General features: G+C 71.8%; 52 protein-coding genes and 2 tRNA genes (2 of these 54 only partly in view). 27 read left to right on the top strand and 27 right to left on the bottom strand.

What is annotated here, in order from left to right:
* The 8 genes from ABZ464_RS06315 to ABZ464_RS06280 all read left to right on the top strand — a co-directional run.
* Window positions 1-13 (top strand) — tRNA-Met (locus ABZ464_RS06315); it begins 60 nt to the left of the window's first position.
* Between the two features lie 90 nt (window positions 14-103).
* Complete coding sequence (rpmG, locus tag ABZ464_RS06310; protein ID WP_003948671.1) at window positions 104-268, top strand: 50S ribosomal protein L33; 165 nt, start codon at window positions 104-106, stop codon at window positions 266-268.
* Window positions 269-370: 102 nt separating this feature from the next.
* Complete coding sequence (locus tag ABZ464_RS06305; RefSeq protein ID WP_359271685.1) at window positions 371-823, top strand: MaoC family dehydratase N-terminal domain-containing protein; 453 nt, start codon at window positions 371-373, stop codon at window positions 821-823.
* Window positions 824-828: 5 nt separating this feature from the next.
* Window positions 829-1,257, top strand: coding sequence for a MaoC family dehydratase (locus tag ABZ464_RS06300; RefSeq protein ID WP_359271682.1), 429 nt, complete (start codon window positions 829-831; stop codon window positions 1,255-1,257).
* 44 nt (window positions 1,258-1,301) lie between these two features.
* Window positions 1,302-2,357, top strand: a complete 1,056-nt coding sequence (locus ABZ464_RS06295; RefSeq protein WP_359271680.1) for a UDP-N-acetylmuramate dehydrogenase — start codon at window positions 1,302-1,304, stop codon at window positions 2,355-2,357.
* Window positions 2,358-3,460: 1,103 nt separating this feature from the next.
* A complete protein-coding gene (locus ABZ464_RS06290) occupies window positions 3,461-6,700 on the top strand; it encodes a CHAT domain-containing protein (protein WP_359271677.1) in 3,240 nt (1,079 codons plus the stop codon).
* A complete protein-coding gene (locus tag ABZ464_RS06285) occupies window positions 6,687-7,373 on the top strand; it encodes a hypothetical protein (protein ID WP_359271674.1) in 687 nt (228 codons plus the stop codon). The genes ABZ464_RS06290 and ABZ464_RS06285 overlap by 14 nt, the downstream gene beginning before the upstream one ends.
* Complete coding sequence (locus tag ABZ464_RS06280; RefSeq protein WP_359271671.1) at window positions 7,370-8,023, top strand: RES family NAD+ phosphorylase; 654 nt, start codon at window positions 7,370-7,372, stop codon at window positions 8,021-8,023. Before ABZ464_RS06285 ends, ABZ464_RS06280 begins: the two co-directional genes overlap by 4 nt.
* Window positions 8,024-8,035: 12 nt before the next feature.
* On the opposite strand, the gene ABZ464_RS06275 is transcribed toward ABZ464_RS06280, so the two are convergent.
* From ABZ464_RS06275 to ABZ464_RS06260, 4 genes are read right to left on the bottom strand one after another with little or no spacing between them, the layout of a single operon-like run.
* On the bottom strand, window positions 8,036-8,596 hold the full coding sequence (locus ABZ464_RS06275; protein ID WP_359271668.1) for an FHA domain-containing protein: 561 nt from the start codon (window positions 8,594-8,596) through the stop codon (window positions 8,036-8,038).
* A 20-nt stretch (window positions 8,597-8,616) separates the two neighbouring features.
* Window positions 8,617-10,725: an AAA family ATPase gene (locus ABZ464_RS06270; RefSeq protein WP_359271665.1), complete on the bottom strand. Its 2,109-nt coding sequence runs from the start codon at window positions 10,723-10,725 to the stop codon at window positions 8,617-8,619.
* A gap of 30 nt (window positions 10,726-10,755) precedes the next feature.
* A complete protein-coding gene (locus tag ABZ464_RS06265; RefSeq protein ID WP_359271663.1) occupies window positions 10,756-12,402 on the bottom strand; it encodes a hypothetical protein in 1,647 nt (548 codons plus the stop codon).
* Complete coding sequence (locus tag ABZ464_RS06260) at window positions 12,399-14,834, bottom strand: protein kinase (protein WP_359271660.1); 2,436 nt, start codon at window positions 14,832-14,834, stop codon at window positions 12,399-12,401. The genes ABZ464_RS06265 and ABZ464_RS06260 overlap by 4 nt, the downstream gene beginning before the upstream one ends.
* A gap of 370 nt (window positions 14,835-15,204) precedes the next feature.
* Here ABZ464_RS06260 and ABZ464_RS06255 point away from each other — a divergent pair, with 370 nt between their 5' ends.
* Window positions 15,205-16,344: an Appr-1-p processing protein gene (locus ABZ464_RS06255; protein WP_359271657.1), complete on the top strand. Its 1,140-nt coding sequence runs from the start codon at window positions 15,205-15,207 to the stop codon at window positions 16,342-16,344.
* A gap of 371 nt (window positions 16,345-16,715) precedes the next feature.
* Here ABZ464_RS06255 and ABZ464_RS06250 read toward each other — a convergent pair whose 3' ends face one another.
* Window positions 16,716-17,417: a 4Fe-4S single cluster domain-containing protein gene (locus tag ABZ464_RS06250; protein ID WP_359271654.1), complete on the bottom strand. Its 702-nt coding sequence runs from the start codon at window positions 17,415-17,417 to the stop codon at window positions 16,716-16,718.
* A 345-nt stretch (window positions 17,418-17,762) separates the two neighbouring features.
* On the opposite strand from ABZ464_RS06250, the gene ABZ464_RS06245 reads away from it, so the two are divergent.
* From ABZ464_RS06245 to ABZ464_RS06235, 3 genes are read left to right on the top strand one after another with little or no spacing between them, the layout of a single operon-like run.
* Entirely contained in the window at window positions 17,763-18,368 is a 606-nt protein-coding gene (locus ABZ464_RS06245; RefSeq protein WP_359271651.1) for a hypothetical protein, read from the top strand.
* The gene (locus tag ABZ464_RS06240) at window positions 18,365-19,120 is read left to right on the top strand and encodes a hypothetical protein (RefSeq protein ID WP_359271648.1); all 756 of its coding nucleotides are present in this window, start codon (window positions 18,365-18,367) and stop codon (window positions 19,118-19,120) included. The genes ABZ464_RS06245 and ABZ464_RS06240 overlap by 4 nt, the downstream gene beginning before the upstream one ends.
* Window positions 19,095-20,588 carry a hypothetical protein gene (locus ABZ464_RS06235; RefSeq protein WP_359271645.1) on the top strand — a complete coding sequence of 498 codons (1,494 nt, stop codon included), beginning with the start codon at window positions 19,095-19,097 and terminating at the stop codon, window positions 20,586-20,588. The genes ABZ464_RS06240 and ABZ464_RS06235 overlap by 26 nt, the downstream gene beginning before the upstream one ends.
* A 31-nt stretch (window positions 20,589-20,619) precedes the next feature.
* Here ABZ464_RS06235 and ABZ464_RS06230 read toward each other — a convergent pair whose 3' ends face one another.
* Complete coding sequence (locus tag ABZ464_RS06230) at window positions 20,620-21,651, bottom strand: adenosine deaminase (RefSeq protein ID WP_359271643.1); 1,032 nt, start codon at window positions 21,649-21,651, stop codon at window positions 20,620-20,622.
* Window positions 21,652-21,774: 123 nt separating this feature from the next.
* Window positions 21,775-23,001: a pyridoxal phosphate-dependent aminotransferase gene (locus tag ABZ464_RS06225; RefSeq protein ID WP_359271640.1), complete on the bottom strand. Its 1,227-nt coding sequence runs from the start codon at window positions 22,999-23,001 to the stop codon at window positions 21,775-21,777.
* Window positions 23,002-23,216: 215 nt separating this feature from the next.
* On the opposite strand from ABZ464_RS06225, the gene ABZ464_RS06220 reads away from it, so the two are divergent.
* The 10 genes from ABZ464_RS06220 (at window position 23,217) to ABZ464_RS06175 (ending at window position 36,458) form a co-directional block, all read left to right on the top strand.
* Window positions 23,217-23,289: transfer RNA gene (locus ABZ464_RS06220), tRNA-Trp, on the top strand.
* Window positions 23,290-23,397: 108 nt separating this feature from the next.
* A complete protein-coding gene (secE, locus tag ABZ464_RS06215; RefSeq protein WP_055631382.1) occupies window positions 23,398-23,685 on the top strand; it encodes a preprotein translocase subunit SecE in 288 nt (95 codons plus the stop codon).
* An 80-nt stretch (window positions 23,686-23,765) separates the two neighbouring features.
* Window positions 23,766-24,638 (top strand): transcription termination/antitermination protein NusG, encoded by an 873-nt coding sequence (gene nusG / locus ABZ464_RS06210; RefSeq protein ID WP_359271636.1) that lies wholly within the window; start codon window positions 23,766-23,768, stop codon window positions 24,636-24,638.
* 166 nt (window positions 24,639-24,804) lie between these two features.
* Complete coding sequence (rplK, locus tag ABZ464_RS06205; RefSeq protein WP_055631380.1) at window positions 24,805-25,239, top strand: 50S ribosomal protein L11; 435 nt, start codon at window positions 24,805-24,807, stop codon at window positions 25,237-25,239.
* An 82-nt stretch (window positions 25,240-25,321) separates the two neighbouring features.
* Complete coding sequence (rplA, locus tag ABZ464_RS06200; protein ID WP_340376820.1) at window positions 25,322-26,047, top strand: 50S ribosomal protein L1; 726 nt, start codon at window positions 25,322-25,324, stop codon at window positions 26,045-26,047.
* A 148-nt stretch (window positions 26,048-26,195) separates the two neighbouring features.
* On the top strand, window positions 26,196-27,101 hold the full coding sequence (locus tag ABZ464_RS06195; RefSeq protein ID WP_359271633.1) for a hypothetical protein: 906 nt from the start codon (window positions 26,196-26,198) through the stop codon (window positions 27,099-27,101).
* Between the two features lie 297 nt (window positions 27,102-27,398).
* A complete protein-coding gene (rplJ, locus tag ABZ464_RS06190) occupies window positions 27,399-27,929 on the top strand; it encodes a 50S ribosomal protein L10 (protein WP_340376818.1) in 531 nt (176 codons plus the stop codon).
* A gap of 127 nt (window positions 27,930-28,056) precedes the next feature.
* Window positions 28,057-28,434, top strand: coding sequence for a 50S ribosomal protein L7/L12 (gene rplL / locus ABZ464_RS06185; RefSeq protein ID WP_359271630.1), 378 nt, complete (start codon window positions 28,057-28,059; stop codon window positions 28,432-28,434).
* A gap of 547 nt (window positions 28,435-28,981) precedes the next feature.
* Window positions 28,982-32,467: a DNA-directed RNA polymerase subunit beta gene (gene rpoB / locus ABZ464_RS06180; RefSeq protein WP_359271627.1), complete on the top strand. Its 3,486-nt coding sequence runs from the start codon at window positions 28,982-28,984 to the stop codon at window positions 32,465-32,467.
* A gap of 94 nt (window positions 32,468-32,561) precedes the next feature.
* On the top strand, window positions 32,562-36,458 hold the full coding sequence (locus ABZ464_RS06175; RefSeq protein WP_358990481.1) for a DNA-directed RNA polymerase subunit beta': 3,897 nt from the start codon (window positions 32,562-32,564) through the stop codon (window positions 36,456-36,458).
* Window positions 36,459-36,523: 65 nt separating this feature from the next.
* On the opposite strand, the gene ABZ464_RS06170 is transcribed toward ABZ464_RS06175, so the two are convergent.
* The 14 genes from ABZ464_RS06170 to ABZ464_RS06105 all read right to left on the bottom strand — a co-directional run bounded on the left by ABZ464_RS06170 (window position 36,524) and on the right by ABZ464_RS06105 (window position 48,651).
* Window positions 36,524-36,790: a hypothetical protein gene (locus tag ABZ464_RS06170; RefSeq protein ID WP_358990484.1), complete on the bottom strand. Its 267-nt coding sequence runs from the start codon at window positions 36,788-36,790 to the stop codon at window positions 36,524-36,526.
* Entirely contained in the window at window positions 36,787-37,092 is a 306-nt protein-coding gene (locus ABZ464_RS06165) for a hypothetical protein (RefSeq protein ID WP_359271624.1), read from the bottom strand. The genes ABZ464_RS06170 and ABZ464_RS06165 overlap by 4 nt, the downstream gene beginning before the upstream one ends.
* Window positions 37,093-37,105: 13 nt before the next feature.
* A complete protein-coding gene (locus tag ABZ464_RS06160) occupies window positions 37,106-37,975 on the bottom strand; it encodes a peptidoglycan-binding protein (protein WP_359271622.1) in 870 nt (289 codons plus the stop codon).
* Between the two features lie 128 nt (window positions 37,976-38,103).
* A complete protein-coding gene (locus ABZ464_RS06155; protein WP_359271619.1) occupies window positions 38,104-38,838 on the bottom strand; it encodes a hypothetical protein in 735 nt (244 codons plus the stop codon).
* The gene (locus tag ABZ464_RS06150; protein ID WP_359271616.1) at window positions 38,838-39,947 is read right to left on the bottom strand and encodes a hypothetical protein; all 1,110 of its coding nucleotides are present in this window, start codon (window positions 39,945-39,947) and stop codon (window positions 38,838-38,840) included. The genes ABZ464_RS06155 and ABZ464_RS06150 overlap by 1 nt, the downstream gene beginning before the upstream one ends.
* Window positions 39,944-41,044, bottom strand: coding sequence for a hypothetical protein (locus ABZ464_RS06145; protein WP_359271613.1), 1,101 nt, complete (start codon window positions 41,042-41,044; stop codon window positions 39,944-39,946). The genes ABZ464_RS06150 and ABZ464_RS06145 overlap by 4 nt, the downstream gene beginning before the upstream one ends.
* A gap of 39 nt (window positions 41,045-41,083) precedes the next feature.
* The gene (locus ABZ464_RS06140; protein ID WP_359271610.1) at window positions 41,084-42,277 is read right to left on the bottom strand and encodes a hypothetical protein; all 1,194 of its coding nucleotides are present in this window, start codon (window positions 42,275-42,277) and stop codon (window positions 41,084-41,086) included.
* 26 nt (window positions 42,278-42,303) lie between these two features.
* Window positions 42,304-43,515 carry a hypothetical protein gene (locus ABZ464_RS06135; RefSeq protein ID WP_359271607.1) on the bottom strand — a complete coding sequence of 404 codons (1,212 nt, stop codon included), beginning with the start codon at window positions 43,513-43,515 and terminating at the stop codon, window positions 42,304-42,306.
* 91 nt (window positions 43,516-43,606) lie between these two features.
* Entirely contained in the window at window positions 43,607-44,527 is a 921-nt protein-coding gene (locus tag ABZ464_RS06130; RefSeq protein ID WP_359271604.1) for a phage tail protein, read from the bottom strand.
* 51 nt (window positions 44,528-44,578) lie between these two features.
* Window positions 44,579-45,862 carry a tape-measure protein gene (locus tag ABZ464_RS06125; RefSeq protein WP_359271602.1) on the bottom strand — a complete coding sequence of 428 codons (1,284 nt, stop codon included), beginning with the start codon at window positions 45,860-45,862 and terminating at the stop codon, window positions 44,579-44,581.
* Window positions 45,859-47,055: a phage tail protein gene (locus ABZ464_RS06120; protein WP_359271600.1), complete on the bottom strand. Its 1,197-nt coding sequence runs from the start codon at window positions 47,053-47,055 to the stop codon at window positions 45,859-45,861. The genes ABZ464_RS06125 and ABZ464_RS06120 overlap by 4 nt, the downstream gene beginning before the upstream one ends.
* A 37-nt stretch (window positions 47,056-47,092) precedes the next feature.
* Window positions 47,093-47,731, bottom strand: coding sequence for a hypothetical protein (locus ABZ464_RS06115; RefSeq protein WP_359271597.1), 639 nt, complete (start codon window positions 47,729-47,731; stop codon window positions 47,093-47,095).
* A 126-nt stretch (window positions 47,732-47,857) separates the two neighbouring features.
* On the bottom strand, window positions 47,858-48,274 hold the full coding sequence (locus ABZ464_RS06110) for a hypothetical protein (RefSeq protein WP_359271594.1): 417 nt from the start codon (window positions 48,272-48,274) through the stop codon (window positions 47,858-47,860).
* A 167-nt stretch (window positions 48,275-48,441) separates the two neighbouring features.
* Window positions 48,442-48,651, bottom strand: coding sequence for a hypothetical protein (locus ABZ464_RS06105; RefSeq protein WP_359271591.1), 210 nt, complete (start codon window positions 48,649-48,651; stop codon window positions 48,442-48,444).
* A 271-nt stretch (window positions 48,652-48,922) separates the two neighbouring features.
* Between ABZ464_RS06105 and ABZ464_RS06100 the strand changes: the two genes are divergently transcribed.
* Complete coding sequence (locus ABZ464_RS06100) at window positions 48,923-49,825, top strand: hypothetical protein (protein WP_359271588.1); 903 nt, start codon at window positions 48,923-48,925, stop codon at window positions 49,823-49,825.
* Between the two features lie 33 nt (window positions 49,826-49,858).
* Here the strand turns inward: ABZ464_RS06100 and ABZ464_RS06095 are convergent, their stop codons facing one another.
* The 5 genes from ABZ464_RS06095 to ABZ464_RS06075 all read right to left on the bottom strand — a co-directional run bounded on the left by ABZ464_RS06095 (window position 49,859) and on the right by ABZ464_RS06075 (window position 52,520).
* Window positions 49,859-50,215, bottom strand: a complete 357-nt coding sequence (locus tag ABZ464_RS06095; RefSeq protein WP_359271585.1) for a hypothetical protein — start codon at window positions 50,213-50,215, stop codon at window positions 49,859-49,861.
* A 14-nt stretch (window positions 50,216-50,229) separates the two neighbouring features.
* The gene (locus tag ABZ464_RS06090) at window positions 50,230-50,520 is read right to left on the bottom strand and encodes a hypothetical protein (RefSeq protein WP_352347357.1); all 291 of its coding nucleotides are present in this window, start codon (window positions 50,518-50,520) and stop codon (window positions 50,230-50,232) included.
* Between the two features lie 96 nt (window positions 50,521-50,616).
* Window positions 50,617-51,219, bottom strand: a complete 603-nt coding sequence (locus ABZ464_RS06085; protein ID WP_359271582.1) for a phage tail protein — start codon at window positions 51,217-51,219, stop codon at window positions 50,617-50,619.
* 165 nt (window positions 51,220-51,384) lie between these two features.
* Window positions 51,385-51,798 (bottom strand): hypothetical protein, encoded by a 414-nt coding sequence (locus tag ABZ464_RS06080; protein ID WP_359271581.1) that lies wholly within the window; start codon window positions 51,796-51,798, stop codon window positions 51,385-51,387.
* Between the two features lie 227 nt (window positions 51,799-52,025).
* Window positions 52,026-52,520 carry a helix-turn-helix transcriptional regulator gene (locus ABZ464_RS06075; protein WP_359271578.1) on the bottom strand — a complete coding sequence of 165 codons (495 nt, stop codon included), beginning with the start codon at window positions 52,518-52,520 and terminating at the stop codon, window positions 52,026-52,028.
* Between the two features lie 212 nt (window positions 52,521-52,732).
* On the opposite strand from ABZ464_RS06075, the gene ABZ464_RS06070 reads away from it, so the two are divergent.
* The 4 genes from ABZ464_RS06070 to ABZ464_RS06055 all read left to right on the top strand — a co-directional run bounded on the left by ABZ464_RS06070 (window position 52,733) and on the right by ABZ464_RS06055 (window position 55,526).
* The gene (locus ABZ464_RS06070; RefSeq protein ID WP_359271575.1) at window positions 52,733-53,047 is read left to right on the top strand and encodes a WhiB family transcriptional regulator; all 315 of its coding nucleotides are present in this window, start codon (window positions 52,733-52,735) and stop codon (window positions 53,045-53,047) included.
* Between the two features lie 772 nt (window positions 53,048-53,819).
* Complete coding sequence (locus ABZ464_RS06065) at window positions 53,820-54,668, top strand: hypothetical protein (RefSeq protein WP_359271572.1); 849 nt, start codon at window positions 53,820-53,822, stop codon at window positions 54,666-54,668.
* Window positions 54,665-54,913, top strand: a complete 249-nt coding sequence (locus tag ABZ464_RS06060; protein ID WP_359271569.1) for a hypothetical protein — start codon at window positions 54,665-54,667, stop codon at window positions 54,911-54,913. Before ABZ464_RS06065 ends, ABZ464_RS06060 begins: the two co-directional genes overlap by 4 nt.
* Before the next feature lie 127 nt (window positions 54,914-55,040).
* A complete protein-coding gene (locus ABZ464_RS06055; RefSeq protein WP_359271566.1) occupies window positions 55,041-55,526 on the top strand; it encodes a DUF1707 and DUF4190 domain-containing protein in 486 nt (161 codons plus the stop codon).
* A gap of 42 nt (window positions 55,527-55,568) precedes the next feature.
* Here ABZ464_RS06055 and ABZ464_RS06050 read toward each other — a convergent pair whose 3' ends face one another.
* Window positions 55,569-55,634, bottom strand: partial view of a hypothetical protein gene (locus tag ABZ464_RS06050; protein ID WP_359271563.1) — the 3' end only. The gene runs 1,212 nt beyond the window's last position; only the last 66 of its 1,278 coding nucleotides appear in the window; the start codon falls outside the window, past its right edge — the gene reads right to left on this strand; its stop codon occupies window positions 55,569-55,571.

Genomic DNA, 55,634 nt, shown 5'->3' with positions numbered 1-55,634 from the left:
CCGGTCACCGCTACACGCAGTAGCCGATTGCGGGGTCGGTCCTTCGATCGGCTACTCTTTCTTGCGTTAAACCAATCCCATCCGTTCGTCAAGGAGCACTCACGTGGCTGCCACCGACGTCCGCCCGAAGATCACGCTGGCCTGCGTGGAGTGCAAGGAGCGGAACTACATCACCAAGAAGAACCGGCGTAACAACCCGGACCGACTGGAGATGAAGAAGCACTGCCCGCGTTGCAACGCGCACACCGCGCACCGCGAAACGCGATAAATCAGGCTCGTATGCGAGGCCGTCCCCGAGTGATCGGGGGCGGCCTCGTGTCGTTGAGTGGACCAGTACCGGTCAGTAGAGCAAGCAGGAGGTGCCGAGCCCATGGCGCTCGACCAGTCCTTCGTCGGGCGGACCTACCCGGCCACCGACCCCTATGAGGTCGGCCGCGAGAAGATCCGTGAGTTCGCCGAGGCCGTGGGTGACACCAACCCGGTGTACACCGACCCGGAGGCCGCCAAGGCGCTCGGGTACGCCGATGTGATCGCCCCGCCCACCTTCGTGTTCTCCATCACCTTCAAGGCGGCCGGACAGGTCGTCCAGGACCCCCGGCTCGGCCTCGACTACAGCCGGGTGGTGCACGGCGACCAGAAGTTCGCCTACAAGCGCCCCGTGCGGGCCGGCGACCGGCTCACGGTCACGTCCACCATCGAGGCGGTCAAGTCCATGGCGGGCAACGAGATCGTGGACATCCGCGGTGAGGTGCACGACGAGTCGGGCGAGCACGTCGTGACCGCCTGGACCAAGCTGGTCGCGCGCGCGGCCGAGGAGGCGTGAGGGTGATGACGGCGAAGATCGCCTACGCGGACGTCGAGGTCGGCACCGAACTGCCGGCGCAGACCTTCGCGGTGGACCGGGCCACGCTCGTGCGGTACGCGGGGGCCTCCGGGGACTTCAACCCCATCCACTGGAACGAGAAGTTCGCCAAGGAGGTGGGCCTGCCGGACGTCATCGCGCACGGCATGTTCACCATGGCCGAGGCGATCCGGGTCGTGACGGACTGGGTCGGGGACCCGGGCGCGGTCGTCGACTACGGGGTGCGGTTCACCAGGCCGGTCGTCGTGCCCAACGACGAGCAGGGCGCGGTGATCGAGGTCGCCGGGAAGGTGGCGGCCAAGCTGGACGACAACACCGTGCGCGTCGATCTGCTGGTCACCAGCGGGGGACAGAAGGTGCTGGGGATGTCCCGCGCGGTCGTACGGCTCGGATAGGCGTCCACGGGGTCTCGTGGACTCGGTCTCGTAGGCTTGGGCGCGTGCTGGAAACTTACGATGCCCCGCTTGCTCCGCTGACCACCTTTCGGCTCGGAGGGCCCGCCGCCCGGCTGGTGACCGCGACCAGCGACGCCGAGGTGATCGACGTCGTGCGGGCCGCCGACGCCGCGGGGACGCCGTTGCTGGTGGTCGGGGGCGGATCCAACCTCGTCATCGGGGACAAGGGCTTCGAGGGCACCGCCCTGAGGATCGCCACGCGCGGGTTCGAGCTCGTCGGTACGACGCTGGAGCTGGCCGCGGGCGAGGTGTGGACCGACGCCGTCGCCCGGACCGTCGAGGCCGGCCTGGCCGGGATCGAGTGCCTCGCCGGCATCCCCGGTTCGGCCGGGGCCACCCCCATCCAGAACGTGGGGGCGTACGGCCAGGAGGTCTCCGCCACCATCACCGAGGTCGTCGCCTACGACCGTCGGGCCGGCGAGGCGGTCACCCTCACCAACGAGGAGTGCGCCTTCGCCTACCGGCACAGCCGCTTCAAGGCCGACCCCGAGCGGTATGTCGTCCTGCGGGTCCGTTTCGTCCTGGAGGACGCGGACGGGATGTCGGCGCCGATCAAGTACGCCGAGACCGCGCGGGCGCTCGGCGTGGAGCCGGGGGACCGGGTGCCGGTCGGCTCGGCGCGGGAGACCGTGCTGAAGCTGCGGGCCGGGAAGGGCATGGTCCTCGACCCCGAGGACCACGACACCTGGTCGGCCGGGTCGTTCTTCACCAACCCGATCCTCACCGACGCCGACTTCGCCGTGTTCCACGCGCGCGTGAAGGAACGGCTGGGCGCGGACGCGGAGCCGCCCGCCTACCCCGCGGGCGCCGGGCACACCAAGACCTCCGCCGCCTGGCTGATCGACAAGGCCGGCTTCACCAAGGGGTACGGCGGCGGGCCCGCCCGGATCTCCGCCAAGCACACCCTCGCCCTCACCAACCGCGGCGCCGCGACCACGGAGGATCTGCTGGCGCTGGCCCGTGAGGTGGTGGCCGGGGTGCGGGAGGCGTTCGGGATCACCCTCGTCAACGAGCCCGTGATGGTCGGCGTGGAGCTGTAGGCGCCAGGGCCCGGGCCGGGTCCTTGAGTCGGGGGCGGCCGCGGGCCTCGGGCCTCCCCCGATCCGTAGCCCGGGCCACCGCGGGCGCCCCCACCTCGATGGTGACCGCTTCCCGTACCGCTCCGGGGGCTCAAGTGCGGTTGTTTCCCGGTCGGTTCGGCTGAAATACGGCCGAAAGCGCCGCGCGGGCGCCCCGGCGCCGCCAGTATGTGGGGCGACGGGGATCCGGGGAGGCGCGCGTGACGGTCGACGGTACGCAGGGAAACACCGGAGCGGGGAAGGACGCGGGGGCGAGCCCGGGAAACGCCGGGCCGGTGGCCGCCCCCGGGGAACTGCTCGCCCGGGCGACCGCCCTCACCCACGCGTGGGCCGCCGCGGACCAGACCATCAGCCAGCGGCGGGGCGGGGGACCGGCCACCGGGCAACGAACCGCCCGAGACGGAGCCGCCGGGGAGCAAGGCGCCGGGGTACAGGGCGCCGGGGTACAGGGCGCCGGGCAACGAGTTGGCGGGGACCGAGCCGCCGGGGCGCAAGCTGCCGGGGACCAAGCCACCGGGGCACAGGGTGCCGGGGACCGAGCTGCTGGGGCACAGGGTGCCAGCAACCGAGCCGCCGGGGAGCGCGCCACCGGGGACCAAGCTACCGGGGCACAGGGTGCCGGGGACCGAGCCGCCGAGGCGCAAGCCGCCGGGGACCGAGCCGCCGGGCAGCGCGCCGCCTGGGCATCAGGCGCCGGAGAAGCAAGCCCCGGCCGGCGAGCCGCCGGGGAGCGCGCCGCCGAGGCGCAAGCCGCCGGGGAGCGAGCCGCCGGGGAGCGCGCCGCCTGGGCATCAGGCGCCGGAGAAGTAAGCCCCGGCCGGCGGGCCGCCGGGGAGCGAGTCGCCGCAGCGGAGCACACCACCGTCTCCTTACCCGACCCCGCCGTCACCGAGCGCGCCCTGCGTGAGCTTGCTCAAGCCGAGCAGGGTGCGGCTGAGGGGGAGTGGCGGGAGTTGCGGAGGGTTCGGGGGATGTTGTTGGGGGTGCGGTGTCTGGCGGGGGGTGGGGCCGATCCCGAGGGGGAGCGGGGCGAGGCGCTCGTGTTGTTGAGGGAGGCGCGGGCCGTGGTGCCCGTGACCGAGCGGGAGGTGCGGTCCCGGGAGTCCGTGATCCGGTTGCTGATCCGGCTGCTGATGCCGAGGCTTCCCGAGCTGGAGGGTCAGGGGCAGCAGGACTTCGCCGAGATGATGAAGGTCGGCGCCGCCTATCTGGCGCCCGGCGGACCGGGCGACTTGCAGGACTTCGCCGAAGTGGCCGTCCTGCTGGAGGAACTGGCCGAGACGGCCGATCCGGCCGACCGCCCGGACCTGGAACGCTGGATCGCCTCCATGCGACTGCTCTCCGGCATGACGAACGACCGGGCCTCCCTCCTCGACGTGGTCGCCCGGGCCACGGAGCTGGGCACCATGCCGCCCCACCTCGACCTGGCCATGAACGCGGTCGCGGAACTGCTCAAGGCGATGCCCGACACGCCCGACACCCCGGCCGAGGCCGCGCGGGAGACCGGGAAGGAGACCGGGCAGGCGGCGGCCGCCGTCTCCTTTCCGCCCTCGCCCGAGGACCTGGCACTCCTCACCCAGGAGTGGCTGCCCGCGATGGAGATGATGTCGCCGGGGCTGCTGAAGCCGGAGGAGTTCGAGCGGGCGGCCGAGGCGCTGCCGCTGGGCACCTGGCAGGAGCAGATGACCGCCGGTCTGGTCCGGATGGCGCAGGCGATGCGCGAGGGCAGGCCGGAGCGGCTGGTCGAGGCGGGCGAACCGATCCTGGAGGCCTCCCGCAGCCAGGACGCCCCCGCCGGGCTGTCACCGATCCTGCTGGCCGGACTGCTGTCGAGCGCCTCCCTGCAGGGCGGCAACCTCCTCGACGCGGCGACCGCGCACCGGCTGCTCACCGAGGCGTACGGCACGGGGGGCACCGAAGGGGACGTGCTGCCGGGGCCCGCCGGCAAGGAGCTGTCGACCACCGGCCGCGCCCTGCTGCTGCACCAGCGCATGGCCGCCGCGGCCGACGACGACCTCGACGAGCTGGACGACATCGCCGAGATCCTGCTGGACCTGCGGCAGGACCTCGCCGACGACGACAGCGCGGCCTCCCTCGTCCTGTTCAACCTCGGCACCGTGCAGTTGCGCCGGGCCATGGCGATCGGCACCGCGGGCGGCACGGTGGGCCCGCCGCTCCGGCGGGCGCTGATGTATCTGCGCGAGGCACAGGAGCACCCCGCGATGCCGATGGCGCTGCGCGGGATCATGCCGTCGATGGGCGCCGTCACCAGCGCGCTGGAGCAGTACGTCGACCCCTCCTCCCGAGCCGTCCTGGAGGAGGTCGAACGGGCCCGCGCCGCGCTCGGCGGCCCCCTGGTCCTCGCCGACCAGGACATCCGGGCCAGGCTCGGCATCGCCCTCGCCCTCAACGTCCAGCACGAGCGCCACGGCGACCGGACCGCCCTCGACACCGCGCTGGCGGAACTGGAGACCGCGCGCGCCGCGATCGACGAGAACACCGGGTGCGGGACCGCGCAGGAGGTGTACAAGGAGCTGGCCGGGCTGTACCGGCAGCGGGCCGAGCCCGGCGACACCGTGCGGGCGCTGGAGGCGACGGAACGGCAGCTGGAGAAGGTCGCCGAGGACGTGCTGCTGCAGATCGGCGCCGAGCACGGGCTCGCCGCCGCCCGCGCCGCCGCCGACCGGGGGGTCAGGGCGGCCGGCTGGGCGGCGGAGACGGGCGACGCGGCCACCGCGCTGCGCGTCCTGGAGGCGGGCCGCGCGCTCGTCCTGCGGGCCGTCGCGGCCTCCGCGAGCGTGCCGGAGCAGCTGGAGGCGTACGGCGAGCACGCCCTGGCCGCCCAGTGGCGCGAGGCCGCCCGCGCGGGCGACGGCGCCGACGGCCCCCGTACCGCTGCCGATACCCCCGACACCCCCGACACCCTCATCCCCAGCACCCTGCGCCGGCGCGCGCTCGCCGCCCTGCGGGCCCGTGCCGCGGGGGCCGAGGCACAGGCCGGCCCCGGCTGGCAGGACGTGGCCGACGCCGCCCAGCGCGCCGGGGTGGACGCCGTCGTCCATCTGCTGGTGGGGCAGGGGGACGGGCCGGGGTGGGCGCTGGTGGTACGGCCCGGTGCGGCGCCGCTGCCGTTGCGGCTGAGCGGGCTGGGGCGGGCGCGGCGGGGGCCGTTGGAGCGGTATCTGGACGCTGCGCGCGACCGGTCGGTGTTCACCGCGCCGGGGGTGCCGTACGGCGAGCCCGGGCGGGCGGAGGCGCTCGCGGAGTGGGAGGCGGCGCTGGAGGGGCTGTGCGACTGGGCGGGGCCCGGCGTGATGGGGCCGGTCCTGGACGTCGTACGGCCCGGACGGCCCGCGCGTGCGGAGGACCCGGTGCGGCTGGTGCTGCTGCCCGCCGGGAACCTCGGCTCCGTGCCCTGGCACGCGGCCCGGATCGCTGCGGAGGAGAAAGAAGCGCGGGCGGTGTACGCGCTCGATCTCGCCGTCCTCAGTCATGCCGCGTCCGGGGCCGAGTTCCTGCGGTCCGTCGGACGGGCCCGGCTGCCCGTGGCCGGCGCGCCCGTGCTCGTCGCGGATCCGCGCGCCTCACTGCCGTACGCGGAACACGAGGTCGACGCCCTGCGGGAGTCCTTCTATCCGCACGCCCGCTGCTACGGCTACTTCGTGCGCAACGGATGGGACCGCGACGGCACCCCCGAGGAGCTGCTGCCGCTGCTGCCGGGCGGGACGGCCGAGCGGCCCGCCACCCTGGTGGAGCTCAGTGTGCACGGCCGGGTCGGGGACCGGCCCACCGTGTCGCGGCTGCTGCTGCATCCGTCCCGGCCGAGCGCGGGCGACGGGGACGATCCGGGGGCGCTGACCGTACGACAGCTGCTCGGGGCGCCCTCGGCGGACGGGCGGGCCGGGGCCGGGCCGCTGGTGGTGCTCAGCGCCTGCGAGACCGACCTCAGCGCCCGCGACCACGACGAGGCCCTCACCCTCACCACCGCGTTCACCGCGCGGGGCGCCGCCGATGTGATCGGCTCCAAGTGGGGCCTGGACGACGCGAGTTCCGCCGTACTCATGTACGTCGTCCACCACCACCTCGCCCAGGGGGCGGACCCGGCGCAGGCGCTGCGGCTCACCCAGCAGTGGGCGCTCGATCCCGCCCGCACGCCCGTTCCGGGGCTCCCCGGGCCGCTGGCCGCCCGGATCAGGGGCCGGGCGGCGCTGCCGGTGGCCGCCTGGGCCCCCTTCATCCACCAAGGCAATCCCGCACCGGCCACCACCGGGCCGACCCGGAGGGAACACGTTGGACACGAATGAGCTGCTGGCCCTGCTCGTCCGCCACCGCGAGGAACTCAGACAGTGGCTGGACGACGAGCAGTACCGGCACTTCCTGGCCATGATGGAACGGCTCCGCGAGGCCGGCGCGGACGCCGAGCGCGCCGCGATGGCCGTGATCGCGATCATCCGCTCGCTGTGGCCCGTCCCCGACGAGGCCGGTGAACTCGCCCGGCTGCTGCACGTCTACGGCCGCGGTGCCGCCGCGACGGCCACCGTGCCGGAGGAGGACACGCTCCTCGCCGCGCTGGAGGCGCTGTACGCGACGCCGGCGGCGGAGCCGGTACCTGCGGAACCTGACGTTCCGCCCGTTGCCGACCTCGTCGCCGCCGCCCGGCGCAGGCTGCTCGCCGCGCCCTCGCGGGAAGCCGTCCCGGCACAGAGCCCGCCCGCCGACGTCATCGTGCTGGCCGACCCGGACGCGGGGCGGCGCAGTCCCGAGTTCCAGTTCGATCCGGACACCGGGCGGCCGCGGGACATCGTGGTCCGCATCAACCGCATCCTGCTCGCCGACCGCGACCCGTGGGGCGCCGCCGACTGGTGGCTGGGCGGCAACTCCTGGCTGGGCGGACCGCCCGCCGCGCTGCTCGGACGGGTGCCGGACGACCGGCTGGCCGACGCCGCGCTGGCCCTCGTCGAGGAGGACGGCCGATGACCCGGCAGATCCCGCCCTCGGTCACGATGGCGCCCCGCACCACCGTGCTCCCGGCCGGCACCCGGCTGTGGCGCTGTCATCGCAGCGACTACCCGGCGACCGGCTTCAAGGAGGCCGCGGCCCACACCCTGTTCGGCGGCAGCCGCTTCGACTGCACGGCCGAGGACCCCTACCCCTACCTCTACGCCACCCTGGAGCCGGCCACCGCGCTGGCCGAGGTGCTGCTGCGGTCCATGGACTTCGATCCGGTGCTCGGCAGCAGGCTGGTGCCGTGGGCGCAGGCCGCCCGGTACACACTCGCCGAGCTCGTCACCACGGCCGAGCTGACCCTCGTGTCGCTGCGGGTGGAGGAGGACCTGGCGGCCGTGTGCCAGGACAGCTGGCTGCTGGACTCCGAGCCGGACGACTACCCGCGCACCCGCTACTGGGCGCAGGAGCTGCGGCGGCAGGCGGAGAAGGCGCAGGGACTGGTGTGGCAGTCCCGGCGGCACCGGCCGCGGGAGGCGCTGGTGCTGTTCGGGGACCGCTGTGCCTCTCCGTTCGCGCCCGACCCGGTGGTCAGCCATGACCTGGGCACCTTCGACGGCGCCGACACGGCGAACCGGCTGCTCGCCCCCCTGCGCGCCGCGATCGTGCCGCCGACGCGCTGAGAGCCTCCTCGGTCAGGCCTCGGGCTCGACCAGCAGCACCGTGAAGGCGCAGTTGCGGCCGAGCCCGATGACGTCCCCGTCGCGCACGGGGACGCGGGCGCCCGGGGCGATCCTCTCGGCGTTGACGTAGGTGCCGTTCAGCGTGCCGTGGGCGCACTCCGTCAGCGACATCGTGCCGTCGGGCGCCAGCTGGAGTTCCGCGTGACGGCGCGAGACGCCCTTCCCCCTGTCGCCGGAGAGGGCGCCCGCCACGGCCGTCGCCCACACCGGATGCCGGCCGAGCCGCAGCGGGGGCCCTTCGCCGTGCCGCAGGTCGATCGACGAGCCGGGGCCGAGCAGCCGCAGATGCCGGACCGACTCCTGGCACTCGGGGCAGGCGGCGGAGCCGGCCGGCACGGCGGCGGCACAGGACCAGCAGGGGTGGGAGCGGGGCGGTTCGGGGGCCGGGGACGGCTCCTGCCAGGAGGGCGGCTCCTGCCAGGGCGGCGGTTCCCGGGGGCCCGCCTCTTCCTCCTCCTTGTCCGTCTCGTCGAAGTCCGGCAGTACGTCGTCCTGCGCGAGACTCTTGTCCACATGCCGGCGCGGCCCCTCCGTCACCAGATCGCCGGCTTCCGCAGGGAGACCTGCTCGTCGGCCGACGCCTCGACCGTCAGGTCGACCCCGCCGTCCGGGCGGCGCACTACCCGCGAGACGGTGACCGTCGAGCCGGGCTCCAGGGTGCCGAGGTCGAACACCTCGCGGGCGAGTGGGTTGATGAGATGGGTCTCCAGCTTCATGCCGATGCCCCGGCCGCCGTTGCGCAGGTCCTCGGTGCACAGGTCCGCCAGGACCTCCTCGGCCTCGGGCAGGATCCGCAGGCGCAGACCGCTCTGGCGTTCCATGTGGTCGGCGATGTTGCCCAGTTGCCCGGCGAAGATGCGCCGGGCGACGGACGCCTCGATGTACTGGAAGACGACGATGTTGCCGCCGAGCCGGTTCAACAGCTCGGGCCGCTTCAGCGTGTGCTCGAAGTGGTGGCGTACGTTGCCGAGGATCCGCCGCTCGAACTCCGCGCGCTCCTCGGGGGTCTCCGGGATGCGTTCCTGGCCGGCCGGGGAGTCCAGCGGGCGGCCGTCCTCGCCGGAGGGGCCGTGCACGCCCAGGTTGGACGTGAAGATCAGGACGCACTCGCTGAAGTACGTCGTCACGCCCTGGCCGTCCGTCAGCCGGCCGTCCTCCAGCACCTGGAGGAACTTGTCCAGGACCCCCTTGTCGGCCTTGTCGATCTCGTCGAAGAGCACCACCCGGAACGGGTCCTCGCGCACCGCGCGGGTCAGCTCGCCGCCCGCCTCGTAGCCGACGTACCCGGGCGGGGCGCCGACCAGACGGTCCGCCGAGTGCGGGGCGGAGAACTCGCTCATGTCGAAGCGCAGACAGGCGTCCTCCGAGCCGAACAGGGTGTCGGCGACCGCCTTCGCCAGCTCCGTCTTTCCGGTGCCGGTCGGCCCGGCGAAGAACAGCACACCCCGCGGCCGGTGCACGGCCGGTGAGGACGCCTGGGCGCCGGACAGGCCGAGCGCGGCCCGCTTGAGCACGTCCAGGGTCTGGGTCACCGCCTTCTCCTGCCCCTGCACCCGGCCGCCGATGTACGCCTCGCCGTCCCGGATGCTGTCGGCGACCGCGCCGCCGGTCCAGGGGTTGCGGCTGACGCCCAGTTCGTAGATCCGTACGGCCTGTTCCATCCGGTCGAAGCCGATCTTCGAGGCGCGGGCCAGCCGCATGCTCTCCCGCATCGCGCGCAGGGTGAGCCCGCTGGCCGCCCGCGCGAACCGCTCGACGTCCTCCTTGCCCGGCTCCTCGCGTGTGTCCCGGTCCACCAGCGGGCCCACGTCCAGCGTGGTGGCGGTGCCGGGGACGCCCGCCTCCCGGGCGAGCAGCCCGGCCATCCGGACGCGCTGGCCGAGGTCGGGCGTCGGCACGCCGATGCTGCGCACCCGTACGCCACTGGTCACCAGCCAGGCCGGCAGGTCCCGTTCGCCGTCCGCCAGCCAGATCACCGGGTTGAACAGGGCGCGGCCCGACTTCGCGCGGACGAAGGGGCGGGCCTCCTCGGCGATCTTCAGACAGCGCAGGAAGAACGTGCGCTCCTCGTCGCTGAGCTGGTTGACCTGGGTGGGGATCCGGGAGGCGTAGTCGACGATCAGGGCGGCGTGCAGCGGCTGCTGGTAGTCCTCGTAGCGGGGGTCCTTCTGCGGCGGGCCGGGGCGCTCGCCGGCCCAGCCGCGGGCGAAGGACTCCAGGACCCGGGCCACGTCGTCGGTGCCGGAGTCGTCCGGACGGCCCGGGACACGGCGGGTGTTGCGCTCCAGCAGGGTGGTCGTCTCCGCGGCGACCGTGCTGTGCACGACCCGGAAGCCCGCCACCGGGTCGTAGCGCAGCAGGCTCTTGTAGCCGGCCCGCTGGAGCGGCTCCCAGAGCATGTCCTCCAGGGACACCGCCCGGTAGACCCGCCGGTTGTCGGTGAGGACGTCGGCGACCACGTAGTCGTCGCGGATGTTGCCGTGCAGGACGTACTGGGAGTGGACGCTGAGGGTGTGGACGAGTTCGGCGGCGAACGGCGGGTGGATCGTCCGGGCCACGCGCGACGACTCCGGGGGAGCGCCGCTCGCGCCGTTCGTGCCGGGGCCGCCGGTCGTGCCGGTCGGGCCGGTGGTGCTGGTCAAGGGTCCTCCACAGGTGCGGGAAGGGCGGGTCTAGCGGTGGTCGTCGCGATGGCGCTGCCGGGGCTGCTGCCGTTGGGGCCGGCGGGTCTGGCGGGGGCGGGCGGCCTGCCGGTCCGGGGCGGTGGCGTCGCCCGGGACCGTCTGCGCGGCGGTTGCGTCGCGGAAGGCGTCCGTGAGGCCCGGTGCGGGTTCGCCGGTGAGGACCTGGCTCTCGGTCCAGGTGAACTCCGCCCGGACGCCTTCCTGTTCGCTGAGCAGGCCGAGCTCGTCGACGTAGACGGCGCTCTCGGCGCAGCGTTCGGCGTCCAGGGCCTGCCGGCGGGCGACCGTCCGCGGGTCGGCGGCCTCGTGGGCGGTGAGCGCTCTGCGCATGGTGAGGACCCGGGCCTGGCCGGTGGCGGTGAGGCGGACCCGCAGCCAGTAGTGGCCGCCCCAGGCCGCCGGCGCGAAGTCCCAGTGCTCGGCGTCGGCCCGGGCGTGCACCGAACCGTCCCCCCACTGCTCGCTCGCCCGGCGCAGCGCCGCCACCAGATAGGCCCGGTGCAGGGCGGCGGAGCGGGCGGCGAGGGCCTGCTGGACGGTCCGCTCGTCCTCCTTCGACGCCGGGACGCCGGTGCGCAGCACCCGCTCCAGGACGTCGATCGCGGCGGGCGCCTCCGGCAGCGGGTCGACGCCCTCGGGCGCCGCGGCCCGCAGCACCTGCAGCCGCAGCGCCGCGTCCCGGCGGGCGGTCTCGGCGCGCCCGGCCCGCTCGGACTCCTTGCGGGCGATGAGCGCGGCCTCGTCGAGATAGCGCCGCACCGCCGTGGGCCGCCGTCCGACCGCACGGCGGGCCTCCAGCAGACAGTCGTCGATCAGTTCCCGGCCCTCCGAGGTGAACGCCAGCGGCAGCCGGGCGAGCAGCTCGGCGCCCTCCCGCAGGACGTCCTCCTCGGTGAGCGCGGCCCGGTCGTCGCCACGGGACGCGGTCGCCGGCTGCGCGGGCAGGTCCCCGCCCTCCGCGTACGCCTTCAGGGCGCTGTGGCGCTTGGCGCGCAGCCGGTCGTACCAGTCGGCGTGCTCCGGGTCCTCACGGTGCTGGAAGGGCAGCCGGGCGGTGGCGCGGGCGGCGCGCTGGGCCTCGACCCGGCGCAGCGCCCGCTCGGTCGCGGCCAGCCGCTTCCACAGCAGGTCGAGCGGGACGCCGACGGGCTGCACGGGCGCGGGCAGCGGCGGGTCGCCGGGACCGGCGGGGTCCAGGCCCAGCACGGTGATCCGGGCGTTGATCCCGGCCGCCGTCTCGGCCGCGCGGCGCCAGCACTCGCTGCCGTCCTCCAGCGACATCTGACGCCTCGCCATGGCCTCCTGGTCCACGGCGACCTTGTTGTTGAACGCGGCCAGCGCCATGGTGCCGCGCAGCGCCAGCCGGGTGACGAGCAGCGCCCCGCTGAGGTCGGCGAGGCCGATCAGCGCGGGCACGATCATGTCGTGCAGCTGCTGGGCCGCCTCGTCCACGGCGTGGTCGATGGCGTGCCCCACGGCGTCGACATGGCCGGTCGCGGTGTGCGCGAGGTCGGAGACGCCGGTGTCCGGCAGATGCAGGCCGAGGTCCGGCTGGGCCATCGTCGGGTCGATGCCGGACGCCGAGACGTCCGGCATCACGGTGTACAGATCGGTACCGGCGTACGCGCTGCTCACGCCATGCCTCCAGTACGGGAACCAGGGGTAGGTGTCGTAGAAGGGGAAGGGGAAGGGGCCGGGGTGGGGTCGGTGGGCCTGCGGGCTCCCGGCACTCCGCCGCGGGGTCCCGCCGACGGCGCGAGCGGGCTGCCGCTGCGGGCGTCCGCCTGGTAGTGGCGCCAGGCCCGGGCCCGCAGGACGGCCGAGACCAGCAGCGCCAGCACGGTTCCGGCCGGCCAGATCCACACGGCGAGGAAGAACGTCCCCGCGACCGTGCCCACCAGCGCGGCGGCGCCCACGCCCGCCCACAGGTAGCGCCTCCAGCCCCGCCGTCCGATCCGGCGGGTCAGCGGCAGCGCCCGGCGGGTCAGCAGGCCCATCACCGAGAACCGGGGGTGGTACCAGGGGCCGACGTACCAGGCGGTCCAGCACTCGATGACGAGGAGCGCCGCCAGCGAGGGCACGCTCAGCAGCCAGGCGATCAGCACGGTGGACTGCGGTGCCCAGCCGTACACGTCGGCCAGGCCCACCAGGAAGGCGTGCGGGAAGAACAGCAGCAGCGCCCCGCCCGCGGCCCGGCCCAGCACCACCGGCAGCTCCAGCCTGCGCCGCACCAGCCGGGTGTGCTCCGCGCGCCGCCCGATGGCGACCAGCTGCCGCCGCTCCTCCTGGGCCCGCCGGGTCCGACGGGCCTCCGCGTCGGCGAGCGGCCGCAGCCGCAGGGCCAGCAGCAGCGGTACGGGTTCGGCGGCCTCCTCGGCCAGCCGGGTGAACCAGGGCACCCGCGCGGGCAGGGCGCGCAGGGCGGTCCGCAGCTCGGTACGGAGCCTCAGCGTCACCGCGCGGGGGTCGGCGGCCAGCTGGAGCAGCTCGGCGGCGAGGACCGGGCCGTCGGCCGTCGCGGCGCGCAGATCGTCGCGCTGGTCGCGCAGTTCGGGTATCTCCGACAGCCGGGCGGTGGCCCGCGCCCACTGGCGGTGGTGGGCCTGCCAGCGGTCGGCCACATGGGTCAGCTCCTCGCCGCCACGGCGCAGGGCCAGCCGTCTCAGCAGGCGCTGGTCGTGCGCGTACAGCTCGGTCATGACGGACACGCAACCGCGGTCGCCCTCGGCGGCGCGCCGGGCGAACGCCGTCAGGTCGCCCATGCCCAGCGGGATGCCGCGGCAGCCGGGCTCCTGATGGGGCGCCATCCAGCCGATCAGGTCGATGAGGGTCGCCGTGTCCGGGCCGCGCCGCGCGCCCCGCAGCCGGTCCAGCAGGTCGTCGAGCGCCTCGGCCCGGCCGGTGTCCTGGCGGGGACGGAAGTGGGCGAGCCAGTCGGCCAGTTGCTCCCGCCCCTTGCTCCGGGACAGCCGGCGGATCATGGCCGGCCAGTCCGCGTCGAACACCTCGCCCAGCTCGGCGGGCGTGCCGTACGGGTGGCCCGCGTGCTCGAAACGAGGGGTCTCGGGAGCGGCGGCCGGCCGGCCGCCCGGTCGGGGCCGGGGGCCCTCGCGGGCCACCCTTGGGGATTCGCGGTCGAGCCACCGCCGCACCTGATCCGCACCCCAGCGCTGGTCGTTGTCCCAGGTCAGCAGCCCCTCGCAGAGCAGCCGGACGCGCGGGTCGCGGATCCCGCCGAGGTCGATGTCACCGCGGTGGACGGCGTCCATCACCGCGGCCGTCTCGTGGTGCGGGATGGGGTGCCGGCCGAGCGCGGCCTCGGCGACGACGATCCCGAGCGACCACCAGTCGTCCGCCGGCCGCACCATCGCCGCCATCAGCTGCGCCTGCGGCGACGCGTACCCGGGGGTGCCGGCCCAGCCACGGCGCACCTCGCGCGGGAAGGGCCCGGCGGCGGAGATGCCGAAGTCGATCAGGACCATGCTGCCGGCCGGGTCGTCCCAGTCGCCGACGACCAGGTTGGACGGCTTGACGTCCCGGTGCACCACGCCCGCCCTGTGTAGTGCGGTCAGCGCCCCGTGCAGCCGGGCCACGATCCGCTCGACGTCGGCCGTGGGCAGCGGGCCCGGCCGGTCCCGCAGCCGGGTCGCGAGATCCGTGGTGCCGTGCGAGGGCAGCACATGGAACGGCGCCCCCCGGTCGGCGCCCGCCTCCAGGACGTACGACAGTCCCTCGTGCAGCGGCCCCCGCGACAGCAGCGCGGTCACCTCGGGGTCGGGCGCGGCGTCCGGGTGGTACCACTTGACGATCCGTTCGCCGCCGTCGTCCTGGCAGAGCACCCGGAACACGGCCGCCCGCAGCTCCGCCGAGCGCCCCTCCTCGGCGGCCCGGTGCACGGTCTGCTCCGTGCGCCGCGGCAGTCGCTCCCGCGGCTGGAACCGGCCGGCCAGGCAGGGCGGCAGCTCGATCGGCGCGCCCCGGGGGTCGGGCGCGGGTATGCCGCCGCCGTCCGGGGGTTCGTAGAGCGTGGGCGGGACCAGGTCGTCGTCACCGACAGGAAACGTCATGGAATTCACCTGCGCGCGGAAAGGACCCGGCGGTGGCCGGAGGCGGCGTACGAAGGGGGTGTGAAGAAGGTGCGGAAAGTTCGGTGGAACCGTGTGCGCGAACGTGTGCGGAATGGTGTGCCGGAAAAAGAATCCGGATGGACCGGATGGACACGGGATACGGCTCGGGCGCACCGCGCACCGAATTACGGGACCGGGGGACGGGCGCCCCGGCGCAGGCGGACACCCGGGCCGGAAGAGTAGCGAGATCCTGGCGCCGCGCACCGGGAAACGGGGAAATCCACCGACGGTACCGGGCGGGTGCACCGATCCGGAACGGACTGCCGGAAGCCGGGGCGGTCGTGCGGGCCGCGCGGATATGTTGACCGCCATGAACCCTGATGGTCTGCCCGACCGTGCCGACCTGGTGCGGGAGTTGCGGCAGCTGCGCCGCGGGGGTCTGCCCGCACTCCAGGCGCTGGTGCCCGAGGCGCTGCGCGCGGCCACCCTGCACGCCGGGTACGCCCGGGGCCCGGAGGACCTGGCCGACGGCGCGGAACGTATCCTCCGCGCGGCGGCCGAGCGGCTCGGCACCGATGATCTGATAGGCCGCGCCGCCCAGTGCACCTTCGGTCTGCTGCCCGGCCGCCGCGGCGACCCGGCCGCGGACCGGCGTCGGGCGGCGGCCCTCGTCTACGGGGTGACCAGCGAGCGGTTCCGGCACAGTCAGGAGCGACAGGTCGTCGAGCAGCTCGCCGGGGCGGTGCTCGCCGAGGCCCGTGAGCCCACCGGGCGCCCGCCGCGGCCGGCGCCGCCGGGTGCCGGGGCCGCCCCGGCCGCCGCGAGCCCTTCCGCGGCCATGGTCGTACCGCGCACCGGGCTGCCGGGCCGGGCCGGGACCAGGCCGGTCACCGTGCATCTCTCGCCCATCGAACTGCTGCGGGACATCGACGTCCTGGTCTCCTCCGAGAACGTCCACCTGGAGATGTCGAAGTCGTTCCGGCCCACCGTCTCCGGGGCGCTGCGCCGGTCGGCCGCCGTGGGCTGCGCGGCGGACGGGCCGGTCGCCGACGTCCTCGCGGACGAGCTGGCCGCCTGGGTGCGGGCCCGGCCGGGGGTGCTGCCGCTGCGGCCGGGCACGGTGGTGCCGACCGGTCCGGGCGCCCTCGCCGAGCGGGGGGTGCGGCGCGTCTACCACGCGGCCGTGGCGGTGCCGGACGGGCTGGCCTACCGCGTCGACCCGCAGCACATCGCCGGCGCCGTCGCCGGCTGCTTCGCCCGGGCCCGCCGGGAGCGGACGGAGGGCGGGCTCGCGCTGCGCTCGATCTGCTTCCCGCTGCTGGGCGCGGGCCGGGGCGGGCTGGAGCGCAGGATCAGTGCGGAATGGCTGGGCTGGGCCATCGAGGACGCCCTGACCGCCGACCCCGACTGGTCCGTGCACGTCGTGACGCGCTACCCGGAGGTGGCCCGCCTTTTCGGGGTGGAGACGGTGGAGAAACCGGAATTCCGGGCGTCGCCCCGAGAGCCGTAAAAGGTCGGACGCCCCGGTTCGGGGGGCGCCAATGGGGGCGCATGCGACGCATATGGGGGTGCGCGAGGCTTGTAAGGGGGCGCGCGCGGCGCACTTCGGCGCAGCCGGGCCCGGCCCCGCCGGGGCGCACTTCGGAACAGCCGGACGCCTCGCCCCGGCGCACTTCGGTACAGCCGGACGCCTCGCCCCGGCGCACTTCGGTACAGCCGGACGCCTCGCCCCGGCGCACTTCGGTACAGCCGGACGCCTCGCCCCGGCGCACCCCGCCGCAGTCCGACTCGGCCCCGCCCCGGCGCACCCCGCCGCAGTCCGACCCCGCCCCGCCGCAGCGGACCCCGCCGCAGCCCGACCCCGCCCCGTCAGACGCGCTCTCACGGCCGCCAGCTCGGGTTCGTCAGCCGCAGCCCGCTCGTCGCCAGGTGCCGCTCCAGTCGCCGCAGCTCACCGCGCGCCGGGACGCCGTACACGCGCGTGCCCGTCCCGTCCGCCCGCAGGCTCACCCGCGGCCCCGGCGGGTAGGCGCGGGCCAGATGGGGGCCGTAGCGGCGGGCGCCGAGGGGGGTGCGCGGGACGAGCCGCTGGTTGGCGGAGCCGCGCCAGACCAGGTCGGTCGGCTCGGCGACCCGGAACCGGCCCGTCACGACCGCGTCCGCCCCCGCCAGCGCCTCCCACACCTTCCCCGGCACCTCGTCCGGCTCGTGACCTGTGTAGACGAGCAGGTCGGCGGTGCCTCCCGCACGCTCGCGCAGCAGGCCGGCGCCCCGCAGCAGCGCGGCCAGCGCGACGGGCTGGGCTAGCGGCTCCCCACCGCTCACGGTCAGCCCCTCGGCCCCCCGCTCCAGGGCCGTCGCCCACAAGCGCAGCAGCTCACCGACGGTGGCGTCCCGGCCGCCCGCCGGATCCCAGGTGTGCCGGGACATACAGCCCGGACAGGCCAGCGCACAGCCCTGGAACCACAGGGCCAGCCGACGGCCCGGACCGAGCGTCTCCACCGGGAAGTACCCGTCGGCGACCCGCACCGCGATCTCTTCAGCCCCTTTGGCCTCTTCAGCCCCTTCGGCCTCTTCAGTCATTGGTCCCCCGCTTCGCGTCCCCGCGCTTCGGCATATGCCCACGGCCGTATGCCAAAAACTCCGCGCCCATATTCGAAGATCTTTTCCCCGACTCCGGACACACCCCCGCCCGAGCGGAACGGAGCATATTCCGAGGAGCGCCGGAACGGCCCCGGTTTTCAGAAGTTTTCCAGCAACCCTCCGGTAACAAAGCCGGTGCCCCGGTCGTTCGCCGGTCGATCTCCGGCTGATTTCCGGATGCGGGTAAATCCGGTGTCGTAAATCTCTCCCGCACGCCTTCGTTTATCCCCTAGGCTGCGCGCGAATCCCCGTGGGTGAACCGGGGAATCCGACGAGGGGGATGGAATGAGCGAGGTGAAGTCCGTCCCGACGGACTACGGCCGCGCCCGCCTCACCGCACGCACCCGCTGGCGGGCCGCCCGCCGGGGGCGGCGGGACGGCAGGGCCGGCATAGGCACCGACCACTACGCCCGGCAGCTGGAACGCGGGGCGCGGATGGCACTGGACGACCTGATGGCCCGGTTCCTGAAGGAACGCGCGGCCGTCGTCGGCCGGGTGCACGAGGAGTCCGAGCGGGTCGTGACGGAGTACGACGCCCCGCGCGAGGACGGCCGGCGGCGCGAGGACGTACCGGCCGCGCTGGCCCGCTTCGGCGGCTGGGTGGCGCAGTGGCGCACCGAGGTGACGGCCTGTCAGCAGCGCGGCCGGGCCCTCGCCGCCTGCGCCGACCAGGAACTGGCCCACTACGAGGCCGCCTACGCCCGCGCCGCCCGGCTGGAGGGGCTGCCGCCCGCCGGGCACCCCGGCACCGAGGCCCTCGACGAGCCGTGGACGGGCCCGCCCGACTGGCTGCTCGACGGCGTCGTGGTGGCCAGGGCGCTGCGGATTCTGGAGCAGAGGACCGGGCCGGCCGCCGCCGGGGCCGGCCCGGGAGAGCGGGGGACGAGATGAGAACGACCACCGACAGAGCGATCCGTCCGGCACGGGTCGCCGCCGGTTTGGGGGCGGCAGCGCTGCTGCTGACGGCGTGCGGCCCGCTGGACGGGCCGGAACGGCTCAAGGCCGACTGCGCGGTCGTCGTGGACGGCTCCGGATCCGGGTCCGACAGCGACGACGGCTTCCGGGCGAAGGAGAAGCTGAAGGCGACCCTGCCCCGCTTCCTCGCCGACAACAAGTGCAAGTACCTCTCCTACGCGCCCATCACCTCCGCCTCCGAGGCCTCCTCCTGCCAGGTGCCGCGCATCGACATCGACCCCGACTCCGACAAGCGCTCCGAACGCGAGCCCCTGTGGACGCAGACCCGCGTCCTGGCCGAGGCCGGCGCCGAGAAGATGCTGGAGTGCGCCCGCGACCGCCAGCCCGGCTCCGACGTCCTCGGCGGCCTCACCCGCGCCGCCAAGGTGCCCCGCGACGGCGACGGCACCTTCCAGATCCTCGTGGTCAGCGACTTCGAACAGGCCGACCCCGGCTTCAAGCTCTCCCGGTACAAGCTGGCGACCCAGGCCGAGCGGGACACCGCCGTCGCCGCGATGGTCGACGGCCGCAACCTGCCCGACCTGCCCGACACCACCGTCCACCGGGTCGGCTTCGCCATGCGCGGCGGCAAGACCAGCCCCGAACACGTCGAACAGCTCGGCGCGTTCTGGAAGCAGCTCCTGGAGAAGGAGGTGAAGGTCGATGTCGACGACGGATACGGCGCCTGACGAGCCCCGCCGGCTCAGAATCCCGTTCCCCTTCCGCCGCTCCGAGGGCCGGGCCCCCGGCCTCGGCCGCACCGCCCCCGGAGCACCCCGCGGCCGGGTCCCGCTCTCCGAGACCCGCGAAGGCCGGCGCCTGCTCGAGCAGGCCGAGAACGCCGGCCGCCGCGCCGCCACCGGCCGCACCCTCGACCCGTACGTCCTCGGCTCCGGCCGCCGGCTGCCCTACCTCGGCCGGCTCCAGGGCATGCGCGACCACACCCGGGGCCGGGTCCTCGCCGAGCACCACGAACGCGAGGAACGCGAACTGCGCGCCTCCGCCGAGCTGTACGCCGACACCGCCGCCAGGGTCGCCGAGGCCCGCCGGGCCCGCGACGCCCAGGAGGAGGAGACCCGCCGCCGGCACGCGGCCGCCGCCCGGCTGGACCGCACGGCGACCCGGATCGCCGCCCGCGAGGACCGCCGCGACCGTCTGCTGCCCTGGATCGTGGCCCGCTCGCAGACCCGCCACGGCACGGACGAACCGGACCCGTCCACCGAACCCCAGCAGTACGGCCCCGAGTACGCCGAGGGCGAGGACACCGGCCTCTACGCACCCGACGAACGCGACGGCGACCCCGTACGGAACCCGGCCGCCCGGTTCGGGCCCGCCCCCGACGTGCCCTGGGAGGGACTGACCGAGACCTCGGCCATGGCCCGCTGGCCCCGGCGGTTCCTGACCCTGCTGCTGATCCTCGTCGAACTCCCCGTGTACCTCGGCGTGTTCCTGGCCATCCACGACGGCACACCGGAGGGCCGGGCCAGCGCGTTCCTGCTGACCGCCGCCGTCGGCGTCGCCATGACCCTCGGCCCCTTCCAGGCCGGCCGTCAGTGGCGCCGCCGGGGCGCCACCGCCGCCCTGTGGCTGGTCCTGCCGGTCGCGGCCGCGCTGGTCGCCCTCTGGGGCTGGGCCGCCTGGTACCTGGGCGACCTGCGCGCCCGGATCGTCTTCCGGGACACCGACACCTCCGCGCTGGAGGAGACCGCCCGGCAGCTCGGCGTCGAGCTGCCGCCCGCCCCCACCCTGCTCGACCAGCTCCACCTGGACGAGCACACCGTCAGCGTCACCTTCATCGCCCTGCTGCTCCTGTCCGGCGGCATCGCCTTCCTGCTCGCGGTGTCCGAGGAGCACCCCTTCATCGCCGCCTACCGGCTGCACGGCAAGCGGCTGGCGAAGGCCGAGGAGGAACTGGCGCGGGCGGAGGCGGCGGTCGCGGCGGCCCAGCGCGAACAGGGCACCCTGGAGGAGCGGCGCACCGAACGCGCCCAGGCCCTCGCCGCCGAACTCACCGCCGTCGACAACGTCTTCGAGGCCGCGGCCCACGCCTACCTCGACGGCGTCCAGGCGGCCTCCAGCGACCCCGCGGTCACCGAGGGCGCGATGCGCCTGTCGACCCGCTACCCGCTCCTGCCGGAACTCCCGGTCCGGCGCTGAGCCCCGGCCGGCCTCCTGCGCGCACCCGCGCTCAGGAGGCCAGCCAGTCGTCCACGCCCGACAGCAGCTTCGCCTTCACGTCCTCCGGGGCCGCCGAACCCCGGACCGACTGCCGCGCCAGCTCCGCCAGCTCCTCGTCCGTGAAGCCGTGGTGGCGCCGCGCGATCTCGTACTGCGCGGCCAGCCGCGCGCCGAACAGCAGCGGGTCGTCGGCGCCCAGCGCCATCGGCACCCCCGCCTCGAACAGCGTCCGCAGCGGCACGTCCTCGGGCTTCTCGTACACCCCCAGCGCCACGTTCGACGCCGGGCACACCTCGCAGGTCACCCCCCGCTCCGCCAGCCGCTTCAGCAGCCTCGGGTCCTCCGCCGCCCGGACGCCGTGCCCCACCCGGGTGGCGTGCAGATCGTCCAGACAGTCCCGTACCGACGACGGACCGGTCAGCTCGCCGCCGTGCGGCGCGGACAGCAGACCGCCGTCGCGCGCGATGGTGAAGGCCCGGTCGAAGTCGCGCGCCATGCCCCGCCGCTCGTCGTTCGACAGCCCGAAACCGACGACCCCCCGGTCCGCGTAGCGCACCGCCAGCCGGGCCAGCGTCCGGGCGTCCAGCGGATGCTTCATCCGGTTCGCCGCGACCAGCACCCGCATCCCGAGCCCGGTGTCCCGCGAGGCCGACTCCACCGCGTCCAGGATGATCTCCAGCGCCGGGATCAGCCCGCCCAGCCGGGGCGCGTACGAGGTCGGGTCGACCTGGATCTCCAGCCACCCCGAGCCGTCCCTGAGGTCCTCCTCGGCCGCCTCCCGCACCAGGCGCTGTATGTCCTCGGGGCGGCGCAGACAGGACCGGGCCGCGTCGTACAGCCGCTGGAAGCGGAACCAGCCCCGCTCGTCCGTGGCCCGCAGTCTCGGCGGCTCCCCGCTGGTCAGCGCCTCGGTCAGCGCCTCGGGCAGACGCACCCCGTACTTGTCGGCCAGCTCCAGCACGGTCGCGGGCCGCATCGATCCGGTGAAGTGCAGGTGCAGATGGGCCTTGGGCAGCTCAGAGACATCACGTACACGCTCCATTCAGCGATCCTGCCGCACGGCGGCGGCCCCCGGGTAGCCGATTCCCTGAACGTGGTCTTGCTCGCACGAAGAAACGGGCCGCCTCCCCGAAGAGAGACGGCCCGCACGCGCGCGTGGAACGGGTCAGTCCCTGGCCTCCGCCAGCAGCTTCTGGATCCGGCTCACGCCCTCGACGAGGTCCTCGTCGCCCAGCGCGTACGACAGCCGCAGATAGCCCGGCGTGCCGAAGGCCTCACCCGGGACGACCGCGACCTCGGCCTCGTCCAGGATGATCTCCGCCAGCTCGGTGCTGCTCTGCGGGCGCCGGCCGCGGATCTCCTTGCCGAGCAGCGCCTTCACCGACGGGTACGCATAGAACGCGCCCTCCGGCTCCGGGCACAGCACGCCGTCGATCTCGTTCAGCATCCGCACGATCGTCTTACGACGCCGGTCGAACGCCTCCTTCATCTTCTCCACCGCCGACAGATCGCCCGAGACGGCGGCGATCGCGGCGACCTGCGCCACGTTCGAGACGTTCGAGGTGGCGTGCGACTGGAGGTTCGTCGCCGCCTTGACGACGTCCTTCGGGCCGATGATCCACCCGACGCGCCAGCCGGTCATCGCGTACGTCTTCGCGACCCCGTTCACGACCACGCACTTGTCGCGCAGCTCGGGCAGGATCGCCGGCAGGGACGTGAACACCGCGTCGCCGTAGACCAGGTGCTCGTAGATCTCGTCCGTCAGCACCCACAGGCCGTGCTCGACGGCCCAGCGGCCGATCGCCTCGGCCTCGGCGGCGCTGTACACCGCGCCGGTCGGGTTGGACGGGGAGACGAACAGCACGACCTTGGTCTTCTCGGTGCGCGCCGCTTCCAGCTGCTCGACCGAGACCCGGTAGCCGGTCGTCTCGTCGGCCACGACCTCCACCGGGACACCGCCGGCCAGCCGGATCGACTCCGGGTACGTCGTCCAGTACGGCGCCGGGACGATGACCTCGTCGCCCGGGTCGAGGATCGCGGCGAAGGCGTTGTAGATCGCCTGCTTGCCGCCGTTGGTGACCAGGATCTGCGAGGCCTCGACCTCGTAGCCGGAGTCGCGCAGGGTCTTCGCGGCGATCGCGGCCTTCAGCTCGGGCAGACCGCCGGCCGGCGTGTAGCGGTGGTACTTCGGGTCCTTGCAGGCCTCTACGGCCGCCTCGACGATGTAGTCCGGGGTCGGGAAGTCGGGCTCGCCGGCGCCGAAGCCGATCACCGGACGCCCGGCGGCCTTCAGGGCCTTGGCCTTGGCGTCCACGGCGAGGGTGGCGGACTCGGAGATCGCGCCGACTCGGGCGGAGACCCGGCGCTCGGTGGGAGGGGTTGCAGCGCTCATACGGCCCATGGTTTCAGACCGGAAACCCGCCCGGCACACGGGTTTCACCCACTGGGCAACTGGCTGAACATCAGACTGATTTCGTCCAAGACCACTTTCCGTTCGACCTCACGCTCAGGACCACGTACACTCATCCGTCGTTGGCCTTCAACAGCCGTGCCACAACCGGTGCACACCGAGCACCCGGTCGGATGCGGTACGTTGGGGACACACAAAGGGTCGTAGCTCAATTGGTAGAGCACTGGTCTCCAAAACCAGCGGTTGGGGGTTCAAGTCCCTCCGGCCCTGCTACACACTCCTTCGCCAGGATGTGTGCGCATGTACGTACAGCAATGCACCGCCGTGCGGCTCAGACCGGGCGCGGCACGGCCACGACCCGGGAACAGGTGAGGACGAATGGCGGATGCCGTGGGCTCCATCGACACGCCTGATGCCCAGGACGAGCTGCCTGAGGCCAAGAAGAAGGGGCGGAAGGGCGGAAAGCGCGCCAAGAAGGGCCCGCTGAAGCGCCTCGCTCTCTTCTATCGCCAGATCGTCGCGGAACTCCGCAAGGTCGTCTGGCCCACTCGCGGACAGCTGACGACCTACACGACCGTGGTGATCGTGTTCGTGGTCGTCATGATCGGCCTGGTGACCGTGATTGACTATGGACTCAGCCACGCCGCCAAGTACGTCTTTGGCTGAGCCGAGAGCGAAGGGCGCCGAGGTATCCGGCGCCCCTTTCGCATGTTCCACCCCTCTGTATCCAGGAAGAAGCAGCCACCGTGTCTGACCAGAACCTGAACGACGCCATCGAGCCCGACGAGGTGGACGACGAGCTCGACATCGTCGAGGGCGCGGACGAGGTCGACGAGTTCGAGGCTGCCGACGACGAGGCGGGCGAGGCCGCGGAGGAAGCGGCGCTCCACGTCGAGGAAGAGGACGCGGACGCCGACGAGGCCGAGGACGAGGACGACTCCGAGGAGTCGGAGGACGCCGAGGACGAGCTCGAGGCCGAGGAAGAAGAGCCGGCCGAGCCCGTCGACCCCGTCACCGCCCTGCGCGAGGAACTGCGCACCCTCCCCGGCGAGTGGTACGTGATCCACACCTACGCCGGCTACGAGAACCGCGTGAAGACCAACCTGGAGCAGCGCGCCGTCTCGCTGAACGTCGAGGACTACATCTTCCAGGCCGAGGTGCCGCAGGAAGAGGTCGTCCAGATCAAGAACGGCGACCGCAAGACGATCCGCCAGAACAAGCTCCCGGGCTATGTCCTGGTGCGCATGGACCTGACGAACGAGTCCTGGGGCGTCGTCCGCAACACCCCCGGCGTCACCGGCTTCGTGGGCAACGCCTACGACCCGTACCCGCTGACCCTGGACGAGATCGTCAAGATGCTCGCCCCGGAGGCCGAGGAGAAGGCCGCCCGCGAGGCCGCCGAGGCCGAGGGCAAGCCGGCTCCGCAGCGCAAGGTCGAGGTCCAGGTGCTGGACTTCGAGGTGGGCGACTCGGTCACCGTCACCGACGGCCCGTTCGCCACGCTGCAGGCCACGATCAACGAGATCAACGCCGACTCGAAGAAGGTCAAGGGTCTGGTGGAGATCTTCGGGCGCGAGACCCCGGTCGAGCTGTCGTTCGACCAGATCCAGAAGAACTAGCTTCTTCCGGAAAAAGCTTCCGAGCAGGTCAGGCGGGCTGTCACAGCCTGCCTGACCTGCTCGGTTTTTGGCCGCGCATCTATACCCGTTATCGTTGTGCGGTATGCCTGCGTTCGGTTGGTTCCCTGGCGCGGGCATGGACCCGAATGAAAGGACCTGGAGACTAATGCCTCCCAAGAAGAAGAAGGTCACGGGGCTCATCAAGCTCCAGATCAACGCCGGTGCGGCGAACCCGGCCCCGCCGGTCGGCCCCGCGCTCGGTCAGCACGGCGTCAACATCATGGAGTTCTGCAAGGCCTACAACGCGGCGACCGAGTCGCAGCGTGGCTGGGTCATCCCGGTGGAGATCACGGTCTACGAGGACCGCTCCTTCACCTTCGTGACCAAGACCCCGCCGGCCGCGAAGATGATCCTCAAGGCCGCCGGTGTGGAGAAGGGCTCGGGCGAGCCGCACAAGACCAAGGTCGCCAAGATCACCGAGGCGCAGGTCCGCGAGATCGCCACGACCAAGCTTCCCGACCTGAACGCCAACGACCTGGACGCCGCTGCGAAGATCATCGCCGGCACCGCCCGTTCCATGGGCATCACGGTCGAGGGCTGACCTTCACCACCCCGTACTTCAGCAGTAGTGGCAGGGCCTGCTCGGCCCGCACCACGACTCCTCAGACACACCAGGAGCAGTAGTGAGCAAGCGCAGCAAGTCTCTCCGCGCTGCGGACGCCAAGGTCGACCGGGAGAAGCTCTACGCCCCGCTCGAGGCCGTCCGTCTCGCCAAGGAGACCTCCACGTCCAAGTTCGACGGCACCGTCGAGGTCGCCTTCCGTCTGGGTGTCGACCCGCGCAAGGCCGACCAGATGGTCCGTGGCACCGTGAACCTGCCGCACGGCACCGGCAAGACCGCCCGGGTCCTGGTCTTCGCGACCGGTGACCGTGCTGCGGCCGCGGAGGCCGCGGGCGCCGACATCGTCGGCTCCGACGAACTGATCGACGAGGTCGCGAAGGGCCGTCTGGACTTCGACGCCGTCGTCGCCACCCCGGACCTCATGGGCAAGGTCGGCCGCCTCGGCCGCGTGCTCGGTCCCCGTGGCCTGATGCCGAACCCGAAGACCGGCACCGTCACCCCCGACGTGGCCAAGGCCGTCACCGAGATCAAGGGCGGCAAGATCGAGTTCCGCGTCGACAAGCACTCGAACCTGCACTTCATCATCGGCAAGACGTCCTTCGACGACACCAAGCTGGTGGAGAACTACGCCGCGGCGCTCGAGGAGATCACCCGCCTCAAGCCGTCCGCCGCGAAGGGTCGCTACATCAAGAAGGCCGCGATCAGCACCACGATCGGCCCCGGCATCCTGGTCGACCCGAACCGCACCCGCAACCTCCTCGTCGAGGAGGACCCGGCCGCGGTCTGAACCTGACGGTTCCCTTTCGGTCGGCGACGAGCCCCGCAACCTTTCGAGGTGCGGGGCTCGTCCCTTTGGGGCGTAGAGGCTTTTTTCGTACGGCTGTCAGTGCTGTGCGTTAGCGTGCAGTCACGGGACTCTCATGGGGGTGGGGCGGATGAAGCGCACAAGTGTGCGGACGGCGGGGCTGTCCATCGCGGCGACGATCCTGCTGGCGGGGGTGACGGCCTGTAGCTCCTCGGGGGACTCCGGGAGCTCGTCCGGCACCTCCGGAGGTTCCTCCGGCGGCTCGGGGGGCGTGCGGTTCGACCCCATCGCCGCGCTGCGCACCGCCGAGAAGTCCACCGACGGCGCCGACTCCGCCAAGGTCGAGTCGACGACGACCATGGGCTCGGTGATGTCCATGACCGCCGACGGCGCCCTCGGCTGGGGCGACGGCCTCACCGGCAACCTCACCATCACCTACACCGGCGGCACCATGGCCGACACCATGCGCCAGATGGGCAGCACGTCGATGGAGGCCCGCTACCTCCCCGACGCCTACTACGCCCGGATGGGCGACACCTTCGCCGAGCAGTCCGGCGGCAAGCACTGGATCAAGTACGCCTACGACGACCTGGAGACCCTCGCCGGGAGCGGTGGCGCGTATCTGAAGGACCAGATGCAGAACACCACCCCGAACCAGTCGGTGAAGCTCCTGCTGGCCTCCGGGGACGTCCGCAAGGTCGGCGAGGAGAAGGTGCGCGGACAGCGGACCACGCACTACTCGGGGACGGTCGAGGTGGCCGACCTCGCGGAGAAGAACTCCAGCCTCAGCCGGAGCCAGCTCGACGACCTGAAGAAGACCCTGGAGCAGGCCGGCGTCACCACCGAGACCGTCGACATCTGGGTCGACGACCAGGACCTGCTGGTCAAGAAGGTCGAGAAGGGCGAGACGACGGCGGGCGCCTACAGCCAGACCGCGTACTACAGCGACTACGGCACCGAGGTCGCGGTCGAGGAGCCCCCGGCGAGCGACACGGCCGACTTCACCGACCTCATGAAGCAGCAGTCGGGCGGCTGAGCCGCCGGGCCCGTACGGGCGGATTTGCTTGACACCGTCCGTCTCCCGTACGCTCCTACCGAAGCCAAAGACCGCTGGTCGTTGCCGTGCTCTTGAGAGAGGGTGCGGTGGCCGAAGGATCCGCTTGATATGCGGACGACCCGCGCAGGTGACTGTGGAAGTGCTCCCGGGCCCGGATCCCGTCCGTAGACGGTTCTCGTTCGGTCGAGCTACGCCCCGTGCGCCTGCGCCGGGGCGTTTCGTCTGTCCCAGCCCCTTCCGAGCGGTCCTCATCACCCGGAAGGAGGCCGACGCTCTATGGCAAGGCCCGACAAGGCTGCCGCGGTGGCCGAGCTCACGGAGCAGTTCCGTAGCTCGAACGCCGCCGTGCTGACCGAGTACCGGGGTCTCACCGTGGCGCAGCTCAAGACGCTGCGCCGCTCGCTCGGTGAGAACGCCCAGTACGCCGTGGTGAAGAACACGCTGACCAAGATTGCGGCCAACGAGGCCGGGATCACGACGCTCGACGACCTGTTCAACGGTCCGACGGCGGTCGCCTTCGTCACCGGTGACCCGGTGGAGTCGGCGAAGGGTCTTCGTGACTTCGCCAAGGACAACCCGAACCTCGTCATCAAGGGCGGTGTCCTTGACGGCAAGGCGCTGTCCGCCGACGAGATCAAGAAGCTTGCGGACCTCGAGTCCCGCGAGGTTCTGCTCGCCAAGCTGGCGGGCGCCATGAAGGGCAAGCAGACGCAGGCTGCTCAGGTCTTCCAGGCGCTCCCGTCGAAGTTCGTCCGCACCGCGGAGGCGCTTCGTGCCAAGCAGGCCGAGCAGGGCGGTGCCGAGTAACTCGGCTCGCGTAATGACCGCCGCCTCCAGGCAGCCCGCCTGAGGCAGGGGGTCGTAGCGGGCCGAACGTACGCCCGCCAGACATGTACATCCGGCACCAGCCGAAATTAGTGGAAGGAAAGCCATCATGGCTCTCACCCAGGACGAACTGCTCGCCGAGTTCGAGAACATGACCCTGATCCAGCTCTCCGAGTTCGTGAAGGCGTTCGAGGACAAGTTCGACGTCACCGCCGCCGCCGCGGTCGCCGCCGCCCCCGTCGGCCCGGCCGCCGTCGCCGAGGCCGTCGAGGAGCAGGACGAGTTCGACGTCGTCCTCACCGGCGCCGGCGAGAAGAAGATCCAGGTCATCAAGGTCGTGCGTGAGCTGACCTCGCTGGGCCTGAAGGAGGCCAAGGACCTCGTGGACGGCGCCCCGAAGCCCGTTCTCGAGAAGGTCACCAAGGAGGCCGCGGAGAAGGCCGCCGAGTCCCTCAAGGGCGCCGGCGCCTCCGTCGAGGTCAAGTAACACCCTCCGGGCCCACCAGGTCCGGAAACCGGGCTCAGCGAGCCTGTAACGCGCAAGCACCGAAGAGCGATCATCCATCTGGGTGGTCGCTCTTCGGCGTTCCCGGAGGTCGGCCACGGTTGCCTTGCACCCGTGACGGCGGGGGGTATGGTGATCTTCGTCGTGTCTCCCGCGGCCCGGGTTTACGCAGGGGGGCCTTGACGAACCGCACGCAGCGCGCAATTCTCAGGACGCGTCGTCACAAGGATCCGAATCCGAGGCATGGATCGACGACGAAGAGGGCAGTATCAACGCGGTGAAGGCAGGATGTGGCGCAGGCGTTGAAGGCAGCAAGGGTCTCTGAAACACGGGACTGGACATCAGTGTGCCGAGTGGCTACACTGACCCTTTGCGCTGCCTGTTAGCTGTCCCCTGTCCGTCACCAGGGGTCTGCCCTCCCTTGAGCACCGACGACAAGATCATCCCTGACCTGGGATTTTCCGTCTCTGTGCGCAGGAGAGGGGCCGGTACGCGCGTAGTGAGTCCGAGCCCTCGGAAGGACCCCCTCTTGGCCGCCTCGCGCAACGCCTCGACCGCGAATACGAACAACGCCGCCAGCACCGCCCCGCTGCGCATCTCTTTTGCAAAGATCAAGGAGCCTCTCGAGGTTCCGAACCTGCTCGCGCTGCAGACCGAGAGCTTCGACTGGCTGCTCGGCAACACCGCCTGGCAGAGTCGGGTCGAGGAGGCTCTGGAGAACGGGCAGGACGTCCCCACCAAGTCCGGTCTCGAGGAGATCTTCGAGGAGATCTCCCCGATCGAGGACTTCTCCGGGTCGATGTCGCTGACCTTCCGCGACCACCGTTTCGAGCCGCCGAAGAACAGCATCGACGAGTGCAAGGACCGTGACTTCACGTACGCGGCCCCGCTCTTCGTGACGGCCGAGTTCACCAACAACGAGACCGGCGAGATCAAGTCCCAGACGGTCTTCATGGGCGACTTCCCGCTCATGACCCACAAGGGCACCTTCGTCATCAACGGCACCGAGCGTGTCGTGGTGTCGCAGCTGGTCCGTTCGCCGGGTGTCTACTTCGACTCCTCGATCGACAAGACGTCCGACAAGGACATCTTCTCCGCCAAGATCATCCCGTCCCGGGGTGCCTGGCTGGAGATGGAGATCGACAAGCGCGACATGGTCGGCGTCCGCATCGACCGCAAGCGCAAGCAGTCCGTGACCGTCCTCCTGAAGGCGCTCGGCTGGACCACCGAGCAGATCCTCGAGGAGTTCGGCGAGTACGAGTCCATGCGCGCCACCCTGGAGAAGGACCACACCCAGGGCCAGGACGACGCGCTGCTCGACATCTACCGCAAGCTCCGTCCGGGCGAGCCCCCCACGCGTGAGGCCGCGCAGACGCTGCTCGAGAACCTCTACTTCAACCCCAAGCGCTACGACCTCGCCAAGGTCGGCCGCTACAAGGTCAACAAGAAGCTGGCCGCGGACGCGCCGCTGGACGCCGGTGTGCTGACCGTCGAGGACGTCATCGCGACGATCAAGTACCTGGTCAAGCTGCACGCCGGCGAGACCGAGACGGTCGGCGACAGCGGTCAGACGATCGTCGTCGAGACCGACGACATCGACCACTTCGGCAACCGTCGTCTGCGCAGCGTCGGCGAGCTCATCCAGAACCAGGTCCGCACCGGCCTGGCCCGTATGGAGCGCGTCGTCCGCGAGCGGATGACCACCCAGGACGTCGAGGCGATCACGCCGCAGACCCTGATCAACATCCGGCCGGTCGTCGCCTCCATCAAGGAGTTCTTCGGCACCAGCCAGCTGTCGCAGTTCATGGACCAGAACAACCCGCTGTCGGGTCTCACCCACAAGCGCCGTCTGTCGGCGCTCGGTCCGGGTGGTCTCTCCCGTGAGCGGGCCGGCTTCGAGGTCCGTGACGTGCACCCTTCGCACTACGGTCGTATGTGCCCGATCGAGACCCCCGAAGGCCCGAACATCGGTCTGATCGGCTCGCTCGCCTCCTACGGCCGGGTCAACGCGTTCGGTTTCGTCGAGACCCCGTACCGCAAGGTCGTCGACGGCCAGGTCACCGACGAGGTCGACTACCTGACCGCCGACGAGGAGGACCGCTTCGTCATCGCGCAGGCCAACGCCACGCTCGACGACGGCATGCGCTTCACCGAGAACCGCGTCCTGGTCCGCCGCCGTGGCGGCGAGGTCGACTACGTCCCCGGTGACGACGTCGACTACATGGACGTCTCGCCGCGCCAGATGGTGTCGGTCGCGACCGCCATGATCCCGTTCCTCGAGCACGACGACGCCAACCGCGCCCTCATGGGCGCGAACATGATGCGTCAGGCCGTGCCGCTCATCAAGAGCGAGTCCCCGCTCGTCGGCACCGGCATGGAGTACCGCTCCGCCGTCGACGCCGGCGACGTGGTCAAGGCGGAGAAGGCGGGTGTGGTCCAGGAGGTCTCCGCGGACTACATCACCACCGCCAACGACGACGGCACGTACATCACGTACCGCCTGGCCAAGTTCGCCCGCTCCAACCAGGGCACCTCGGTCAACCAGAAGGTCATCGTCAACGAGGGCGACCGGATCATCGAGGGCCAGGTACTGGCCGACGGTCCGGCCACCGAGAACGGCGAGATGGCGCTGGGCAAGAACCTGCTCGTGGCGTTCATGCCGTGGGAGGGTCACAACTACGAGGACGCGATCATCCTGTCGCAGCGCCTCGTGCAGGACGACGTCCTCTCCTCGATCCACATCGAGGAGCACGAGGTCGACGCCCGTGACACCAAGCTCGGCCCCGAGGAGATCACCCGGGACATCCCGAACGTCTCCGAGGAGGTCCTCGCCGACCTCGACGAGCGCGGCATCATCCGGATCGGTGCCGAGGTCGTGGCCGGCGACATCCTCGTCGGCAAGGTCACGCCCAAGGGTGAGACCGAGCTGACGCCGGAGGAGCGCCTGCTCCGCGCGATCTTCGGTGAGAAGGCCCGTGAGGTCCGTGATACCTCGCTGAAGGTGCCGCACGGTGAGATCGGCAAGGTCATCGGCGTCCGCGTCTTCGACCGCGAGGAGGGCGACGAGCTGCCGCCCGGCGTCAACCAGCTGGTCCGTGTGTATGTTGCGCAGAAGCGCAAGATCACCGACGGTGACAAGCTCGCCGGCCGCCACGGCAACAAGGGTGTCATCTCCAAGATCCTGCCCATCGAGGACATGCCGTTCCTCGAGGACGGGACCCCGGTCGACATCATCCTCAACCCGCTCGGTGTGCCGTCCCGAATGAACCCGGGACAGGTCCTGGAGATCCACCTCGGCTGGCTCGCCAGCCGCGGCTGGGACGTCTCCGGACTCGCCGACGAGTGGGCGCAGCGCCTCCAGGTGATCGGCGCCGACCAGGTCGCCCCGGGCACCAACGTCGCGACCCCGGTCTTCGACGGCGCCCGTGAGGACGAGCTGGCGGGTCTGCTCCAGCACACCATCCCGAACCGCGACGGCGAGCGCATGGTGCTCCCGTCCGGCAAGGCGCGGCTGTTCGACGGCCGTAGCGGTGAGCCGTTCCCGGACCCGATCTCGGTCGGCTACATGTACATCCTGAAGCTGCACCACCTGGTCGACGACAAGCTGCACGCCCGCTCGACCGGCCCGTACTCGATGATCACCCAGCAGCCGCTGGGTGGTAAGGCCCAGTTCGGTGGCCAGCGGTTCGGTGAGATGGAGGTGTGGGCCCTCGAGGCCTACGGCGCCGCGTACGCCCTCCAGGAGCTGCTGACCATCAAGTCCGACGACGTCACCGGCCGCGTGAAGGTCTACGAGGCCATCGTCAAGGGCGAGAACATCCCCGAGCCCGGCATCCCCGAGTCCTTCAAGGTGCTCATCAAGGAGATGCAGTCGCTCTGCCTGAACGTGGAGGTGCTGTCCAGCGACGGTATGTCCATCGAGATGCGTGACACCGACGAGGACGTCTTCCGCGCTGCGGAGGAGCTCGGCATCGACCTGTCCCGGCGCGAGCCGAGCAGCGTCGAAGAGGTCTGACGGGAGTCCGGAGGCCTTCATCCAGAAGGCCTCCGGCCCCGGGACCCCCGTTTCAGACCCCAAGACTTACAACCCTGAGAGGGATTGACGCATAGTGCTCGACGTCAACTTCTTCGACGAGCTCCGGATCGGTCTGGCCACCGCTGACGACATCCGTCAGTGGAGCCACGGCGAGGTCAAGAAGCCCGAGACCATCAACTACCGCACCCTCAAGCCCGAAAAGGACGGACTCTTCTGCGAGAAGATCTTCGGTCCGACCCGGGACTGGGAGTGCTACTGCGGCAAGTACAAGCGCGTCCGCTTCAAGGGCATCATCTGTGAGCGCTGCGGCGTCGAGGTGACCCGCGCCAAGGTGCGCCGTGAGCGGATGGGCCACATCGAGCTGGCCGCGCCCGTCACGCACATCTGGTACTTCAAGGGTGTCCCGAGCCGGCTGGGCTACCTGCTCGACCTGGCTCCCAAGGACCTCGAGAAGGTCATCTACTTCGCGGCGTACATGATCACGTACGTCGACGAGGAGCGCCGCACCCGCGACCTGCCCTCCCTGGAGGCGCATGTCTCCGTGGAGCGCCAGCAGGTCGAGAACCGCCGGGACGCCGACCTGGAGGCCCGCGCCAAGAAGCTCGAGACCGACCTGGCCGAGCTGGAGGCCGAGGGCGCCAAGGCCGATGTGCGCCGCAAGGTGCGCGAAGGCGCCGAGCGCGAGATGAAGCAGCTGCGCGACCGCACCCAGCGCGAGATCGACCGTCTCGACGAGGTGTGGACCCGCTTCAAGAACCTCAAGGTCCAGGACCTCGAGGGCGACGAGCTGCTCTACCGCGAGCTGCGGGACCGCTTCGGCACGTACTTCGACGGTTCGATGGGTGCCGCGGCGCTGCAGAAGCGCCTGGAGTCCTTCGACCTCGACGAGGAGGCCGAGAAGCTCCGCGAGATCATCCGTACCGGCAAGGGCCAGAAGAAGACCCGCGCGCTCAAGCGCCTGAAGGTCGTCTCCGCGTTCCTGCAGACCAGCAACAGCCCCAAGGGCATGGTGCTGGACTGCGTGCCGGTCATCCCGCCGGACCTGCGTCCGATGGTGCAGCTGGACGGTGGCCGCTTCGCGACCTCCGACCTGAACGACCTGTACCGCCGTGTGATCAACCGCAACAACCGTCTGAAGAGGCTCCTCGACCTCGGCGCACCCGAGATCATCGTCAACAACGAGAAGCGCATGCTTCAGGAGGCTGTTGACGCCCTCTTCGACAACGGTCGTCGCGGCCGCCCGGTGACGGGCCCCGGCAACCGCCCGCTGAAGTCCCTCAGCGACATGCTGAAGGGCAAGCAGGGCCGTTTCCGTCAGAACCTGCTCGGCAAGCGTGTCGACTACTCGGCGCGTTCCGTGATCGTCGTCGGTCCGCAGCTGAAGCTGCACCAGTGCGGTCTGCCGAAGGCGATGGCGCTGGAGCTCTTCAAGCCGTTCGTGATGAAGCGCCTGGTCGACCTGAACCACGCGCAGAACATCAAGAGCGCCAAGCGGATGGTCGAGCGCGGCCGCACCGTGGTGTACGACGTCCTCGAAGAGGTCATCGCCGAGCACCCGGTGCTGCTGAACCGTGCGCCCACCCTGCACCGCCTCGGCATCCAGGCCTTCGAGCCGCAGCTGGTCGAGGGCAAGGCCATCCAGATCCACCCGCTCGTCTGCACCGCGTTCAACGCGGACTTCGACGGTGACCAGATGGCCGTGCACCTGCCGCTGTCCGCGGAGGCGCAGGCCGAGGCCCGCATCCTGATGCTGTCCTCGAACAACATCCTCAAGCCCGCCGACGGGCGTCCGGTGACGATGCCGACCCAGGACATGGTCCTCGGTCTGTTCTTCCTCACCACCGACGGCGAGCTGCGCGACACCAAGGGCGAGGGCCGGGCCTTCGGTTCCACGGCCGAGGCGATCATGGCGTTCGACGCCGGTGAGCTGGCGCTCCAGTCGGCGATCGACATCCGCTTCCCGGTGGGCACCATCCCGCCGCGCGGCTGGACCCCGCCGGCGGTCGAGGAGGGCGAGCCGGAGTACCAGACCGGTGACACCTTCCGGCTGCGCACCACCCTGGGCCGTGCGCTCTTCAACGAGCTGCTGCCCGAGGACTACCCGTTCGTCGACTACTCGGTGGGCAAGAAGCAGCTCGGCGAGATCGTCAACGACCTGGCCGAGCGCTACCCCAAGGTCATCGTGGCGGCGACGCTCGACAACCTGAAGTCGGCCGGCTTCTACTGGGGCACCCGTTCCGGTGTCACCGTGGCCATCTCCGACGTCGTCGTCCCCGAGGCGAAGAAGGCGATCGTCGCGGGCTACGAGGCGCAGGACGAGAAGGTCCAGAAGCAGTACGAGCGCGGTCTGATCACCAAGGAAGAGCGCACGCAGGAGCTCATCGCGATCTGGACCAAGGCGACCAACGAGGTCGCCGAGGCGATGAACGAGAACTTCCCCAAGACGAACCCCATCTTCATGATGGTTGACTCGGGTGCCCGAGGAAACATGATGCAGATGCGGCAGATCGCCGGTATGCGTGGTCTGGTGTCGAACGCGAAGAACGAGACCATCCCGCGTCCGATCAAGGCCAGCTTCCGCGAAGGCCTGTCCGTCCTTGAGTACTTCATCTCCACGCACGGTGCCCGTAAGGGTCTGGCGGACACCGCCCTGCGTACCGCCGACTCGGGTTACCTCACCCGTCGTCTGGTGGACGTCTCGCAGGACGTCATCATCCGCGAGGAGGACTGCGGCACCGAGCGCGGCCTCAAGCTGGCGATCGCCGAGCGCGAGGACGGCGTCCTGCGCAAGACGGTCAACGTCGAGACGTCCGTGTACGCCCGCTGCCTCGCCGAGGACATCGTGGTCGACGGCAAGGTGCTGGCCCCGGCCGGTACCGACCTCGGCGACGTGCTCATCGACGAGCTGGTCCGGCACGGCGTGGAGACGGTCAAGACCCGCTCGGTCCTGACCTGCGAGTCCGCCGTCGGCACCTGCGCCATGTGCTACGGCCGCTCGCTGGCCACCGGCAAGCTGGTCGACATCGGTGAGGCGGTCGGCATCATCGCCGCCCAGTCCATCGGTGAGCCCGGTACCCAGCTGACGATGCGTACCTTCCACACCGGTGGTGTGGCCGGTGACGACATCACCCAGGGTCTGCCGCGTGTCGTCGAGCTCTTCGAGGCCCGTACCCCGAAGGGTGTCGCCCCGATCTCCGAGGCCTCCGGCCGGGTGCGGATCGAGGAGACCGAGAAGACCAAGAAGATCGTCATCACCCCGGACGACGGCAGCGACGAGATGGCCTACCCCATCTCCAAGCGCGCCCGTCTGATGGTCAGCGAGGGCGAGCACGTCGAGGTGGGCCAGAAGCTCACCGTGGGTGCCACCAACCCGCACGACGTGCTGCGCATCCTGGGTCAGCGTGCCGTCCAGGTCCACCTGGTCGGCGAGGTCCAGAAGGTGTACAACTCGCAGGGTGTGTCGATCCACGACAAGCACATCGAGATCATCATCCGGCAGATGCTGCGCCGCGTGACGATCATCGAGTCCGGCGACGCCGAGCTGCTGCCCGGTGAGCTGGTCGAGCGCTCGAAGTTCGAGACCGAGAACCGTCGTGTGGTCCAGGAGGGCGGTCACCCGGCCTCCGGTCGTCCGCAGCTGATGGGTATCACCAAGGCCTCGCTGGCGACGGAATCCTGGCTGTCGGCCGCCTCCTTCCAGGAGACGACCCGAGTCCTGACGGACGCGGCGATCAACGCCAAGTCCGACAGCCTCATCGGCCTCAAGGAGAACGTCATCATCGGTAAGCTCATCCCGGCCGGTACGGGTCTGTCCCGCTACCGCAACATCCGGGTCGAGCCGACCGAGGAGGCGAAGGCCGCGATGTACTCGGCCGTCGGCTACGACGACATCGACTACTCGCCGTTCGGCACCGGCTCCGGCCAGGCCGTCCCGCTGGAGGACTACGACTACGGTCCGTACAACCAGTAAGAACGAGTAGAAGGGCGGTCACCCCGTGCGCAACGGGGTGACCGCCCTTCGGCGTTTCCGGGATCTCAGCGTGCCGTCAGCTCCCAGACCGTCACGGCGACCGTGGCCAGGGCGGCCAGCGCGCCGATGCTGGCGAGCGGCCAGCGGGAGCGTTCCAGGGCGTCCAGGCGCTGTTCGTGGTCGGCGAGCTGCCGGTCGGTCTGGTCGCTGCGCTGGACGAGCAGGGCGAGCGAGCCGTCGACCCGGGCGAACCCGGCCTCCACCGTGCCGCGCAGCCGCTCGAGCTCCACGGCGACGGAGGTGGCGTCGGAGAGCGGACGGGGTTCGTTCACACATCCCTCCCTTCTGCGTCCCGTGTTTCCGGGGCCCGTGTTTCCGGGTCCCGCTGTACGAGGGACAGCAGCGCGGCGTCGTCGTTCGGCGGGGTGTCCGTGCGCAGCCACCCCGGCAGCAGGCTCTGTACGGCGGGCAGGGCCATGACCCTGGTGACGCCGGCGGCGACGGCCAGCGCGCCCGCCACCCAGGGCAGGGTGTCCGGGAGGCCGGCGGCGCCGACGACCGCCGGCAGCAGGACGCACAGGCCGACAGCGGTTTGCAGAACGGTGCGGAGGGTCCGCTTGGCGGCCTCTGACATGCCGGCCTCGCTCTCAGACGTGGGGAACTTCGAGCGCGGCCCAGGACGTGGGGCCCGGCCAGCCGTCGGCGGCGGAGCCGGTGTAGCCGAGCTTGCGCTGCCACGTGGCGTACGAGGCCCGGTCGGCCTCGGTCCACTGCGGCCCGGGGCCGCTCGTGTAGGCGGAGCAGCCGACGGCGACCAGGCGCCTGCCCATCGCGGTGACGATCGCCGACCTCGGCTTCCTCTTGAACCAGTCGGCGCCGGGGAAGGGCTGGTGGGCCGGGGTGGCCGAGCCGGCCGGGACCGGGTGGCCGAGCCGGGCGGCGACCCGGGAGCGGAAGTCCGCCATCGAGAAGCCGCGCGGGTCGACCTTGGTGGCGGTCCACTCCTTGTGCCCGATCACCGAGCGCTCGCTCCAGCCGTGCGCCCGGCACAGCGCGGCGGCCGCCCGGACCATGGCCGCCAGCTGGACCTCGGGCCAGGGATCCCGGCCGTCGCCGAGGTTGACGCACTCGAAGCCGTAGAAGTGGACGTTGCCGTCGGTGTCGTCGCGGTGGGGTGCGGGCAGGGTGGCCCGTTCGGCGGCGACGGCCTTGAGGACGTCTCCGTCGCCGCTGCCGGCGTGGTTGGCGCGGCCGTTGCCGACGAGGTGGACCGTGCCGTCCTTGGCTATCACGCCGTGGCAGAGGGGGCCGGGCAGGGCCGTGTAGCCGTTGAAACACATCTCGACGGAGCCGGTGGTGCCGGAGGTGACGGTGTGATGGATGATCACGCCGTTGACCGGGCCCCAGCTGCCCTTGTGGTTGCGGTTGTGGGTCCGCCAGCCGGCGTGTTCGACGACGGTGACGCCCTCGGCGTTCAGCGCGGCGACGAGGGCGTCGGCGGAGAGAGGGTTGGCCATGGGTGGTGCCTCCCTGGGGAGCTTGCTTCCATGCGGGGCATATCGGGCATGGGGGACAGGAAAAAACCCCGGCCGATGGGGTGGCGCGGGGCATTGGGCGGGGCTTGCGGGAGCGTTGCGAAACGGCCCTAGCTCTGCCGGCCGTGCATCAGGACCGGGTTGGCGTAGACGGTGCCGGTGGTGGCGATGGCCTGGATCTCCACCTTGAGCGTGGTGGCGTAGAGCGCGCCGAAGTCGCTGCTGAGCAGGCCCGTGTAGTCGAAGTCGTTGGGCGCGGTGACCGTGTCGCCCCACTGGACGCCGTTGACCAGCACCCGGACCTGCCCCGCGCCGCCGGAGCTGACGCGGGTGTTGAGCAGGAGCCGCATCTTCGGCTGCCAGACGGGGTTGTAGGAGACGGCGATCGTCGTCCAGGCGGTGGCGGCGCTCTGCGGCCAGCGGGTCTGCGTGGTGTCCTGCGGCGGCAGCATCGCGAGCCAGGGCCGGGCCAGCCCGCCGGTGTTGACGTCGTCGGAGATGATCTCCCGGCTGCCGTTGTCGTAGATCCGCAGCGGCTGGAGCGAGCCGGCGCCGCCGTCCCCGTTGAACAGGGTCAGCGCCTTGCTGCCGGTCTGGCGGTGGATCTCCAGGCCGTACTCCTCGCCCTGCCAGGAGCCGACCCGGAACATCGGATCGGTCGTGCCGGGGCGCTGCACCAGCAGGGTGCCGCCGTCGCTGATCTTCAGGGTGCCGTCACTGATCTCCACCTCGCCGCCGGTGATGGTGTTGAGCGCGGGCCGGGTGTTGACGGCGGTGGACAGCTGCTGGATCCGGCGTTCCATCTGGGTGAGCCGGTCGATGATGTCTTCGGGGAGCTGGGGCATCAGACCTCCTCCAGGTAGAGCTCGGCGGTGTCGGGACGGCCGCGCTGCCCGGGGCTGACCTTGACGCCGACGATCCGGTAGCGGGCGTCGAGGCCCTCGGTCCACCACTCGTCGTCGATCCGCAGCCGGACCGTGCGGCCCAGCAGCGCCGGCGGCACCAGGTCGTCGAGCCGGACGCTGATCTCGGGGATCACCACCGCCCCGACGCCCTCGGTGAGTTCGGCGTTGGCCAGCGACTGGAGCACCGGGACACTGGCCACGTCGTTGTGGTCCGAGGTCAGATCGATGCGCGGATAGCCGGCCGCGATCAGCCGCTCGCCCACGGGCACGGTGGCGTCGGCGAACAGCGGCCGGGACTCCACGGCCTGGCTGGTGTTGTCCGTGGCGCCGCGGGCCCGGGCGGTGGTGCCGCCGCGGGTGGCGTCGCGCGGGAAGACGTACGACAGGATCGAGCCGGGGCGGTCCATCACCAGGTCGGTGGTGCCGATGGCGATCTTCGGGCTGCCCAGCCGCAGCCGCCGGATCCGCTCGCCGCTGACCGGGTCGCGGTAGACGGCGATGTGGTGCTCGAAGCCGTTCTCCAGGGCGGCGAGCGCGTCCAGGGCCTCCAGATAGACCGTCTCGTCGCCGTTGCGGTAGGCCACCGAGCGGGTCTGCGGGGAGGTCTCGTAGCCGTAGCCGACGCCGATGTCGCCGCCGGAGGCGCTCTGGAGGTGCTCCCACAGTCTGCGGGCGACCGTCAGCTGGTCCGCGTCCTGGAAGTTCAGGTCGTCGCGGATCCGTCGGCGGCCGGCGTAGGAGTCGAAGGTCGCGGCCTGGATGCCGAGGGTGAGCACGCCCCGGTCGTCGCTCTGCAGGGTGGATGTCCAGATGATGCCGCCCCACCACAGGTCGTTGCCGCGCTGGAGGTAGACCGAGGTCCGCCCCTCCTCGATCCGGCGGACCCGCGCGGCCATCGCCCGGTCCGGCACCGGGACCGTGCCCGACAGGGAGCCGGCCTTGCCGATGTAGTCGTCGACGGTGACGTCCCGCAGCGGGAGGATGTCGATGGTGCGGTCGGTGAGCAGGTCGCAGAAGATCGCCCGGTACGGCGTGGAGAGGGCCGTCATGAGGCTGCCTCGTAGGTCGCGGTGCCGACGACGGTGTGACCACTGGCCCAGGTCCAGGGGGTGAGGGAGTCCAGACCGCCGGTCGCGGTGAAGGCCGTCGCGGTGGGCCTGCCCGAGGCGAGGATCAGCTCGAAGGCCGTGGTGGTGGAGAGGTAGACACGGGCGGTGGCGCGGTTGGCGGCGTCGCCGGCGGCGAGTTCGGCGAAGCCGATCGACGGGCGGGTCGCGGCGGCCGCCACCGGCAGGCTGAACCGCCAGTTGTCGCTGGTGGTGGCGCCGCTGCCGAAGACGGTGGTGGAACCGAAGGTGATCGAGAAGTTCAGGTGCACGGTCGTACCGAACTTCACATACCGGCAGCTCACCGTGGCGTTGCCGAAGGCGGGGGCGGCCGCCCCGGTGCTGGTGGTCCAGGCCGGCGTCCAGCTCTGCCAGGCCGGCAGGACCGGGTAGTCGGTCCAGGCGGTGCCGCTCCAGCGCTGCAACTGGCCGCCCGCGTCCCGGTACTGGCCCGGATAGGAGCCGTTCGTGGTGTCCGTGGTCACCGGGAGGATCCCGCCGACCGCGACTGTGGCGGTACGGCGTCCGCCGAGCGCCGTGCTCCAGTCGATGGCGGCGGTGCCGGCGCCGGCGCCCTTGGGCACGGCCACCTCGTACAGCGGCAGGGACACCGCGGGCACCGCCGGGACGGCCGGGGTGGCGGCGGGGGTGCCCCGGACGACCTCCAGGACGGCCTCGGTGCGGCCCGAGCCGTCGTACAGATCGTCGTGGATCCGCAGGACGACCAGGTCGATCCGGCCGTACTGGGCGTCGCCGTCGGCGAAGACCAGGTTGACGTACTCGGTCAGCGCGACCGGGTAGGCGCCCTGGGAGTCGGTGCCCTGGATCACCGCCCGGCCGGGGCCGACGGTGGCGGTCATGCTGCCGGTGGTGCCGGTCAGGGTGAAGCCGGAGAGACGGGAGGCGCCGTCGGCGGAGCCCGGCAGGACCCCGGACCGGGTGGCGACCGGGGAGGTGGGGGTGAGGGCGCCGAGTGAGACGAGGCGGGTGTCCTCGCGGGTCTGTCCGTCGGGGGAGAGCCAACCGGAACGGATCGGCATGGTCGGTTCCTTTCGGAGGAAGGCCGGTTGCGGCCCGGGTCAGAAGAGCGGGTCGACGCGGAGCCAGAGGGTGTCGAACCAGCTGTTGACGCTCGCGCTGGACGACCGGTGCATCGCGGTGACCGTGTAGACCGAACCGGCGGTGAGGGAGGTCAGGCGCAGCTGGGTCGACTGCGACTTGCTCACGGCGCCCGAGCCGGACGCGGCGCGCTCGTCGTCCGCCGCCCAGACCACCGTGGAACCCAGCGTGACCTGCGGGGACATATGCGCCTGTACGGTCTCGCTGCCCGAGGTGGAGATCCGTGCGCCGAGGCTGATGACGACCCCACCGGAGGGGGGTGCGGTGAAGGTGAGCGCGAGCGCGGAGACGGCCGTGTCGACCAGCGTGGCGGTGTACGTCGTCGAGGCGGTGTACCCGGCGTCCAGCGAGGACGCGAACACCGGCCCCGGCACGGCGGGCAGCCAGGCGCTGCCGTTCCACCGCTGGAGCTGGCCGAGGGTGGTGGTGTCGCGGTACTGCCCCACATAGCCGCCCGTGGTCAGCACCCCGGCCGGGACGATCCCGCCCACGCCCTTCGGGTACGGCACCCAGGCCGTGGAGCTCCAGCGCTGGAGGGTCTCGCCGATGTCCCGGTAGTGGCCGGGGTGGCCGCCGGGGGCGGTGTCGTCGGTGCGGGTGGGCAGGATGCCGCCGACCGCGACGGTGGTCGGGCGCAGGTCGGCGCGCGCGGAGTCCCAGGCGATCCCGCCCTTGCCGGCGCTGACGCCCGCGTCGACGGCGACCGTGTACAGGGCCAGGGCGACGTCGGGCGTGGCCGGCGGCACCGGGGAGGCGGCCGGGGTGCCCCGGACGATCTCGACGGCGGCCTCGGTGCGGCCGGAGCCGTCGTACACGTTGTCGTAGACCCGCAGGACGACCAGGTCGATCCGGCCGTACTGGGCGTCGCCGTCCGCGAAGGTGAGCGGCAGGTACTCGGTGAGCGCGACCGGGTAGGCGCCCCGGGCGTCGGTGCTCTGGATCACGGCACGGCCGGGGCTGACGCTCGCGGTCATGGTGCCGGTGGTGCCGGTGACGGTGAAGCCGGAGACCCGGTAGAGGCCGCCGGTGGAGCCCGGCAGGATGCCGGAGCGGGCGGCGACCGGGGAGGTGGGGGTGAGGGCGCCGAGCGAGACGAGCCGGGTGTCCTCGCGGGTCTGTCCGTCGGGGGAGAGCCATCCGGAACGGATCGGCATGGTCGACTCCTTCGTCGAGGGTGGGCTCAGGCGGCGGACTCGTAGTCGCCCCAGATCGACAGGACGTCGGTGGCCTGCCAGGTGTAGGGGACGGCCTTGGTCCAGCTCGCGGCGGCCGCGCCGGAGGTGACGGTGAACCGGTTCACCACGCCGCCGTTCGCCGCCGACACCTGGGCGGCGCCCTGGAAGAACTTGAAGCCGTTGCTGCTGAAGCCCACGACGTTCAGCAGGATGTCGGTCATCCAGCCCGTCGCCGGGAGGAACGGCAGCGAGAAGGACCAGGCGCCGGCCGTGTCCAGCGCGGCGAGGTTGGTCGTCGAGCCGATCGCCAGCCGCAGCCGGACGTGGACGAGGTTGCCGAGCTTGACGTAGCGGCCGTTGAGGCTGCCGTTGCCGACCACGGGCGCGGTGCCGGTGGACGAGTACCAGACCGGCGTGTAGTTCGTCCAGGAGGGGACCCGCTGGTACGACACCCAGGCCGAGCCGTCCCAGCGCTGGAGGAGGCCGTCCGCGCCGTCCCGGTACTGGCCGGTGTAGCTCGCCGCGGTGACCGACCCGGCCGGTGCGATGCCACCCAGCGCGAGCGGGTACGGCACCCAGGCCGAGCCGTCCCAGCGCTGGAGGGCGCCGCCGGAGTCGCGGTACTGGCCCGGGTAGGCGCCGTTGCCGGTCTCGCCCACGACGGGCAGGATGCCGCCGACCGCGACGGTGGGGGTGCGCAGGTCGGTGACGTCGGAGTTCCAGTTGACGCCGCCGTTGCCCGCGCTGATCCCGGCGCGGACCCGGACCTGGTAGAGCGGCAGGGTGACGCCCGGCAGGGTGGGCAGCGCCGGGGTGGCGGCCGGGGTGCCCTTGACGATCTCCACGGCGGCCTTGGTGAAGCCGGAGTCGTCGTACATGTTGTCGTAGATCCGCAGGACGACGACGTCGATCCGGGCGTACTGGGCGTCGCCGTCGGCGAAGGTGAGGGGCAGCGGTTCGGGCAGGGTGACCGGGTAGGCGCCCTGGGTGCTGCCGCCCTGGACGACGGCCCGGCCCTCGTGGAGGGTGGCGGCCATCGTGCCGGCGCCGCCCTCCAGCCAGAAGCCCGACAGCCGGTACTGGCCGTCGTAGGAGCCGGGCAGGATGCCGGAGCGGACGTCCAGCGGGTTGGCCGGGGTGGTGGCGCCGAGTTGGGTGAGCCGGGTGTCCTCGCGGGTCTGGCCGGTCTCGGCCACCCATGAGCTGCGCAGGTTCATCTGCTGGTCTCCTGTGGTCTTGGGGCCTGCGGACGTGAGGGGGCGGGGGTGTCGGGGGTGCCGGGGGTGTCGGGGTGCCGGGGTGTCGGGGTCACCACTCCGCGGTGCGCCAGCGGACCGTCAGCTGGGCGCCGGTGGCGTAGGTGTCGGGACGGAAGGCCAGCTGGGCGCGGCCGGGGGCGAAGGCGAAGAGCTCCTCGGGGCTGCTGTCGGCGGCCGCGGTGTGCCGGCGGGATGCGGTGCCGTTGAGGGTGACCGTGCCGGCGGCGGTGTCGACGACCAGCTCGTCGCCGGCGGCGAGGCCGATCTCGTAGCGCAGCCGCAGCGCGGAGGAGCGGTCGGTGACGGTCGGGTTGGTGCAGGGGCCGGTGAACACGAGCACGGGGTGGGTGGGCGCGGAGCCGTCGTTGTCGGCGTTGACGTCGCCGGTGGAGGCGGCCTGGCCCCAGTACAGCGGCCAGGTCAGCGGCCAGGTCAGGCCGCTCTCCGGCTGCGGGGCGCCGGTGACCGCGGTCTGCTCGGCGACGGCGTAGCGGCGCGGGTCGGTGGCGTACCACTGCACGGACGCCCGGGAGACGCCCTGGGTGGTGTACGTCCGGTCGGCGGCCAGCACCCGCTGGCTGACCCGGGCCCGGACGGCGAGGGTCTCGCCGTGCAGCCGGACGGCGAGCCAGCGTTCCTCGTCGCCGAGCAGCAGGGCCTGGCGCAGGGCGCGGGTCACGGCGAGTGAGGAGACGCTGTCGTCCTGCGGCGGTACGGTCCACACCGTGCCGCCGATCCTGCGGGGCCTGGCGTAGCGCGCGCCGGGCCAGGCGCCGTGCGCGGTGGGGTGGTCGGCGTCGGAGGCGTCGTACTCCGGCAGGTCCTCCCAGCCGCTGAGCCCGCCCCGGTCGATCTCGTACGGCGTCCCGGGGCCCAGCAGCAGTCCGGCCCACTGCAGCTGCCCGTCGCGGGTGATGAGGGAGCCGGGTGGCACGTCGTCGGTGTATGCGGTGGTCGTGTTCTCGGCCATGGGGGGCCGTCACCTCGCTCTTGTCGGGTGCGGGTGGGGTGGTCCGGCCTGTCAGGCGCAGGTGTGTGCGCCGGCCAGGAACAGCAGGTCCTCCGCGGTGCCGTGGGCCCCGGCGCCGGCACTCTCGTGGAACTCCTCGACGTGGTGCCGGGCGGGGGCGGGGGCGGAGGACGGGGGCGCGGGGTGCCGGCGGGACAGGGACCGCTGCCGGTCCAGGGCCGTGAGCGGCAGCACCCGGCCGCCCGCGCGCACGGCGCCGGGGACGGCGACCCCGCCCTCGCCGAGCATCGGGATCTTGGTCAGGTGCACGCCGAACTTCTTGCCGAGGATGCTGAAGCTGAGGCTGTTGAGCCCGTCGATGATCCGGTTGGCGAAGGCGATGAGCCCCTGGACCGGCCCCTTCACCACCCCGGCGACGGTCTGCGCGCCGGTGGTGACGAACCGCCCGAGCGCGTCGAGGGTGCGGGAGGTGGCGTCCTTGACGCGGGTGAACATGCCGGGGACGTCCTTGCCGATCCAGTCCAGCACCGGCCTGACGGCGTCCTTGACGCCCCGCCAGAGCGCCGACACCCGGCCGCCGATCGCCCTGGTGTCCCCGCTCGCCAGCGCGTTGACGACGGTGAAGGCGGTGCCGATGAGGGTGGCGAGGCCGGTGAGGACCGTGGTCACCAGACCGAGGTAGCCGGTGACGTACGTGTTCACCGCGCCCCCGACCGCCTTCAGCACCGGCGCCAGGACGGCCAGATACCCCTCGACGTACTTCAGCACCAGCGTGGCGAGCTGCTCCATCAGCCGCTGCCCGGTCTCGGAGTTCAGCGCGAGATCCAGCAGCCAGCCGGCGACCGGGAGCAGCAGGCCGGTGACGAAGCCGATGGGGTTGGCGCGGGTGAGGGCGTTGATGACGAGCAGGACGCCGGAGCCGATGGTCATGAGGGTGCCGAAGGTGCCCATGAGGTCGCCGAGGACCCCGGAGGCCCCGATCAGCGCGCCGACGATCGCGAAGACGCCGCCGAGGGCGGAGCCGAGCCGGCCCAGGGTGCGGCCGGCCGCCCTGCCGCCGGAGGCGGCCTCCTTGATCCCGGACGCGGCGGTGACGGCGGTCCGCCCGGTCCGGGTGACGGCGCGCGCGGCGGCGTCGGTGCCCGCCCTGGCGCGGCTCACGGCGGTGGAGCCCCGCGCGGCGGCCGTGCCCATGCGGTCGGCGCCGCCGGCGGCGGCCTTGATCCGGTCGGTGAGGGAGCGCAGCGTGGTGCTGCCCTGCTCGACACGGGACCGGAACGCGGTCAGCGCCGGGGCGGCCCCGGCGAGCGGGTTCGCTGCCGCGGGGGTGCTCATCCGCGGGCCTTCGCCAGGAACATCAGCGCGTCGGCGGTGCGCTGCGGGGTGCTGGTCTCGGCGGCGTAGTAGTGCTCGATGTGCAGCGCGCCGCCGGCCGGGCCGTTCGTGCCGGTGTACGTCCTGCCCTGGGCGGCGGCGCGCCGGAGCAGCCGGTCGAGCTTGCTGAGCGGCAGGACGGCCTCCGCCTCACCGGCCTCGGCGAGGATCGCCGGGACGCCGCCGGAGCGGGGCAGGACGACACCGCCGGCGGCCAGCGTGGGGATCCTCGGCAGGCTGACCCCGAAGGACTTGCCGCCGACCAGGGGGACCCAGCCGGGGATGGAGACCCGGATGCCGTTGAGGGCGCCGATGGCGCGGTTGATGATGCCGATGACGGCGTTGATCGGACCCTTGACCGCGTTCTTGATGCCGTCGAAGGCGCGGCCGGCGATGCCCTTGAGGCCGCCCCAGATGCTGGACAGCTTGTCCTTGACGGCCTGGAAGGCCTGGGGGATCGCGGACTTGACCCAGTTGACGACCGGGGAGACGACGTTCTTGATCCCCTTCCAGACGCCCGACACGACCGACTTGATCGCGTTGAGCGCGGTGGTGATGACCTTCTTCCAGATGCCGACGTAGGTCTGGATGACGGTGGCGATCGCCTTGACGACCTTCGAGACCGCGGTCTTGATTCCGTCCCAGACGGTCTTGATCAGCTTGGCGGCGTTCTTCATGATCGGCCCGATGGCCTTCATGACGGTGCCGATCACGGACTTGATGACGGTGAAGGCGGTCTGGAGCACCTTCTGCATGGTCTTGGACCGGGACGCCATGTCGACGACCTTCTCGATGAGCGGCTGCAGCAGGCTCATGAGCATGCCGAAGAGGTTCCCCTTCATCGACTTGTTCATCTTGTCCTGCCCCTTGGCGGCCTTGCTCGCCCCGGCTTCGTACTTACCGAGACTCTTACCGGCCGAGGAACCGGTCTTCCCGGCTTTCGAGATGGACTTCTCGGCTTGGTCCGAGGTCGATTTGAGATTCCTCAGCTCTTTCTCGGAGCCCTGGGCGGAGGTCTTGAGCTGCTTGAGTTGACCTTCTCCCACCTTTGTCCCGTTGCCCAGTTCCCTGGCCGCCGTGCCGGCGCCGGAGGCTTGGGTCTTGAAACTCTGCAGCGCTGTGGACGCCTTGTTCAGAGAACGTACAAGAGACATGGCCTGCCCTCGTCTTCAGGGTGATGGACGGTTCGTCTCAGGAACTGCCGATGGCCTCGTTGATCACCTGGACCACGCGGAGCAGTTCGTCCTTGGCCGCATTGGTCCGGTGTTCGACGTCACCGGCGAATGCGCGGGCGTCGCGATGGATCTCTTTGATCCTTCTGAGCGACCGCTCGGATTCCTCCTTGTAGCCGTAGATCTCGCGGTTCCGGGTCGCGGCCGTGCGCAGGGAGTCCTCGCTGAGGGTCTGCTCCGCCGAAGCGACCCGTTCCTCCAGGGCCTTGAGCTCCTTGGCGCTGGCCGAAGCCGTGCCGAACTTGTTCTCCAGCTTCGACACCCAGGGAAATTCGTAGACCTTGGCTCCCATGAAAGAGATGCCTGATTCATCCACCTTCAGTCCGTCGAAGGACGCCGTGACGGCACTGACGTCGAATTTTCCGAACTGCTGGCTCCAGTAGAGGGACTGGCTCGATGCGTTGACCGGGCCGAGGCTGGGATCGGCTCCCAGGGCGACGGCAGGGGTGTCGAGCAGCTCGCCCGCCTTTCCCCAGGTCTTGCCGACGGCTGAGGTGAATTCCCCGAATGCTGCTTCCACCTGCTCCTTCGCCGCATTGATGATCTCGGAGATCTGCCGGTCAAGGTTCGACGTCGGGTCTTCCGGGGGAGGGCTCATGAAGTGTCCAATGCTCGGGGGCCGCGATGCATGACGAAGGGGCCGTCAGCAGGCTGACGGCCCCTTGCGTTCAAATGGTCTGTGATGGCCGGGCGGCGATGGTCGCGCGGCGCGGAACTCGATCGGCTACCGCCAGTCCGTCACCAGCCAGGTGCCATCGGCCTTGGAGAGCAGGAGTCCGCTGATCTGGAGAGCGTTGTGGCGGACATTCACATGGCCGAGGCCGTCCTTCGCGAAGAATCGCGAGTCGTAGGAGTCCGCCAACTCGCGTCGTTCCGTGGCGCTCAGCGGGCCGACCAGCGCCTGCACGGCCTCGGGGCAGGTGTTCCGGTGCTGAGCTGCGGCGAATTCGGACCGTGCGGTTCGGGTCATCAGAGCGCAGGCGTCACGGCCGTCACCCGAGCCGAGTGCCGTGAGGAACTTCCTGCCGGCATCCTCCAGGCCCGCCAGCTCCGCACTGTTGCTGCGGATGGCGAGGAACAGCCCCGTGCCCGCCACCGCGAGCAGGAGACCCGCCCCCCACAGGATCGCCGTCCGCGCCATACTGTGCCTGCTCGCGCCGGTCACTGTGCCTCATCTCCCTCGCCGCCGTGACCCGCCGACCGTGCCTGTCAACGGCAGTGTCTCCACAAGAGGCTTCCGGCATGCGGGAACGCGTGAATGTACGGACGAGGGGCGCGTGTGCCGGCCGCCGAATTGTGTGCGACGCCCTATGGCCGTCCGTGGTGGGTCACCCGGCGGGCCTCGGTCAGGGCGTCCGACCAGCCTGCCGCGTAGGCGCGGGACTCGCGGGTGAGCAGTTCCTCGTACACCCGGTTCAACAGGGCCTCGCGGTCCGCGGGTGGGGTGTGCAGGAGGTGGGCGAGGCGGGTGTAGGTGTCGATCGGCTGCTTGGGGGAGTCGCTCGTGCCAGTCGCCATGTCGGGTGCCTGCTTTCCGGTCTGTCCGCTGGGCTGTGATGCGAGGACGCTCCTGAGGGTGCCGGAGCATCTTTTCGAACTAGTGTACGAGTCCTCGTGTGGTGTCGTTCCGTGTTTGACGTGAACGCTCCGTGAGAGGCCAAGGTTCGTGGAGTAGGATCCGGCCGTTCGTCCGTCCGTGAAAAAGGGAAGCGTGAACTACAGGGCCCTGTAAGCGAGTTGAGGGTTCGCCGAGCGCGGACGGGCAGGAGGCGAGATCAAGGCCGACGGGGTGGACGGGGACGAGGGCGACGCGGGGGACGGGCGGGACGACCAGGTGGTCGACTGGCTCGAACCGTCCCCCGATCTGCCGCATCTCATCGCCCGGGTCTCCGAGCTCGTCCTTCGTCTCGGGTACGACCCGGAGGACCTGGTCACCCTGCCCCGCGGCGAGCTGGACCGCCGCGAGCTGGCCGCCTACAGCGCCGGCTGGGCCGACATGGTCGCCGAGCAGCTTCCCGCGATCCGCCGCGCGTACGAGGAACGCATCACCGTCGCCTACCTCCAGGGCCAGGAGGACGCCCGCACCGGCCGCCGCCCGCGCCGGGCCCGGCCGACGGAGGACGACGACGCCGGCGGCGAGGTCATCGCCCTGCCGTACGTCGAACTCCTGCGACCGCCCACCGAGGTGACCCGGGCGGAGGAGCGGGGGGAGCGGGAGCGGTCGGTGGCGGACGGGGGGCCCATGCCGGTGCCGGTGCCGGTGCCGACGCCTGGGCCCTCGTCCGTGTCCCCGCCCGTGTCCCCGTCCGTGTCCCCGCCCGTGCCGACGAAGAGTTCGGGGGCGGTGGTGGGGGGTGCGGCCGGGGCGGGTGCCGCCGAGCCCCCGTCGGCCGCCGTACCCGCGCAGGAGAAGCGGTCCGCCCGGTCGGTCCGTCGGGCGGTGGTACGGCGCAACGGGCGGCCCAGCGTGCCTCCGCTGCCCCGCTCCAAGGAGCGTCGTACGGAGGAGGCGGAGGAGGTTGGGGAAGCGGGGGAGGTGGGGGAGGCGGGGGAGCGGGCGCAGTCGGAGCCGCCGGCGTCCGAGGAACGGACCCGGCTTTCGGACAAGGCCCGTGCGCTCGCTGATGAGTTGGAGGGGCGGGGGCGGGGGCGGGGCCGCCGGGGGGATGGGCGGGACTCGGAGTCGCCGTAGTCGCCGGTGTCGCCGTAGTCCGGGTGACCGCCGTCAGTCGAAGAAGCGGGTCAGTTGGGCCGGGGTGGGGGGCGCGTCCGCGTCCGGTGCGTCGCCCGGTCGCGGGACCGGTGTCGGTGGGTCCGGCTGGTCGCCCTCGTCCGAGTTGACCGACGCGAACATCCAGTTCGCCGCCGCCAGATGGTCCACGGCCGCGGCCAGCAGATGGTCCGTCACCGACCAGTCGGCGGCATCGCCGTGCAGTTCGCGGTTGAGGGCGCTGTCCCGCGGGAGATGCGCGACGAGCACCGCGAGCCGCCGCGCGGAGAGGCGGTCGCGGTGCCAGTCGAGCAGATCGACGCCGTAGTAGCGGAGCAGATCCGCTTCGAGGGCCTCGGCGTGTTCGTCCACGAACCCGACGAGGCTCAGCCTTCCCCCAGGCCGAGCCCGGTCTCCTTGCCGTAGGCCTCCAGCACGGCGGCGATGTCCTGCATGGTCACCTCGTGCCGCTCGAAACGGGCGAACTGCTGCTCACCCATCAGCAGTCCGAGCAGCCCGTCCACATCGTTGTCGTCGAGCTCCCGCAGCGCCTTCGCGGTGGCGCGGGTCAGCTCCGTGGGCAGGGTGAAGCTCTCGCCGTCGAGTTCGAACGACCAGGTACGGCCGAGGGCTTCGAGGCGCTGGGCGCGGGCGGCGTTGACGTCGAAACGGGCCATGGTGAGGGGCGCTCCTTGAGTGATTCCGTACGTCCGTACGGGAGAGGGAGGGGCGTGAGGGGTGGGGTGGGCGGTGTGCTCACCCCACCCGGTCGGTCAGGACGCGGCGTACGCCACGTCCTTCATCACGAAGCTCGCCAGCGCCGAACCGTCGGTCGCCGCCATCGCGGTGAAGGTGATGCCGAGCTGGGCCGGCGACTTGCGGGCCAGCTTGATGTCGTCCGCCGCCGTGACCTGGCCGCGCGGGATGCCGAAGCGGTACGTCACGGCGGTGCCGTCGCTCGCGCGGACATCGGTGAACTCCAGGCCGAGGGCGCGGACATCGGCGTACGGCCGGTCGGCGATGTCGTACTTGTAGACGCCCGTCGAGCCGGTCACGGCGTCGACCTGGCCGCCGCCCATGAAGAACGGCAGCGTGTCCTCGTTGAACTGCAGCAGCGAGAACTTCAGGGTCAGGTCGCGGTCCGAGTAGACGAAGTGCACCGGGCTGACGGCCTGCCACACGTCGACCGGCTCCAGCTTGTCCTTCTTGCTGAAGGTGACGCCCTCGCCGTTGGTGAAGCCGAGGTTCTTCCAGCCGGTGGCCCAGTCGGTGGACGGGTCGGTGGAGAAGGTCGTCGGGACCTTGGTGTCGGCGGCGGCGACATAGAGCCGGCCGACTCCGGCGATACGGATCTCGGAGGAGTTGGTGCCTGCCATGAGTTGGGCTCCTTCACAGAGGGATAAGGGGTGGGGGTGCCGTGCCCGGCTGTTCCGGGTACGGCGAAGGCCCCTCGTTCGGGGAGGCGAACGCGGGGCCTTCGGTCTGTGGGGTTGGGGGTGGAGTGGGGGTGGAGTGGGGGTGGGGGTGGGGGGTGCGGACGCTCAGTAGACGTCCAGGTACACCGTGAGCACGGTCACGTAGCGGTTGGCCGCGCGGTAGAGGTAGTCGGGCAGCCAGCGGGGGCCGTCCTGTTCCTCCACCTCGGTGATCTGGTTCGTGCCGTAGCGGTTGCCGGCCGCGGCCATCAGCGCGCGGCGGGCCGAGTTGGCCAGGACGTGCGCGGCCTGCTTGGTGGGGCCGTACACCTCCAGTTCGATCAGCGGCTGGTCGACGTGGCGCTCGCCGACCCAGGCGCCGCCGCGGCGGTTGACGAGTACGGCGGCGGCCGTGCCGTCGAAGTCCTCCGGCGGCTGGACGGTCACCAGCGCCGTGGAGAGCGCCGGGTCGGCCTCCAGGATGTCGACGACCAGGGCCTCGACGTCGGGGAAGGCGCTCGGTGGAGTGGGTGTGGTCATGCCGGGTCACCTCGCCGGAAGCGGAAGGGAAGCGCAGAGAGGGGGCGGGGAGGAGAGCAGAGCTCCGCCGCTGCAGCAACTGTGACATGCGATCGTGCGCGCACGCAACTAAAATGGCGAAAGAATCGGCACCGGGGGTGGCGGTGCTTGTGTGCGGGGTGGTGCGCGATGCTTGCGTGCGGGCGCGCACCCGTCGGCCCACGGGTGCCCGGGAGGGTGAGGCGGGTTCAGTCCGTGCCGGGGGGTGCCGTCGTGCCGGTTCCCGTGCCGGCGCCCGCCAGGACGCGGCCGGACTTGTCCGCGCGGTCCGGCTCGTTCGGCAGGAACTGCTCCACCACCCGCACGAACATCTCCCGCCGTTCGGCCGGTACGCCGAGCAGGTCGGCGACCTCCTCCAGGGTGGGCCTGCGGCCGAGGTCCGTGCCGGGCTCCGGTGTGGGCAGGCGTCCGTGCGGGTCGGCGAGTTCCTCGGCGGTGAGGCGGCCGGAGCGGATGAGCATGTCGCGGACCGGGACGCCGAGCACCCGTGCGAGGCGGCGGGTGGTCTCGAGGTCCGGCATGCTCTGGCGCTGCAGCAGGCGGGTGACGGCCGCGCGGTGCACGCCGGCCTCGTCCGCGATGCGTGACTTTCCACCGCCGCGTGGGCTGTCGATGTCGTAGCCGCGTTCGCGCATGAGGTCTTCGACCCACGCGGCGAACGCGTTCAGGTCCTGGGTGGTCATGTCTGCTCGCTTCCTTCGGGGGTGGCATGAGTTTAGCTTGCTTGCGCGCAAGGAATTACGTGCTCTCGCGCAAGGAGTGGGGAAACTTTGTGCAGTTGGTGGAGGTTCGGGTGAAGGTGGGGCGCACGTAAATCATTGCGAGCGCGCGCGCAATCTGTGACTCTGGGGGCGTTCACTTCGTACGGCTCGTTCACGAACCGACAGGGGGTCCCATGTCCATGCCCGTCACCGGCTCCTGTCCACCACCGGATCAGCCGCGCCCCTCGCGCCCCTCGCGCCCCTCGCGTCCGGCCGGCTGGCAGTCCGCGGCCGCCTGCGCCGGGCTGCCGCCCCGGGTCGTCTTCTCGAAGAAGCCGAAGGAGGCCGCCCCGGCGCTGCGGGCCTGCGCGCTGTGTCCCGTACGGCGCGCCTGCGAGGAGACGGTGGCGCCCGCCGAGAACTGGTTCGACGGCGTCTGCGGCGGCCGCCTCTGGCGCTCGGGCCGCCCGGTCCCCGACTCCCGCCTCCCCGGAGCCCGTCATGCCTGACCAACCGTCCACCCTTCCGACCCCCCACCCGCCCCCGGCCGCGCCGGCCAGCCACCCCACCCCTCCGACTCCCCGCCCGACCCCGGCTCCGACCGAGGGCCGCGCTACGGCTCCTGCCGCTCGCCCGTCGCCGACGTCGACGGACGGCTGGCCCACGGCGTCGGCTCCCCGTCCCGTACCGGCGTCGCACGACGGTCGCCCCACGCCTCGGACTCCCCGCCCGACCTCTGCTCCGACCGAGGGCCGCGCTACGGCTCCTGCCGCTCGCCCGTCGCCGACGTCGACGGACGGCTGGCCCACGGCGTCGGCTCCCCGCCCCGTACCGGCGTTACCCGGCGGCCGAACCAGGCCTCCGGCTGCCCGTCCGACCCCCGCCTCGCCCGACGGCCGACCCCCGGCGCCGCCCGCCCGTCCCGCCGCCCCGGCCGCACCCCTGACCCACACACACTCCCCGGAGCCTGCCCCGACCCGTACCGCCGCCCCGGAGTCGGCCCCCGCTCACGCGCGCTCCCCGGAGCCTGCCCCGACCCGTACCCCCTCCCCGGAGTCGGCCCCGACCCACGTGCGCTTCCGGGAGCCTGCCCCGACCCGTACGTCCTCCCCGGAGTCGGCCCCCGCTCACACGCGCTCCCCGGAGCCTGCCCCGACCCGTACCGCCGCCCCGGAGTCGGCCCCCGCTCACGCGCGCTCCCCGGAGCCTGCCCCGATCCGTACGTCCTCCCCGGAGTCGGCCCCCGCTCACGCGCGCTCCCCGGAGCCTGCCCCGACCCGTATGTCCTCCCCGGAGTCGGCCCCGGCTCATGCGCGCTCCCCGCAACCGGCCCCGACCCACACGCGTTCTCCGCAACCGGCCCCGACCCGCGCCCCCTCCTCCACCGGAGAATCCACCCCGTCCCGCACCACCGCAGAACCGCTCCCCACCCATGCCCGCTCCACCTCGGACGCCCCGGCCGCTGTTCGGCCCGTCGGGGCCGTCGAATCACGGCCCGTCGCTCAAGCCGCCCTCTGGATCGGCACCCTGCTCCAGCAGTTCCCGGAGTTGGCCAGGGAGTTGGTGCCCGGGCGGGGCGCTCCCGCCTTTCGGGCCTCCGGGCCGTCGGCTCCCGGTCCCGCCGAGCGGTCGCGTGAGGAGCGTGCGGACGCGCTGTTGCTCCAGCAGCGGCACGGGCTCGTCGCCCCCGGGTACAGCGCCGCCCCGCTGCGGCTGCACATCTCGGACACCATCCGGGACCTCACCGACGGCGTCGTCGAGCTGGAGGAGGCCGTACGGGACCGGCTCGGTCTGCCGCGCGCCCGCCGCGCCCCCGTGCCCGAGCGGCTGCGCCGGATCGCCGCGCTGCTCGACGCCGTCGCCGCCGACCCCGTCCTCGCCGCGCACGTCCGCGACGAGACCCGCCGTATGGCCCGCCGCTGCGCCCGTGCGCTGGGGGACACCGAGACGGTCGTACGGATCTCCGGCCGCTGCCCCTGGTGCGACTCGGTCTCCCTGCGCGCCTTCCCCGACCGCCACGCCGTCCTGTGCGTCAACCCGGCCTGCCGCTGCGCGGACCCCGACTGCGGCTGCCACGACGATCCGGCCTACCGCCACACCTGGGACGAGGGGGAGTGGGAGCGCAGATGAGTGACGAGAGTGATGAGAGCAGCGAGAGCAGCGAGAGCAGACAAGGCGGCGGGGGGCGGGCGACCCTTATTCCGGGGGCGCTCGCCGCCCAGGAGGTCGGTGTCGCGCCCGCCACCATCCGCAAGTGGGTCCAGCTCGGCCGGCTGAAACCGGCCGGCCGGGCGGGGCGGGCGCAGCTCTTCCGGCTGGAGGACGTCTTCGCGGCCGAGCGCGCGGCCCGTGGGCCGAACCGTGACCCGCGCTGACCGGGGGAACCGTGGGCGGTCGGGGCGCGTTGAGAGATGATGGAGGCATACAGCCGTCCGGGGGGAGGTGCCCGTGTCGTATCCGTCGCCATGGCAGCCGCAGGGACAAGTGCCGAACGGCGCTTCGATGCTCGCGTCGCACGCCGACCGCGAGCGCGCGGTGGACGTGCTCAGGGCCGGCTTCGGGGAAGGCCGTCTGCAGCAGGACGAGTTCGAGAAGCGGGTGCAGCGCGCCTACCAGGCCCGTACCGTCGGCGAGCTGCAACTCGTCATCTCCGACCTCCCGCAGGGACCGATGGCCGTCCCGTCGGTCCTCGCCGCGCCGACCGCCTTCGGTCCGCCCGTCCCGCGCACGTTCCTGCCCGCCCCGCCCCCGCCCACCAACGGCAAGGCGGTCGGCTCCCTCGTCTGCGGTGTCCTCACCACCATGACCATGGGGCTCACCGGCATCCCCGCGGTGATCCTCGGCCACAAGGCCCGCGCCGAGATGCGCCGCTCCGGTGAGGGCGGCGAGGGGTTCGCCCTGGCCGGTCTGATCCTGGGCTGGCTGTCGGTGGCCGGCTGGGCGTTCTTCCTGATGGTCATCGTCATGGCGACGGTCTCGTCCCCCTGACGGGGATCCCGACGGCGACCGCCGCCCGGGCGCCCGGGCGGCCTACGGAATGCCCAGCTCGAAGATCACATAGTGCGCGTACCACCCGGACGCGAGCGACGCCGTCGT

It is taken from the genome of Streptomyces sp. NPDC005820, assembly GCF_040630255.1.
GTDB lineage: Bacteria > Actinomycetota > Actinomycetes > Streptomycetales > Streptomycetaceae > Streptomyces.
The sequence above is the reverse complement of the archived record's forward strand: the minus strand, read 5'-3'. Positions and strand labels throughout refer to the sequence as shown.

Excerpts from the sequence above, each read along its gene's own strand:
- rplL (WP_359271630.1), top strand. The coding sequence starts at position 28,057 with ATGGCTCTCACCCAGGACGAACTGCTCGCCGAGTTCGAGAACATGACC.
- ABZ464_RS06070 (WP_359271575.1), top strand. The coding sequence starts at position 52,733 with ATGTCCATGCCCGTCACCGGCTCCTGTCCACCACCGGATCAGCCGCGC.
- ABZ464_RS06260 (WP_359271660.1), bottom strand. The coding sequence starts at position 14,834 with ATGACGTTTCCTGTCGGTGACGACGACCTGGTCCCGCCCACGCTCTAC.
- ABZ464_RS06135 (WP_359271607.1), bottom strand. The coding sequence starts at position 43,515 with ATGAACCTGCGCAGCTCATGGGTGGCCGAGACCGGCCAGACCCGCGAG.
- secE (WP_055631382.1), top strand. The coding sequence starts at position 23,398 with ATGGCGGATGCCGTGGGCTCCATCGACACGCCTGATGCCCAGGACGAG.
- ABZ464_RS06305 (WP_359271685.1), top strand. The coding sequence starts at position 371 with ATGGCGCTCGACCAGTCCTTCGTCGGGCGGACCTACCCGGCCACCGAC.
- ABZ464_RS06150 (WP_359271616.1), bottom strand. The coding sequence starts at position 39,947 with ATGACGGCCCTCTCCACGCCGTACCGGGCGATCTTCTGCGACCTGCTC.
- ABZ464_RS06055 (WP_359271566.1), top strand. The coding sequence starts at position 55,041 with ATGCTCGCGTCGCACGCCGACCGCGAGCGCGCGGTGGACGTGCTCAGG.
- ABZ464_RS06075 (WP_359271578.1), bottom strand. The coding sequence starts at position 52,520 with ATGACCACCCAGGACCTGAACGCGTTCGCCGCGTGGGTCGAAGACCTC.
- ABZ464_RS06110 (WP_359271594.1), bottom strand. The coding sequence starts at position 48,274 with ATGGCGCGGACGGCGATCCTGTGGGGGGCGGGTCTCCTGCTCGCGGTG.
- ABZ464_RS06165 (WP_359271624.1), bottom strand. The coding sequence starts at position 37,092 with ATGTCAGAGGCCGCCAAGCGGACCCTCCGCACCGTTCTGCAAACCGCT.
- ABZ464_RS06115 (WP_359271597.1), bottom strand. The coding sequence starts at position 47,731 with ATGAGCCCTCCCCCGGAAGACCCGACGTCGAACCTTGACCGGCAGATC.
- rplJ (WP_340376818.1), top strand. The coding sequence starts at position 27,399 with ATGGCAAGGCCCGACAAGGCTGCCGCGGTGGCCGAGCTCACGGAGCAG.
- ABZ464_RS06300 (WP_359271682.1), top strand. The coding sequence starts at position 829 with ATGACGGCGAAGATCGCCTACGCGGACGTCGAGGTCGGCACCGAACTG.
- ABZ464_RS06235 (WP_359271645.1), top strand. The coding sequence starts at position 19,095 with ATGTCGACGACGGATACGGCGCCTGACGAGCCCCGCCGGCTCAGAATC.
- ABZ464_RS06250 (WP_359271654.1), bottom strand. The coding sequence starts at position 17,417 with ATGACTGAAGAGGCCGAAGGGGCTGAAGAGGCCAAAGGGGCTGAAGAG.
- ABZ464_RS06225 (WP_359271640.1), bottom strand. The coding sequence starts at position 23,001 with ATGAGCGCTGCAACCCCTCCCACCGAGCGCCGGGTCTCCGCCCGAGTC.
- ABZ464_RS06085 (WP_359271582.1), bottom strand. The coding sequence starts at position 51,219 with ATGGCAGGCACCAACTCCTCCGAGATCCGTATCGCCGGAGTCGGCCGG.
- ABZ464_RS06160 (WP_359271622.1), bottom strand. The coding sequence starts at position 37,975 with ATGGCCAACCCTCTCTCCGCCGACGCCCTCGTCGCCGCGCTGAACGCC.
- ABZ464_RS06230 (WP_359271643.1), bottom strand. The coding sequence starts at position 21,651 with ATGGAGCGTGTACGTGATGTCTCTGAGCTGCCCAAGGCCCATCTGCAC.
- ABZ464_RS06105 (WP_359271591.1), bottom strand. The coding sequence starts at position 48,651 with ATGGCGACTGGCACGAGCGACTCCCCCAAGCAGCCGATCGACACCTAC.
- ABZ464_RS06125 (WP_359271602.1), bottom strand. The coding sequence starts at position 45,862 with ATGAGCACCCCCGCGGCAGCGAACCCGCTCGCCGGGGCCGCCCCGGCG.
- ABZ464_RS06255 (WP_359271657.1), top strand. The coding sequence starts at position 15,205 with ATGAACCCTGATGGTCTGCCCGACCGTGCCGACCTGGTGCGGGAGTTG.
- ABZ464_RS06065 (WP_359271572.1), top strand. The coding sequence starts at position 53,820 with ATGTCCTCCCCGGAGTCGGCCCCGGCTCATGCGCGCTCCCCGCAACCG.
- ABZ464_RS06195 (WP_359271633.1), top strand. The coding sequence starts at position 26,196 with ATGAAGCGCACAAGTGTGCGGACGGCGGGGCTGTCCATCGCGGCGACG.
- ABZ464_RS06240 (WP_359271648.1), top strand. The coding sequence starts at position 18,365 with ATGAGAACGACCACCGACAGAGCGATCCGTCCGGCACGGGTCGCCGCC.
- ABZ464_RS06155 (WP_359271619.1), bottom strand. The coding sequence starts at position 38,838 with ATGCCCCAGCTCCCCGAAGACATCATCGACCGGCTCACCCAGATGGAA.
- ABZ464_RS06090 (WP_352347357.1), bottom strand. The coding sequence starts at position 50,520 with ATGGCCCGTTTCGACGTCAACGCCGCCCGCGCCCAGCGCCTCGAAGCC.
- ABZ464_RS06140 (WP_359271610.1), bottom strand. The coding sequence starts at position 42,277 with ATGCCGATCCGTTCCGGATGGCTCTCCCCCGACGGACAGACCCGCGAG.
- ABZ464_RS06280 (WP_359271671.1), top strand. The coding sequence starts at position 7,370 with ATGACCCGGCAGATCCCGCCCTCGGTCACGATGGCGCCCCGCACCACC.
- rplK (WP_055631380.1), top strand. The coding sequence starts at position 24,805 with ATGCCTCCCAAGAAGAAGAAGGTCACGGGGCTCATCAAGCTCCAGATC.
- ABZ464_RS06120 (WP_359271600.1), bottom strand. The coding sequence starts at position 47,055 with ATGTCTCTTGTACGTTCTCTGAACAAGGCGTCCACAGCGCTGCAGAGT.
- ABZ464_RS06145 (WP_359271613.1), bottom strand. The coding sequence starts at position 41,044 with ATGCCGATCCGTTCCGGTTGGCTCTCCCCCGACGGACAGACCCGCGAG.
- ABZ464_RS06060 (WP_359271569.1), top strand. The coding sequence starts at position 54,665 with ATGAGTGACGAGAGTGATGAGAGCAGCGAGAGCAGCGAGAGCAGACAA.
- ABZ464_RS06245 (WP_359271651.1), top strand. The coding sequence starts at position 17,763 with ATGAGCGAGGTGAAGTCCGTCCCGACGGACTACGGCCGCGCCCGCCTC.
- ABZ464_RS06130 (WP_359271604.1), bottom strand. The coding sequence starts at position 44,527 with ATGGCCGAGAACACGACCACCGCATACACCGACGACGTGCCACCCGGC.
- ABZ464_RS06080 (WP_359271581.1), bottom strand. The coding sequence starts at position 51,798 with ATGACCACACCCACTCCACCGAGCGCCTTCCCCGACGTCGAGGCCCTG.